This is a genomic window from Phnomibacter sp. (genome assembly GCF_036803085.1).
Lineage (GTDB): Bacteria > Bacteroidota > Bacteroidia > Chitinophagales > Chitinophagaceae > Phnomibacter.
The window spans coordinates 187,251-244,921 of sequence record NZ_DAIRUZ010000001.1 but is presented as its reverse complement, the minus strand read 5'-3'; the positions used below and the strand labels follow the sequence as shown (position 1 = coordinate 244,921).

Sequence of the window (57,671 nt, the reverse complement as noted above, 5' to 3'; positions counted from 1 at the left end):
TGGATGGTGCCAACATGAATGCGCAGGTTGGCCTCACCTCACCTGCAGCCATTGGTGCCGATGTATGCCACCTCAACCTGCACAAAACATTTGCTATTCCGCATGGCGGTGGCGGTCCTGGCATGGGCCCCATTTGCTTCCGCAGCCATTTGAAAGATAGCTTTATGAGCATGCCCATGCAAGAAATTGCTCAAAGCAATGGCAGCATGCGTGGCGTAAGTGCAGCCCCGTTTGGTTCTGCTTCTATCCTGCTCATCAGCTATGCGTACATCCGTATGCTGGGTGCGGTTGGTTTGCGCAAAGCCACTGAGTACGCCATTTTGAATGCCAACTACATGCGGGCCCGCTTGCAAGAGCATTACCCCATTTTGTACACGGGTATCAATGGCACTTGTGCCCATGAATTTATTGTAGACCTGCGGCCGTTTAAAAATACAGCCGGTGTAGAAGCAGAAGATGTGGCCAAGCGTTTGATGGATTATGGTTTCCATGCGCCAACCATGAGCTTCCCGGTACCAGGCACCATTATGATTGAACCTACCGAAAGCGAAGACAAAGCAGAACTCGATCGTTTTTGCGATGCATTGATTAGCATTCGGGCAGAGATAGCGGCTATTGAAAACGGCCAAATGGACAAAGCCAACAACCCGCTGAAGCATGCACCACATACGCTGGAAGTAGCCATGAATGATGGCTGGGACAGACCCTACAGCCGTCAGGTAGCCGTATTTCCGCTGCCTTATGTGATGCAAAACAAGTTTTGGCCAACCGTAAGCCGCATCAACAATACGCATGGCGATAGAAACCTGATATGTACCTGTGAGCCAACATCAGCCTATGCAGATGCTTCAGCGTAAGCCATTATTGATACAATAAAAAAGGCCTCCCCCCGGAGGCTTTTTTTATTGTATACGATTTCCACAGCAATCCACAAAGCCGTTAAATAACAGGTTGCGACCTGATGTTTGTCATTAATTAAACATATGTATGCAGATTAGATTTGTACCATAACATCTAACCAATGAAAAAACATTTGATTGCCGCTTCGGTTTCAAGTATTGTGCTTGTTCTCTTTGCATACTTGTGCCTCATTATTATGCCCAACTTGCCAGAGAGCATAGTTGAAGATTATTTTAAGCCATCATTCACCAATGATGAAAACCGAAACCTGTTGTACTTTATACAACCCATTGTATTAGCATTTGCGCTGTCTTGGTTCTGGACTCGTTTTAAAGAATCATTTGCCGGCAACTGGATGCTGAAAGGTTTGGAACTGGGCTTGGTGTATGCATTGATTGCTTCTTTGCCCGCCATGATTTTATTGTACAGTGCCATTGATGTATCTGCCACTACAGTGGGTACCTGGTTGCTCTACAGTTTTGCACAGGCTACCATTGCAGGTGAAATTTCTGCCCGCATCGATCCATAAGCATTTTTCTCAGCTATACATTACCCCTTCGTTTGAAACAGAGCGGAGGGGTTTCTTTTATTGGTCAATCCCAAAAGCAATTTGCACATTTGCGTATGGCAAATCTTCATCCTTACTGCATCATCAATGGTAGCCTGCAACCCCGCAGCACAGCAGCCATCGGGCTCGATGATATGGCACTAAACAGAGGCTACGGTGTGTTCGATTTTTTTAAAGTGATGCAAGGCATACCCATGCACCTCGATGCACATTTGAAACGATTGTTTCACTCTGCCCAACACATGCATTTGCCAATAGATGAAGATGTGGAGCGTTGGAAAAGTCTTATTCAGCAATTGCTGAACGCCAACCATGTGCAGGATGCCGGTGTTAAAATATTGGTGACTGCCGGCTATGCACCCAATGGCTACAGCATTGCCAGTCCTAACATCATCATCACTACACAACCATTGCCTGCAAAAAAAGAAGACGATTATGCCAAAGGCATCGCAGTTATCACCCATGAATACCAGCGGGAAATGCCAGATGTAAAAAGCATCAACTACACCCGTGGCATTTGGCTGCTGCCGCAGATAGCCGCAGCCGGTGCCAGCGATGTATTGTATTATGCCAATGGCTTACTCACCGAAAGTCCCCGTAGCAATGTGTTCGTTGTAAATGTAGAAGGCGTGTTGCTTACCCCTGAGCACAACATGCTGAAAGGCATTACCCGTCAGCAAGTATTGAGCATTGCCAGCCAACATGTTTCTGTTGAATGTACCTATGTAACGATTGCTGATTTACGCAACGCTGCAGAAGTATTCATCACCAGTACTACTAAGGGCATATTACCCGTTACTACAATTGATGGAATGCCAGTGGGCAATGGCCAACCAGGCAAAGTAACACTAGAATTAATGCAGGCTTTGCATCAGTATGAAATGGAACTGCTGGCAAATACATGAGCTATTAACGCATAGCACCAGCTTTAATAAACAATGGCCAGCGAACGATGCGCTTTTCTGCAGCTGGCCAAATTTTCCATAATTTTTCTGAGGCGTCGTCAAGTGGATTGACTTTTGTTTCAGCCATGCATTTTTGCACAGCAGACCAGGTGTTCAGGTAGTGAATAAACTGCGTTGCTGTCCATTCCATTTTCATCTGTAGTGAAGGAAACGACACTTCCCGAAAAGGAAACGGTAAAGAGGCATAACCATCATCCAACATTTTTCTTTCAGGCTCCCAGTAGGCGTGTATCGTATTATAATAAAACTCATGCAACCAAGCATCTACTGCTTTGTTGATGTTGCACAAACCATACCCAATCACTACCAGGTGTCCTTCCGGTTTGGCTACACGGCGTACTTCATTGTAAAAAGCTTCCAAATCCAACCAGTGAATGGCTTGCGCCACGGTAACCACATCAAAATAATGATCGGGATAATCGGTATGCTCGGCAGGCTGCACACTGTAGTGAATGGAATTGTTGGCCGGTGCTTGCCGGAGTTGCGCAGCACTGGTATCAGAAGCACACACCAAGGTGAAGTGCTCAGCCAGTTGCATAGCCAGCTGACCGTTACCAGTGGCACAATCCCAAGCCACCCCTTTGTACCGCTGCAGTTTTGCAATGGCTTTACCCAATGCAACCGGATAAGTTGGCCGGTAAACTGCATAGGCTGCAGCATGTGCTGAAAACAAATCTTTCATGTTTTATTTAAACGTCGTTCCCTTGGCCGTCCACCAGGGATGAATTTCATAATCGAGCCTGCCTGCTTTGATGGCCGGATCTGTTTGCAATAATTTTTCTACTTCTTCTTTGCTGGCGGCATCAAAAATAAAAATACCCCGCCAGTTGCCGTCGTCGCCAAAAGGCCCGGCTACAATGAGTTTGCCCATATCTGCCATTACCTGCATATTGGCCATGTGCCCTGCCTGCAACTTATTAATGACAGCCGTGTCTGTAATCTTATCCCGGTCTTTGCCTTTTGTAAGCATTACAAACCAGTATTGCTTCATTTCGTATTTCGGCGTTTCTGCTTTGTTGGTTTGTTGCGCATTGGTTGGCGTTATCAGCAGCATGCACAGGCATGAAAAAAGAATGGCTTTCATGAGGGTTGATTTTACAGGAAATGTACGGTACAAAACAGCCCGACACAAACGTGCCGGGCTGTATCAATAACTATTGTAAGATTTAGCCGCTAGTTCCAGCGCCACTCACTTTTAGTTTTGGCCCGAGATAGATTTTTTCTTTTTCAAAAGCCTGCATTACTTTTTGATGATACTGTTGCATCACAGCTTTGGTGGCTCCGTCCTGCTTTTGCAAATCTTGTTTCAGCAAATCAATACGCTGTATTTGCATGTTGCTGGGTGCAGCCTCATTGCCTGCCACAGCCGTGTACACTTCGCTGATTTCTTCTTTCAAACGCTTTTCATCGGCAAACATGCTTTTGTTTTTGGTAGCCATTAGTTTGCCCCGCAGTTCTTCCAGTTTATCGTAGTACTCCTGAGCAGCCTGTCGGTTTTTTTTGTTTTGCAGTTTTTCAATATTTCCCTTCAGCTTTTCTTGTGTTTTGCTAATAGTGTCTACTAAAGCTGCCAGCTCCTCCTGCATGTTGAACAACTTCATAGCAGCATCATATTGCTGCTTGCGTTCTTCAAGTGTCATGTCGCCTTTTTCATCGTGTACCACCGTTATCTGTTCCGTTACCACTTTGTCGCCTACCACGAGTTTTACGGTGTACTCGCCGGGCAATACCATGGGGGCAGTAAAGGCGCCAAAGTCGAGCTTCACACCGCCTTCTGCCATTTTGGGTGGCGTACCCCGCAGGTTCCAGGTCACCATGTTGATGCCCTTACGCTTGGTAGCAGGAATGCTCTGCACCAGCTTGCCATCTTTGTCTACAATTTCCACTTTTACATCGCCACTGCTTACCCTGTCTTTCAGGTAATACTTAATGGGCTGAATGCTGGGCGGGTTGCCACCATTCCAGCCGCCGGTGCCTGGGAAACCACCACCACCAAACTGACCATCTCTCAACGTGAGTTTTTCAGGCTTCAGCAGCACAATGTCTTTTGCAGCTACATCTTCAGTCATGTTACGTATCGGGCTGATATCATCTACGACAATGACACCACGGCCATGCGTACCCAACACCAAATCATGCTTGGTTGGATGAATGGCTATGTCTCTTACCAAAGCATACCATGGAATGTTGTTCTTCATGCGGAACCATTCTTTACCGCCATTGGTAGAGCAATACAAACCCATTTCGGTACCGGCAAACAACAGGTCTTTGTTCTTCAGGTCTTCTTTTATTTTATGGGCAAAACCTTCCATGGCTTCACTGCCTTTTAGCAGGGTCCATGTTTTACCCATGTCGTTGCTACGGGCCACATAGGTTTTGTGATCGCCGTACATGTGGTTGTCAAACGTAGCGTACACAACATTTTTATCAAACCCGCTGGGCTCAATGCTGCTCACCCATGTTTGTGCAGGTATGCCCGCAGCGGCATAGTTGGCAGCCACGTTGGTCCAGGTTTTACCGCCATCCAATGTGTATTGCAAATTGCCATCGTCGGTGCCGGCCCATATCATGTTGCCATCCACCGGACTTTCGGCTATCGTAAATACAGTACAGTGATTTTCGGCAGACGTGTTATCTGCACTCAGGCCACCACTCTCTTCTTGCTTTTGTTTGTTTTTGTCGTTGGTAGTAAGGTCTGGCGAAATGCGGGTCCAGTTGCGGCCCTGATCGGTGCTGCGGTACACGTACTGCGCCCCGCAATACAATGCCCCTGTATAAGTACCTACATACAACGGCGTATTCCAGTTCCAGCGCAGGTCTTCATCGCCGGGGCCCTTTTGGGGTTGAATGGCTACTGCTTTTCCATTGGTAAGGTTTACACGGGCCATGTTGCCACCCTGATATTCGGCAAAGCAAATGTTGGGGTCTTTGGCATCGGGCACGGTCCAGAAACCATCGCCACCATATACATCTTGCCACACCGCATTGCTTACACCACCGGGTGCAGCACTGGGTGCTACCCAACTGCCATTGTCTTGCAAGCCGCCATAAATACGATATGGGTTAGCATTGTCTACAGCTACATGATAAAACTGACCCACGGGTAAATTGCCTTTGAACGACCAGGTGGCGCCTTTATCCAAACTCAGATAAACGCCCCCATCGGTACCTAACCAAAGTTCGTTGGTAGCGTTAGGATTAATCCACAACGCATGATGGTCGCTGTGTACCCAGCCACCTTCGCTGCTGGCTTCGGCAAAGCTGTAGCCACCGTCTACGCTGTACGCAAATGAAAATGCAGGACGATACACCCGCTTGGGATCTTTCGGATCCACTTCTATGCAAGCAAAATAAAAAGGCCGGCTCACCACATTGAGCGAAGCACTTTGCGCCTTCCAGTTTTCGCCACCGTCATCGCTGATGTACAAACCGGTTTTGTTGTTTTCCAACTCGGCAATGGCCACCAGATTTTTGGGTGAAGATGGCGCCATGGCCAGGGCCACACGGCCAATCAAACCTTGTGGCAATCCGCTCTGAATGCGGCGCCAGTTTTTACCACCGTCGAGGCTTTTCCAAATGCCGCCACCGGGGCCGCCACTGTTGAAAGAGTATGGCTTCCGGCGAAACTCCCACGTAGTAGCATACACCACATTCGGATTTTCCGGATCGATGGCTACATCGGCAGCACCGGCTTTTTCGCTGATGTACAACACCTGCTTAAAAGTTTTGCCACCGTCTTCGCTTTTGTACAAACCGCGGTGTTTGCTATCGCTCCACAATGGGCCGGGAGCAGCCACATACACTTCGTTGCTGTTCTTGGGATTGATGACGATTTCTGCAATGTGTTCTGTACTATCGAGGCCACCCACTTTGGTCCAGTTGTCCCCGGCATCGGTGGTTTTGTACAGGCCATTGCCAATAGATACCGAGTTACGCATGTTGCTTTCGCCAGTACCTACAAAAATTACTTTCGGATTTTTTTGATCGACTGCAACGGCGCCAATGCTTTGGCAATATTTATCGAAAATGGGTTTGAAAGAAGCGCCACTGTTGGTGGTTTTCCAAACACCACCACCGGCTGTGCCGATGTAAATGGTTTTGGGTTCGTTATTAACGCCCTGAATGGCAGTAATGCGTCCACTCATGGTGCCGGGGCCCAGCCAGCGGGCTTCCATCATACCAAAAGTGGCGCTGTTGATTTTGGTTTGTGCCATGCTCAATGTGGCAGGCACACACAACAGGGCCGTGAGTAATTTCTTCATGCAAAAAAGTTTTTGGGTGAAGAGAAAAACAAGAGCCACACAAACATGCAGTCATCAGCGGCAATGAATGAGTGGCTCTATTTATCTCAATGAATGAGGAGATGAATTATTTAGTAGGATCAGCAAAGATTTTTTCGTCCACCGATTCATTTACTTTCACACTGGTCATTACTACAGTACCAAAAGGCTGGGTAATAGAAAATGCTAGCTTGATGCCATTTACATCGCGGTAGTCGCTCATATCGGTTTTGGTTTCAATTTCCTGACCGTTCATGTTAATCTTCGTACTCGTACGAATCACATAAAAAGTTTCAGCGTCGATAAATACTGTTTGATCGCCGCTGTTCTTACGGGTTACTTTCAGCTTGTGGCACTCAGTTCCTTCAATATCTTCTGTACCCAGGTACTCAACAGTGTGGCCCTTGGCTTTGTAGTCAATAAAATTGCCCTGTAAATCGAGGTCGTCCAGGCTGGCTTTTACAGCATCGGCAGGCAATGGTTCGGGTTTGGTTTGGCCCTGAAAAGGCATGAACTGCCAGCCATTGGTAGGAGTAACAATGGCGTAGCCTGTCATACCGGCTACAGAAATATCCTGGCGTGAACCTATATTGTGCACATTGGTCACTTTTACACCAACTTCGCGACCCATTACATTCACAGTACCTTCCATTTGTACCGATTTTACCTTGAGCCATTTTTCCTTGCCGCCGATGGCCGCAATGTGTTTGTCGATGATTTCGTCAGCGGTTTGGGCCATGGCCGTTACTGCTGAAAAAATGAGCATGAGGGGTAGCAATACCTTCTTCATAAGTGTTGTGTTTTAGATTGTAAAATTAGCAGGCCAGGTGCATCGTGCTTTGCCGTTCGACCATTGCCAAAACAGTTTCATCAGCCTTTTGCACCAAGAGGTTTCAATATACAATGCAAAAACAAAAAAGGATAGCCTTGTTTACGCAATGGAGAATAAGCAGTCGGCCAATGCACCAATTCAGTAGGTTTGCGTCCCAAATGACACTTCAGCATGGCCGCCAAAGAATGGTTTGATGACTGGTTCGATACGCCTTATTATCATCAGTTATATTTTCAACGAGATGCACAGGAAGCCGCCGCTTTCATCAACCGGCTGTTGCAATATTTGCAACCTGCAGCCGGTAGCAAAATGCTGGATGTGGCCTGCGGCAAAGGCCGGCACAGCCTGCAACTGTCACAACAAGGTTTTGATGTAACCGGCATTGATATTTCGGCACAATCCATTGCTGCAGCCAACCAACAGGCACATGATCAGTTGCAGTTTTTTGTACACGATATGCGCCAGCCTTTCTGGATCAATTACTTCGATTACGCTTTCAACTTTTTTACCAGCTTCGGCTACTTTAACACCCGGCGTGAACACGATGCTGCATTGCGGACTATTGCACAATCCATCAAAATGAACGGCACATTGGTGATTGATTTTCTCAACGTGCATTATGCCGAAGATCATTTCCAATACCAGTCGGATACTACTCTGAACGGCTACAATTTTCATGTCACCAAATGGATGGATGAAACCCATTTTTACAAAAAGATTGAAGTAGAACACGACGACTTTACTGAGCCGCATGTGTACACCGAAAAAGTGGCCAAGTTTTCGCTGGGTGATTTTACTGACATGCTGGCTTTTCAGGGCATGCAAATCACCGAAGTGTTTGGCGATTACAACCTTGGCGCTTACGATGTTCGCCACTCGCCCCGTATGATTATTCTGGCCAAAAAAATACGCTTCTAACTTATGTATACGCACAGTACCCAAATCCGCATTCACTATGCCCTTACCGACCAAATGGGCGTGGTATACTATGGCAACTATGCTCAGTTTTTTGAAATAGCCCGTACGGAAGCCATCCGGCAGTTGGGTTTTACCTACAAAGAATTAGAAGCGATGGGCGTAATGATGCCCGTGAGTGACATGCACATTCACTACCGCAAACCCATCCGGTACGATGAATTGATTACCGTATCTGTTACGGTAAAAGAATGGCCCATTGGCAAGAAGATTACTTTTCACGGAGAGATTCACAACGAAGCTGGCGAACGTTGCACCATGAGCGACATTACCCTCTATTTTGTAGATGCCAAAACCATGCGCCCCATCCAAATGCCGGATGCGTTAGTGACGGTATTACAACCATTTTTTGAAACCGCTCATTAACCCGGATATTCTGCATTCATATCAGCAGCCTGCACCATATCAAAAATGAGTGCAGCGGCCAACCTAGCCGTGCGGTTGTCAATATCGTAGGCAGGGTTTACTTCTGCAATATCTACCGAGGCTACCTTGCCGCTCAAAATGATATGCCGCAGCAACCGCTTGAACATGCTGTTGGGCGCAATACCATTGAAAGATTGGGCACTTACACCCGGTGCATGGCAAGCCGCAAATACATCCAGATCGATGCTGAGTTGCAGCACATCGCTGTTGGCTATCACGCCGTTGATGGCCGTGATGATGTCTTCCAACTGATCGTTGGTGAATTGCTCTGCTAAAAAATACCGGCAGCCGGCATCATCGGCCGTGGTAAATAACCGCTTTGTATTACTGTACTGCTGAATGCCCAATACGAGATAATGAAATGGATGTTTTGTTTCGCGACACCATTGCAGCATTTGCCAAAAACCGGTGCCGGAACTAATGCCTTTTTCGCCAGGCTGGCGCAAATCGAAATGCGCATCAAAATTGATAACGCCCATTTCCTGCTTGGGTTTATCGGGTTGAATACCGAGGAAATTGGCCCAGGCTGTTTCGTGGCCGCCACCCAATACTATGGGTAAATAATTAGCTGCTTTTACTTGTGCTACCAGCTTGCCGAGTGCTTGTTGTGCGGTTTCCAAATCGCCGTCATCACACACAATATCGCCGACATCGGCCAGCACAATATGCGAGGCTATCAATGGAAAATTTTTGCAGGCTTCACGAATGAAACGCGGCGCCTGCATGGCACCCACCCGGCCTTCATTACGCCGCACTCCTTCATCACTGCAAAAGCCAATAAAAGCAACACCCTGATGCTTGCTGCCAATCACCGGTAGTGCATCGGTCTCCAGATTGATGCAATGCATAATTTGATGCCAGCGAAGCACATCGGGTTCGTCGCCATCAACGCGGCCACGCCATATTGCCGCATCGGAATGTAGATAGATAGCCATAACGGTTGGGATTCTTTTAAAGGTACGCCCAACCGTTGAAACATCCTGCAGTCAAATGCATCAATCAACGAATAAAATTTGCTACTTCTTGCGGCGCTTTTTCAGCAGGTCTTTTGGTATGGGTGCTTTGGCGGAAACGGCTTTCTTTTTGGCCGCAGCTTTCTTCGCTGGCATAGGCGGCATCATCACGGCATCAGGATTGCTGATAACGGCGCTGCCTTTTACCCATTCAAAATCCAGCTGGCGTTTTTCCAGATTGGCGGCTATCACTTTGATGTGTACCCCATCGCCCATGCGGAACTTGCGGCCCGTTCGCAGACCTACCAAACTGTAATCAGATTCAATCAACCGGAAATCATCGTGGTCGCTCAGGTCTTTGATGCTCACCAAACCCTCGCATTTATGTGCCACGGTTTCGGCCCAAAAACCAAACGTAGAAACACCACTGATGACTGCATCAAATTCTTCACCAATGTATTGACCGAGGTATTCAACTTGTTTGTACTTGTTGGCATTGCGTTCGCAATCCATAGCAGCACGTTCCCTTTCGCTGCAGTGTTTGCATTTTTCTTCCAGCTTTTTATCGGGCTGCAACTGATGATCGAGCACCTGCTGCAAAATGCGGTGCACCAATACATCGGGGTAGCGGCGAATGGGTGAAGTAAAATGGCAGTAGTATTCAAAACCCAGCCCGTAGTGACCAATGTTTTCTTTGGTGTAAATGGCTTTGGCCATGGTGCGAATGCCCAATTGCTCCAGCACATGTTGCTGTGGTGTGCCTTGCGCAGCCTTCAGCATTTCGTTGAAAGAGTAGGCAATGGCGTCAGCATCTTTTGTATCGAAAGTGTAGCCAAACTTGCGGGCAAAGGCGATGAAAGGCATGAGCTTTTCTTCATCGGGTTGGTCGTGTACACGATATGGAAAAGGCAATGCTTTATCACCCACTTTTATTTTGCCCACTACTTCGGCCACGGTACGGTTGGCCAGCAGCATAAACTCTTCAATCAGTTGGTGCGACTCCTTGCTTTCTTTTACCACTATGCCAATGGGAGCACCTGTTTCATCAAGTTTAAACCGCACTTCCTGCGAACTGAAATTGATGGCCCCTTTATCAAACCGGTCTTGCCGCAGCTTGCGGGCCATCGTATTTAAAATCAAAATTTCCTCGCTGTGCAATCCTTCTTTTGTTTCGATAATATCCTGCACTTCTTCGTAGGTAAAACGATGGTTGGAGTGAATCAGTGTTCTGCCCAACCAGTGGTCCTTTACCACGCCTTTTTCCGTGATGGTAAACACCGCCGAAAAAGTAAACTTGTCTTCATGCGGCCGCAGTGAACACAGCTCATTGCTGATACGTTCGGGCAGCATGGGATTCACCCTGTCGGGTAAATACACACTCGTAGCCCGTTGGTAGGCTTCTTCGTCGAGCTTGCTGCCTTCCGTTACAAAATGACTGACATCGGCAATGTGCACACCCACTTCATACAAGCCATTGCTGATGGGGCGAATGCTCAATGCATCATCAAAATCTCTTGCATCCACCGGGTCGATGGTTACGGTAAATACATCACGGAAATCTTTGCGTTTTGCCAAATCAGCAGCAGTAATATGGTCGTTCATGCGGGCTGCTTCTTCCATCGCATCTTCGCTAAACTGCAATGGAAAACCATTCTCCATCAGGATGTCTTTCATGGCCACATCGTTGAGGTCGTGCATGGCTACTTCCTCAATAATCCGGGCGATGGGTCTGCGGTCATCATGATCCCAACGTACAAACGCTGCAATCACTTTCATATCATCTTTTACTTCAAAATCGGGTTCCTCTTCTACTACAAAATTGGGCATGGGCCGGTCGCTGTCGGGCATAAAAAACCATCGGCCCGCATGGCCTTTCAACGTGCCCATGTATTGCGACAACTTGCGTTGTACTACGGCCACCACTTTGCCCTCCCGCTTGCCGCCACAAAAGCCGCCGCGGGTAATGCGTACCCTTACTTTATCGCCATGAAAGGCCCGGTTGAAATCGTTGGGGCGAACCAAAATATCGCCATCACCTTTACCTGTAATCACAAATCCTAAACCCGAACGAGTGATGTCGAGTGTGCCAGCCACTTCTTCATTGAATGACTTCTTTTTATGTTGATCTTTCTTATGCATGTGTTTGTGTTTTGCCGAAATGCAGCACAAAGTCTACCACGGCTTTTTTAAATAAATCAGCTTCGCCAAACAACACCTGATGCTGCACGGGCTGCACGTACAAGGGCAGTCGTTTCAATTCGTCGCCAAACTTGAGGAGGCGAACCGCATCCTTTTCTGTTGTCAGCAATAGCTTTTCGTTATGCTCCAGCTGAGTGAAGCGTTTTTCCATCTCCCGCAAATCATCAATGCTGAAAATATGATGATCGCTGTAACTGAGCTGATGATACTCGGCTACATGTTTTTCCAAATGTTTTTTGAGTGGCACCGGATTGGCAATACCACACACCAACAACACCGCGGCTTCTACAGGCAGCGCTTTAGTTTCGGCCGTGAGAATATGGTACGGTGTAGCATATTGCAAGCAGGTAAAAAACACTTGCTGATGCGTCAAGGGTTTAATACGCTGAATGATTTTTTGCTTTTCCGTAGGGCCCATATCCGGCGGGCATTTGGTAACGACGATTATCTGTGCCCGTTGTGCACTGCGGCGTTCATCCCGCAAATCGCCGCTCGGCAAAAACCAATCGTACCAATATGGATTGCTATAATCAGTCAGCAAAATATTGAGGCCTGCACTAATGGCTCTGTGCTGAAATGCATCATCTAAAATAATCACATTGGTATCGGGACGGTCTTGCAGCAATTGCGGTACAGCTACAATACGTTCCTCACCCACAGCCACGGCTACATGCGGAAACTTCTGATGAAACTGCATAGGTTCATCGCCTATTTCCAATGCAGTGGTACCCTCGCCTGCCAGCAGGTAGCCTTTCGTTTTTCTTTTGTATCCACGGCTCAAAGTGGCCAGCTGAAAATCTTCCTGCAGCCAGCCAATCAGCATTTCGGTCATGGGGCTTTTGCCCGTACCACCTACACTCACATTGCCCACACAAATGAGTGGCAGATTGAACGATGTTGTTTTGAAAAAATTCCAGTCGTAGAGCTTGTTGCGCAGCATCACCACCAGCGCCATTACAAATGAAAAAGGGAACAACAATAACCGGAGACCACGTAACAGGTAAAAATTAAAATGCATAGATCCGTTGCGGCGTGATACAATATTTTAAAGGTACATCATTAGCATGGATATCGTCAATGCTCTCAACTGGCGGAAACCAACTGAGCCCGATTGTTAACACATCCTTCTTACAGCGTGTTAAAAAACGGTCATAAAATCCTTTGCCATAGCCCACCCGAAAACCACAGGTATCAAAAGCCAGCATGGGCACCAGCACTACATCAATTTTTTCCGGCGAAACAATATTGCCTTCCACCGGTTCTTCCAAACCAAACACGGTTTCTTCCCACTGCACAGCATCATCATCGGCAATAGCATCCATGCTACCATCGGCCATTTGGATGCGGGGATAACAGAATTGTATGCCCGCCACTTCATCGCTCAGTACCGATTCAAAATAATGCACGGGTACCTCATGACGATTGTCCATGCTGCGGTAGCTCATGTACATAGCAGGCGCTGGCAACGACAAGGATAAAAACTGGTGCAACATGGGCGTCAGCATTTCGTGCATGGCTTCGGTGGTCAACGCCTGGCGTTGCGCCGTATAGCTTTTGCGAATGCTGGCTTTAGTCATGTGCGGTTAGTCTACTCTTTCAAAAAATGAAAAAACGGTGGTACCGTAGTTGCGCTGTTTTACAAAACCCGCATACTGCTCGTAATTGTTGCGGGGCGTATGCTCCAGCACAAATACGCCATCCGGTGCAATCAGTTTTCTATCGATGATGATGCGTGGTATATCATCGATGGTAGTGAGTGCATACGGCGGGCCTGCAAAAATGAAATCGTATTGTTCGGTACAGGTTTCCAAAAATTTGAACACATCCAGGCGAAACATTTTTACCGGAGGTGCACCCAGTTTTTTCAGGTTGTCGCTGATGAACTGATACATCTGCACATCTTTTTCTACAATGGTGCTATCGGTAGCGCCACGGCTGATGAGTTCGTACGAAATGGCACCGGTGCCGCCAAACAAATCGAGTGTTTTTGCTCCTTCAAAATCAACCTGATTTTGCAAAATATTGAACAGGCCTTCTTTGGCAATATCTGTAGTAGGCCTGGTGTAAGGCATTTTGGTTGGCGGATGAATTTTTCGTCCTCCCCATTCTCCTCCAATAATTCTCATGACACAAATGCTAAGAGGTGAGCAAAATAATGTGTGGTGGCTTCTGCCGGCATCGACACTTCGGTTGTTTGCAACTGAAACTGCTGGAGATATTTCTGCAGAGCAATGTACAGGTCGGCATCGGTGGCTATCAAACCCGAGCATTGCCATTGTACATCGGCCGCATCGGGCCCGTATTGCTGACAAACCTGCAACAATCGATACGCCAAATCATCAGCATTCAATACCGGCAGGCAAGCCGCAAAAATCAACCGGCCATCTTGTTGCAATTGCAGCATACATTGTTGTGGCGCCAGCAGCAGTTGACCAATGGTGCCCTTAGCTACAGGTCGTTGCAAGAGCATCGACTGCACATGTTGCACCTGCATTACCTGAAAATGTTTGCGCATTCTTTGCAGCAACAATTCAGGCATTTGCCAAATCACCGCCATGTCGCGGTGTTGCAAAATATCGGAGCTGGTATGCTGCCACAAGACAGCCCCCAACAGCAAATCGAGTTCTTGTTTGCAGCGGTCGTTATCAAGCACTTCCAGCGGGCAGGGCAAAAAACGTGGCGCCGCAGCCACCAGCTTCACGGCTACATCGTGCAATTGCAGCAGTTTGCTTTGGCCCAACAGCACATCCCATTCGTCCTCGTCATCAATGCTTCCGCTAAACGATTCGAGGGCTTCTACCGAGGCCGTATTGTTGTTGAAGAGTAATACATGCAAGTGCAGCGGCGACCACTCCAGCAGCAGCTGACGGTTGTGCGCCTCGTAAGGCAGCAGTGCATGTGTTCCGATATCCATTGATTTAGCAACCATTGCAGCAAACCTAAAGTTTTTTGCCGCACGGCATTCACTTGTGCTATCAACCTGTGTGCAATTCTGTGCAGCGCAAAGCCGGCTTCCCGCATCTTTGCAGTTCATGAATGCCATTTCTACACATCGTCGTTGGTTGTTGGGCAGCTATTTGTTGTTGCTCATTAGCCTGTTCATACCCGCCGAAAGCATCCGCCTGAATGGCGAAACCCATACTGTGGCTATGTATTTCCAGCAGTCGGCCTGGGCCATGGTTGGTGTAGCTGTAGTGCTCATTTCCCTGCAGTGGATTTGGCAACTTAAAAAACAGCAATGGCTCGTTTGGCCGGGCATTATTAGCGGTCTATTGCTGCTGGCTTTTGCCTTGCTGCGCATGGTTCGGTTGTGGCAAATGCCCGAGTTGGCAGACAAACAATTCAGCGGTCAGCCGCAGTTGGGCTTGTACCTGATGGCAGTAGCGGCGCTGGCGTTGCTGCTGTTGGAAGGACTCGAATGGCAGCGAAAGGCCAAATAATCCACCGATTTTATCGTTAGTTATACACATCGGGACCAATCGGCTGTTGTTAGGGCTGCAATAAATCCCCACCCCGTGGGTTTCTTGTATTAGCCGCTACATTTGGGCGGCATTTATCTTTGGTACAATGGCAGTAAAAGCAAAGCAAAAGAAGGAAACCAGCACCCCCGGACTGAAGCAAGAAAAAGAGCAAACCGTGAGTGTGCAGGAAGTGGTGAAAGATGAACGCACCCACAAAATCAGCGGGTTCAGCCTGCTGGTGCTAAGTATTCTATTGCTCATTGCGCTTGGCTCCTATTGCTTTACCTGGCAGGAAGATCAGGACAAGGTATTCAAAGCAGGCGCCGACTTTTTGTTTGCAGACAATTTACAGGTTGACAATATGCTGGGCCGCCTCGGTGCGTGGACGGGCCACACCCTCATTTACAAAGGTTTTGGACTGGCTGCCTTTCTGCTGTGCACGTTGCCGTTTGTAGCGGGTGTCAACCTCATTTTTGGTAAAAAACTTTTTTCTGTTTGGCGCAATGTGAAGTACACATTCACCGGGCTGGTGTTTTTTAGCGTAGCACTGGCTTTTGCGCTGCCCGACAGCGGCTTTAGCTATGGCGGTGCCGTGGGTGAATTTTGCAGCAATTACCTGAGCAACCTGATGGGTAAAGCCGGCACCGGTTTGCTGTTGTTTGTAGCTGGTTTCAGTTGGTTTATTTGGCGGGTCAATCCTGTTTTCAAACTGCCTAAGCGTTTGGAAAAATCCGGTTCCACCGATGCCGAAGCCAACCTCACCAAACCCGAAGCGGTAGCTGCAGTGGTGCCGGAAGCAGTGGAAGAAACAACCATTCCAGAATCGCCTGCTGCACAAAGTGATGCCCGTTTTCAGCCAACGCCCATTCCTTCGGGCAAAAGCATCAACGACTTGTATGCTGAAGGTAAAACGCCTGCCATGCAGGTATTTGTACCCGAAGAAATTAATCCGCTGACCAACCAGCCGGTGGCGGCCAATGGCAACAGCATGGATGGTGATGGTATTGCCGTGGTTTTGCCCCAACCATCAACGCCGGTGAATGAAGACCCGGTGAATGCGCTGGATGTAATGGAGACCGATGAATCGGTAGAAACCATAGCGGTAGCACTTCCGCCCAAGCCCAATCCACCAGCACCTGTAGCGGATTCAGAACCGGAACCAGAACCCGTTCAACCTAAAAAAATTACGCCCATCGCCGTTCGTGAAATACTGCCCAATCAACTGCCCAAAAGCGATTTGGAACTGGAGCTGAACAACGATCTGGACGAAGAAGAAGACATTGACGAAATGGTGGCCAATGCAACCGGCAGCATTCCTGAAATTACGCAGGATTTAGAGCCCTACGATCCTGCTCTGGATTTGAAAGGCTACAAGTTTCCCGGTCTTGATTTGCTCGATACACATGGCAGCGAAAAAGTAATTGCCGACCCCGAAGAACTGGAGCAAAATAAGAATCAGATCATCGGCACCCTCAAGAATTACGACATCACCATTCAGCGGATTTCTGCAACGGTAGGTCCTACTGTAACACTCTATGAAATTGTGCCGGCGCCGGGTGTCCGCATCAGCCGCATCAAAAATCTGGAAGATGATATTGCGTTGAGTCTCGCAGCATTGGGCATCCGCATCATTGCACCCATTCCGGGTAAGGGTACCATTGGTATTGAAGTACCCAATGTGCGGAAGAATGTGGTAAGCATGAAAAGCCTGCTGAGCAGCGACAAGTATCTCAACAACAAATACAGCCTGCCCATTGCCATTGGCAAAACCATTGCCAACGAGCATTTCGTAGCCGACCTTGCCAGCATGCCGCACTTGCTGATGGCTGGTGCTACCGGCCAGGGTAAATCGGTCGGCATCAATACAGTACTCGTTAGTTTGTTGTACAAAAAACATCCTTCGCAACTCAAGTTTGTACTGGTCGATCCGAAGAAGGTAGAACTGAGTTTGTACCGCGTCATCGAAAAACACTTTTTGGCCAAACTGCCCGGTGAAGATGAAAGCATCATCACCGATACCAAAAAAGTAATCAATACACTCAACGCTTTGTGTATTGAAATGGACAACCGCTACGACCTGCTGAAAGAGGCCCATGTACGCAATATCAAAGAGTACAACGAGAAGTTCATCAAACGCAAACTCAATCCGCAAAAAGGACATCAGTACCTGCCGTTTATTGTGTTGGTGGTAGATGAATTTGCCGACCTCATTATGACTGCCGGCAAAGAAGTGGAAATGCCGATTGCCCGATTGGCGCAGCTGGCCCGTGCTGTGGGTATTCACCTCATCATTGCTACGCAGCGTCCTTCGGTCAATATCATTACCGGTACCATCAAGGCCAACTTCCCGAGCCGTATTGCTTTTAAAGTGAGTTCGAAAATTGACAGCCGTACCATCCTCGATGCAGGCGGTGCTGAGCAGCTCATTGGCAAGGGCGACATGCTCATTAGCCACAATGGCGAACTCATTCGTTTGCAATGTGCGTTTGTTGATACACCCGAGGTAGAGAAAGTGTGTGAATTTATTGGCACCCAACGAGGCTACCCCGATGCCTTCCTGCTGCCCGAATATGTAGATGAAAAAGAACAGGAAGGCCGCGACTTCGACCTGAGCGACCGGGATGTATTGTTTGCCGATGCAGCCCGCTTGATTGTACAAAACCAAATGGGTAGCACCAGCCTAATCCAACGCCGCATGAAGCTGGGCTACAACCGTGCCGGTCGGCTGATGGATCAATTGGAAGCTGCAGGCATTGTAGGTGCCAACCAAGGCAGCAAAGCCCGTGAAGTATTGGTAAAAACCGAACACGAACTGGAACAAATTCTCGAGAATTTTTAAAGCTTCCTCTCCCCTACTGCGCAAAGTTTTATATTCATGCCGCTTTGAAAGCTTCATGAAACCATTGCTTATGCGTATCGTACTTTGTATTGCTGCATTTTTTATGACCGCACAATTGTCGGCACAAACGCTGGCTGCGTATCAAATTTTTACTGCTAAGGGCAAAAAAGCCAAATGGGGCGATGTGGTAAAAGCCATGCAGCAACAAGAAGTGATTTTGTTTGGCGAATACCACGACAATCCCATATCGCATTGGTTGCAACTGGAGCTGACACGCAGCCTTGGCGATCAGCAACAAATTACACTGGGTGCCGAAATGTTTGAAGCCGACAATCAGCAAGCCCTCAATGCTTTTTTAGCGGGAAAGTTGTCGTCCAAAGGGCTTGACAGTAATGCACGGCTTTGGAAAAATTATCCCACCGATTATGCGCCACTGGTAAAATATGCCAAGGAAAAAAACTACGTTTTTATTGCCACCAATATTCCGCGGCGCTACGCCAGCATGGTAGCCAAGGGAGGATTTGAAGTGTTGGACACCATTTCGGCAGAAGCCAAAACCTGGATGATGCCATTGCCGGTGGCATATGATTCTTTATTGCCCTGCTACAAAAACATGTTGCAAATGATGGGTGGCCATGGCAGCAGCAACCTGCCCAAAGCACAAGCCGTAAAAGATGCAACGATGGCGTATTTCATTTTGCAACACCTGCAGCCCGGCGTGCCTTTCATTCACTACAATGGCGCCTACCATAGCGACAATTATGAAAGCATCAACTGGTATCTGAAACAAAGCCGGCCTGGTCTGCGCATTGGCACCATTAGTACCGTTACACAAAAAGACCTTGCCCGGCTCGAAAAAGAACACCTGGGCAAGGCCGATTTTATTATTGTGGTAGACGAGGATATGACCAGAACATACTGAGGTAAGAAGGACGAGGTAATAAGTGAGAAGTACGAGGTATGTTTTATGTCAACTTTCCAACCTTACTTTACCGAATTTATCGCTTTTTGAATAGCACTTCGCAATGCTTCTTTTGAAAGCGATTCTTCGTAAAACTCATAGTAGCCTGTTGATGGCCTGATGATAACGGTGGCCGGTATAGCACCACTCCAGCGGGCATCAAGAAGTGGGCAGTAATAGTCGGCGTTTGTTTCATTCAGCCATAGCATATTGGCTTTCCATTTTTTCTGTTGTACGTATTGTTGCAATGCACCGCTTTCGTACAGTTTTTTTGTATCCTGACTGACCAGCCACAGCTGCACACTATCCTTTTTGTATTGGTTAGTAATATCTATAAAATGTGGTATTTCTTCAATACAGGGCGGGCACCAGGTGCTCCAGAAATTCACTACCAGTATGCCCTTAGCCTGCTTGTAGTGTTGTACAAGCTCAGGCATTTTCATAGCACGAATCGTTTGCGCAGCAGTAATATTCACTGCTGCACAAATACAAAGTAGAAGTATGACTATTCGCTTGGTCAACATACTACGCTCCTCTTTCATATTTCATTTTCCATTCCAGCTCCAGCAGATGCCGTTGCTCCAGCGTAAGTTTCGCTTGGTTGTAATGTCCGGCGTCTCGCTTTTGGCGGAAGGCTTCGTAAATAGTAACGGCACAGGCGACTGAAATGTTGAGCGACTGAATGATACCCACCTGCGGAATGCGTAAATGGCCATCGGATGCTGCAATCATTTCAGGTGTACAACCATGTTGTTCATTGCCAAACACCACTGCCATCGATGGGGTAAAATCTATGCTGTACAAATCTGTTGCATCATCGGCCAAATGGGCGGTGATGATTTTGCTATAGCGGCTTCGCACCATTTGCATGCAAGCATCAAAATCTTCAAACTGATGCACAGTCACCCATTTGCTGGCACTGCGGCTGCTTTTGAATCCCCAGTTTTTATGCCGTGCAATCTTCGTATTGAGCACAAAGATTTCTTGTATGCCTACGCAATCGCAAGTACGCATCACTGCGCTTACGTTATGCGGATCAAATACGTTTTCTAAAATAACCGTCAGATCGGGCTGACGCTTGTCTAATACTGCATTGAGTTTTTCGGAGCGTTCTGGCGACATGGTTTGCGAACTTTCGTACTGATATCAGACCACAAACTTACTCTACAATTTTTTCTGTATAAATCAATTGCCCACTGGCTGTGATTCCTTGTATGATGAGCTTGATTTTTTTACTGATATCGTTGTGAAAATACTGGAAGCGATAGGTGCCGTCTTTACCCGGCTGCAGCTTGCTACTCCAATAGAGGGTATAGCGGCTATCAGTTGACATACTATTCAATCCGGGCATTGCAATATAATCAGGCATATAAAACTCTCTAACCGCAGCATAACCCTGAATAGTGGTACGGGTGTAATTTTTCTGGTAAATCGCATCTGTGGCATTTACTGCATTGTTCTTGGTATAAAATGCCAATACACCTGCTGATGCGCCCAGCATGGCACCTTCGTTTTTCAGCACCTTGATAAGGGCAACTTCATTGGGGTTGAGCGTATTGATGACATCTTTACTTACGTTCACTTCGTTTAAAAAATAGGCGATGCCATTGCTCTCCAGCAACATGTTTACTTCTTCACCATTAGAGCCGGCAATGATGTTGGCCGAATTACTGTTATTGGAACTAAACATGTTTAATCCCTGAAAACGATTGAAGAAAACAGTAGGATTAAAGAAATCGCCTTCTACAGTAATACCGGGCAGACTGGCCTGCAGCACCTGCCATACTGTTCTGTAGTTCTTCATGTCTTCAGGATTCACACTTTGTCCCATGGCAAAAGGACCTGTCGTATACTCATTGTTCAATGAATCGGTTGGCGACAATTTTCTTGCTTTCACTACCACATTGCCCAGAAAATTAAATCCATTAAAAGAAGGCGTATCCAGCAGGTTTACTTTGGCCTGCAAATAATTGGCCCATGCACTGCTACGATTACGCAGGTCGGCTGTATCAAATGATACGAGTGGTAAACGGGAGCTTCGCTTTAGCGTATCAATAAAGCGGGGCTTCAGTTTAACATCTACTATAAATCCTTCTTTTTTCCTGTTGGTACCCATGTACGCTACTTGCGTTTTGCCATTCAGGTCCAGGTTATTCAGCAAAAATTGTCCTTTGTCTGTAACGCCTGCTTCTGCCAAAATAGATGCCGAATCTTTGTTTTTAATGATGAAAGAAACATAGCCATCCGTCACTGCTTCTTTGCGGTCACTTTTGGTCATTTCACCCATCAGTGCAATGCCGGTTTCTACAGGGTAACGGATAGCAGGAAATTGACCAGTCAGCAATTCTTTCCACACAAATCTGCGCCAGCCATTCGTCATCATGAGTAAATCAATTTTGGCGGCGGCGGTGGCAGCAGTATCAGTGATGTATTGCCCCGGATTGTGCACATAACCTTTGATATCGCTGGTGAGTATCAAAGAAGACACAATCGTTTCATCGCGACTGTCTTTGTGTAAATCGCCATCTGTAACCAGCACTGATATCGATCTGGCCTCTTGTAGTGGCATTTTAAAACTGACCATACTTTTTGCTCTTGCTTTGAGATGAACACTATCTGTATTTACCAAAGCCTGTTGATATGCTACTCCGCCGATAAAGGCTAATCTTTCGGCCAACGGGCGATTGATGGCATCAAATAAGGTGACTTGCACAATACCCGGTGGCAGATATTTTTTACTGATGGGTACAGCCATTTCGCCTTCCGCCACATTGAGCCAGGCCCTGAAACAAACCTGCCCGTGTATTTGTGCAACCACTTGTATTTTCTTCAAACTATCTGTTACCATTGCAGGGGCTTCCAATAGCACAAACAACTTTCCAGGCTGATCATTTTCCAACCGCATACTGATGCCGAATGGCTGAACAGCAGGCAGCGGAAACTGCAACAGTTGCCCGGAAGTACTCATTACTTCCGCCACATACTTTTCACCTAACTGTGGTGCCTCGTATTCAAACATTCCCATACCGTCGTGCCAGGCATCGAGGCTATAGCTGCGAGATCCATTGGCATTTTTCACTATAGCTTTCACCGCTACAGGCAATCCTTTTTCGTTGGTGGCTTTAAATGCCATTCTACCCGCAGCACCTGCTACCCATTGGCCTCCTTCCGGAAAAAAATGCAATTGAATTTTAGCGACTGCCTTCGATTGCTGTTGTTTTTCCAAAAAATCATCCGCATAAATGTAAATAGGTTTGGAAGCGACAAACTCCGGAAAATTGAGCATCCATAAGGTATAGGCATTGATATTATACTTTCCTGATGCAATGTTCTTGGGAAGTTCAATATCGGCGCCAGTGCTACTCAAGCTATCCAGCTTGTACATATTCTTGGCTATTACTTCTCCCTTTTCATTAACCAGATCTACATATATTATGCGACTCAAAAAACTGGGCTCGCCGTCAACACTACACCACGCTTTCATGAAAATAACTTCGCCAGGCAGGTAATGCGCTTTATCCGTTTGCAGAAACACTTTTTCCTGCGGATAATCTTTCTTCCAATTGTCGAGCACTTGTTTGTAATCAATTGTTTGTGACAATGCTGCAAAGCAGCTGCAAATAAGGCTGAGAGAAATCAGCAAACGTTGTAGTGTGGCAGACCTTTTCATACTCATTGAGATAAAACAGACATAAAAAAACTCCGGTACAAGCTACCGGAGTTTTTTGAAATTTCTACAAGATTAACGGTTATAAATCAGGCTCACCAATCGTCTGCGGGGGTCCGTAGAAGTAGTGATTGCGTTGTACCCACGGGTACTAATCGTAAATACACGTTGGTTAACTACCGAACTGGTGCTGGTGTAGCTGGTGAGTGCAGTGGTTGTAGCAGCGGCACCTGCAGGGCGAATAGACCAAACGCTACCGGAGTTGAGGGCCACATTAAAATAATCACTGAGCTCCTTGTACTTTACCGGTCCAGCCACTTTTGTAGACGTAGTAGATGTAGCACCTGTACCAAAGTAGAGATCCACCTCAGGCAAGTCTGGCATCAGGTTGATGAAGCGATAGCGGCAGAAACCTGAGTCAGGTGAATTCAGATTGTCTTCAGCCAATACTGAAATTGTATTAGCAGCAGTATCTGCCAGGTACAAAGAGTACACTTTATCTGCAGCAATACTAATGGTGGCGCTGGCCAGTTCTACAGAATCGCCGTTAGTACCCGTGAAAGGACGGGCAATGGTTACCTTATGTGTACCTGGCTCTACAGAAAGGTAATCGGCATAACTACCACCACCGGTATTGAGACCGCCGCCTGGGAATGGCGTGGCATAGGTCAACAAATTACTCACACGTATTCCATCAATTTTGATATGGAAAGAGGGGTTGCTTTGATAGCTGGAAAAAAAGTTGATTTTTAGCTTAGACTTTCCTTCTACAAAGATGTTGTCTTTTGCCGCAAAGCTATTTTTCTCACAGGAAACCAACCCTGCAAAGCCAACTGCTGCCAGAAGGAGCATGAAAAGATTATTGCGCATAGTTTCTTTTTTTCAGTTGATTAATTAGGGTTTGCTGAACCATACTTCATATGTATGATAATCTGCTTTATCTCCACCGTATTTCTTTAGTTCCTCAAGGTTCCATACATATTCTGAGTTGAAACGAGGACGAACCCGCTGTACAGGCTTGTTCAGGTTATTGGCAAAGTAACTTACAGGCAGGGTGAAGTTTTTGTACACCTGTTCACCAGTTTCAGGATCTAAATCAGTGTAGTGGAAACGACGGAGGTCAACCCATGTTTCAACCCAACCCCAGCCCCACAAGGCAATGTACTTCTGCTGCATGATGTCAGAAATATTGAGTGAGCCTGCTGCGCTTTTTACATTGGGTGACGCCAGATAAGCTGAACGTTGCGCAGCTGTAATAGCACTACCGTTAAAGATGTTGGAGTTGCCACGGACAGATGAGTAGCTACGGTTGATGAAATCGAAGTGACCATTGATACCAGCCAGATAAGCGGTATAGGCCAGGTTCTTATCCCCTTTTCTAAAAGCAGCTTCAGCTTTGATGAACTGAATTTCAGGATAGCAAATTACCGGCATTACCGCTTTATCGCGGAAGAGATATTTACCATACTGTGTAGAGAAGACAGCAACACTTGGGTTTACATACAAGCTGTCAGCCCAAGGAACTGCAACACGCTTACGAGCATTTACCCAGTTGGCAGAACCTACTGCATAAGTACCGGTAAGAGCACTGAAAGGATCCCCCAAACCTGGATCTACACCTCTGAAACCACCATTACCATTTGTGGTATCCTGCGATGCACTGAGCATATGACGCAAACGAGGGTCACGATTGGGGCCTGCAGAACTTCCTGTCATTGTTGTTCCATCCAACAACTTCACAATAAAGTTGCTCTGACGGAATGAACCAAGGTTATCGCGGTAGGTACCGAAGAAGTTGGTGTCGTCGTTTTTGGTACCGTCGAATGGCACTACAAAATCATCTTCCACGGAGGTCATTGCCAAATCGCAATACTTAATTACAGAATCTGCCTTATAATCTGCTTTGAGGCTATAGCGGTGGAAGTTTTTTGCCATGATAGCATAGGTAAATTTCTTCCACTTGTCGAGGTTGCCACTGTACACAATATCACCACGGCCAAGCGTAATATTACCCGTGGCTGCTTTGGTAAGATTATCGATAGCAAGACGGCAAAGAGAATCAACACCACGATACACTACATCCTGATCGTCAAATTCAAAATAATAACGTCCTTCTTCAAATGCCTGACGATAGATAATCATGCCATGATAATCGGCCGCCATTTGGAACATCAATGCTTTCAATGCGTAAGCCGCACCTACATAATCGAGTTCGTTTTTGTTGAGGCCGTTTTTAATCATGTACTCCAGGTTGCCACCCAAACCAAAATAGGTTTGGCGCCAGATATCACCGGAGGCATCGCTGGAAGCAACGTAGCCATGGCGGTCCCATGTATCGTTGTTGCCGTTGGCGACAGCCAACCAGTTTTGAATGTATTTGCCTACGTAGCGGGCATCGTATTGTACGCCCCTGGGAATACCAGCCAGCATGGCAGGCATTACAGAGCTATTAGAGGGTGCCTGAGTGGTATCGGGGTCGGTGTTTACATCAAGAAACTTTTTGCAACCTACAGTCCCTACCAGCATCAAAGTCACCAGTGCAATATTTAGTGTCTTTTTCTTCATAAAGTAGTCTTTTGAAATGATTTAGAAAGAAGCCCTGATACCGAAGTTGATACCTCTGGGAGTGGGAATAGCACCGTAGTCGATACCGGCACCACCTACACCACGAGAGGTAGCAGCATTCAGGCCGTTCACATTTGGATCCATACCACTGTAGTTAGTAATCAGGAACAAATCAGTAGCGGTTACAAAAACTGAACCGGTACGGAATACTTTTTGACGCTTCAAAAACTTGTCGGACAAGTTGTAAGAAAGTGTCAAATCACGAAGTCTTACCCAGTTTACTTCTTCTATAAAATCAGCTTCAGCAAATGCTACATCGTAGTAATCGTTGCGGTAGTAAGGTGTTATAGAAATGGTGTTTTTGGTAGGTGTTTCTGAGTTCTGTAATCCATCGGCCAACACACCATTGATAATACGGGGCTGCAGGCGATCAAGTGTTTTCATACTGGTACCTGTTAACACCATCATAGCTTCGTTTCCGTTGAATACATCGCCACCTTTGCGTATATCGATGTTGAAGCTCAGATCCCAGTTTTTAAACAGAGTAAAGGTGTTGATAAATCCAATTTTGAAATCAGGCGTACGGTCGCCAATAGTTTCGTAAGTAGACAATACCAAAGGCAAACCTGTAGTTGGGTTAATCAGCAACTGACCCTGGTTGTTGCGCTGGAAGTTGTAACCCACCAGGTTGGTGATAGATGTACCCACAGAAACCTGAGAACGTACGTTGCCAAACAACCAGGTATCGGAATCATAATACAGAGGCAGGTCAGCAGGCATTTTCTTAACGATACCGCGGTTGCGATCGAAGTTGACAATGGTATTCCACACAAAGTTCTTCTTTCTAACGGGCGTGGCTTTCAGCTGAATTTCAATACCCTTATTTTCTACTTCACCACCGTTGATATACTTGAGTACACCACCTGTACCATAGCTCAGGCGGTTGGCTACAATCTGGTCTTTACTGTTGATGAGGTAATAGGCAACATCGAGGGTAATGCGCTTTTTGAAAAACTGGAATTCACCACCTACTTCAAGGTTTCTGGAAAACTCAGGCTTCAGGTTGCGGTTGCTGGCAAATACATCATAAGCGAATCCACCACCTGTTGTAGTTGCTACTGTAAACTGAGGGTCGATACGGTAAGGAACAATGGGGCCTTTACCGGTAGTGGCATAAGACACCCGGAGTTTACCATAAGATAACCAGTCTTTAGCAGGTTCGAAGAAATCCAAATCGCTGAACACAAAGCTTGCAGAAGCACTACCATAATTGTAGAATGGTTGATTGTTGTACAAGCGAGAAGACAGGGTTGAGATACCTTCACGAACACCTGAGAAGTTCAGGAACAGGAGGTCTTTGTAACCAAAAGTATAGTTGGCAAAAAAGCGAACCTTACGAATTTCTTCCTGTGTCAACTTAGCATCACGTGTAAGCGGTGCCGTATTGTTGATAGACACAAAATTGGGCTCATAAAATTGTTCACCACGTTGTGCATTAATGGTACGGCGGCTGCTTTCAGCATAACCGGAAAGGCTGAATGTATTGCTGATAATCTTGCCAATGTTCTTCTTCATGGTCAAACGGAAAGTACCGTTGATGTTGCGGAAATTTTGCACGTAAGAAGAAAGGAAACCCTTGGTAGCAAAACCATATCGAGACTGTGGGTGAGTAACATAATTACCCTCGGTGGCAAAATGATCGAGACCTACAATGGTATTCATAGTGAGCCATTTGGTCAGCTGAGCATTCATGTTCACGTTACCTGTCAAACGGTCGGTACGGTCCTGACTTCTGTTTTTGTTTACATCCCAATAAGGGTTATCAAACTCAGTAGCCAGGTTGGTAATGGCCCGCACTGTTTTACGAGAACCATCAGGGTTTATGTACTGACTTGCATCATCATCTTGAGGCCAGGTAATGAGTGTATTGTAGTATGAACCAGCACCTTTAGGAACTTTGTCGTTTGTGCTCAGGATATAAGCCCAAGAAGACGACAGGTTCACTTTCTTTCCGAGCTTGGTAGAACCAGACAAACGGAAGGTAAGACGCTCATAGCCGGTGTTTGGCACTACACCATCACTACTTACATACCCTGTAGAAAAGCGGAAACTTGACTGGTCGGTACCTGCTTCAACACCCAGATTGTACTGCTGAGAGAAACCACGCTGGAAGAAGTCTTTGATGTTGTTGTAAAACTTTGTATTGGCAGGGTACTCTGGTCCGAAGTAACGGAAACCATAAGTAGCTGAATAAGCCGTAGGATCGAAGATACCATTGGTACCACGGGCATACTGCTGCTGAATTTGAGGGAAGCGGTACACTTCATCAAAACGATAAGAGTTGTCGAAGTTTACCCGAACCCGGCCTGTACCACCCTTTTTGGTAGTAATTACAATAGCGCCAGATGCACCATCAGAACCATACAAAGCAGTGGCTTCGGGTCCCTTCAGGATGGTTACGTTCTCAATGTCTTCGGGGTTCAAATCCGCAATACGGTTAGTGTAGTCACTGTTTCTGTTGGCAAAACCAACGGCGTTGGCGTTACTGGCAGCAATCAGCGATTCCTGGTTCAGTGTAGAATTGTCCAAAGGCACACCATCTACCACAAACAGCGGTTGGTTGTTACCACCAATAGAGGTAGCACCACGCAGAATGATTTGAGCACTAGCACCGGGCAAACCACTGGTAGAAGTTACTGTAAGGCCGGGTACCCGACCGTTGAGTGCATTGAGAAAGTTGTCGCGGCGGGTAGCGGCAATCTCCTCACCTTTCACTACTGGTGCCTGATAAGAAAGTTCCTTTTTACTACGTACCTGACCATAACCGGTAACTACTACGTTTTCCAAATCTTTTTCATTAGGTACCATTCGTACACTAATCACCCGATCATCACTTAACGGCACTTCTTTGGTTGCATACCCAATGTAGCTGAAACGCAACACCTGGCCCTTTGAAGCTTCGAGGGCAAAATAGCCGGCTTTGTTGGTTTGGGTTCTTTTACTGTTAGCCAGATTGGTTACTGTAACACCTACCAAGGCGCTACCATCATCATCGGCTAAAACTGTACCGGAGTACTGTGGTGATTGTGCTACCGCAAACAGGCCGGTCAATAACAGACCGGAAAGCAGCACCAATAGCTGAATCCTTCTCATAAGCAGTTTTTAGTTAGTTCTACCAGCATTGCTGGCGTTCGGGTTAACATTTAGCTCTCGCTATTATTCTAAATTGGCAACATTTTGGGGTTTCTTGAAAAAACCGCAAAAAGCCGCATAAAAATAGACGTAAGTTATATTGCATCCAAACCATTGACCATTTTATTTTAATCAACTGTTAACAACTATTCCATGTGTGGCGAAATCAGCTGTTACACTTCGCTTACAATAAACTCAGGCCTTTATTGTGGTAAGGAGCAAGCAATTCATCATCCGGTGCCAGTTCAGTTATGAGGGTATCAATTTCTCCGATACCACATACCTGCATGGGCTGAATCGTATTCAATTTTTCGGCAATCACCATCGAAACAAGCTTATCGGTCGCTTTAATCATGGCTCTTTTTACTTCCACTACTTCCCAGGAACTTTCGGTAATGCCAACACCTGCCTCAATAGCGTTGGTACCCAAAAAGCAAAGGTCGGCCCTTATGGTCGACAACATTTTCACAACCTCAGCTCCTGTTGCCATTTGAGCGTTCTTATTCAATTGATTACCAATAAATATCACATCCACACGGGGGTGATTCATCAGCTCCAGCGCAATCGGAATACTGGGGGTAATGAAGGTAGCTTTGAGCATGGGCGACAGCTCATTAACCATTTCACGAATAGTGGTGCCTCCCGTAAGTAGCACAACCATATCGTTGGCAATGAGGTGGCAAGCTTTCCGGGCAATATCCTGCTTGGCCTTTGAGGCGTAAACATTGTTGTTAGAAAGTGTAAAATGAAAACTTTTCGACACCGCACCACCATGCACTTTTATCAACAAGCCATCTTCAGCCAACTCTTGGAGGTCGCGGCGAATGGTATCTTCTGATACATCGAGGCGTGTTTGCAAATCGGTACTATACACCCGGTTGTGTACGTTCAGTTGCTGAATGATAAAAGCGTGTCGTTCTTGTTTGAGCATAAAAACCTGCATAAACCTGCATAAATATAGGATTTTGACAATGGGTTGTTGTCATCGTCCAAAAAATATTGGTTTAGGCGGCCTTCTTAAGAGGTGCTGGTTCTTTTTGCTGAAACAACTTTTTGAGCCAGGGATTGGTAAACCAAAAGAACGCCAGCAAGACACTAAGAAGTGCAGCGGCTAAAATGGCAATTTTCCCAATTTGCTGATCGGCATTATTAGTAAATGCCAATGCTGTAATAAAAATGGACATGGTAAATCCGATCCCCGCCAAAATGCCGGCCCCTACAATATGAAACCATCCAATGTTCTTGGGCAGTCGGGCCACCCGCTTTTGCACCATTAGCCAGCATGCCAGCAATATGCCTACTGGTTTGCCCAATACCAAGCCAACCATTATGCCCAAACTCATGGTGCTATGCATGGCATCGGCTATCATACCGGTGTTTACTACTATAGCTGTATTGGCCAACGCAAACACCGGGAGAATGAAAAAATTGACCGGGTTGTGCATTTTCATTTCAAGGGCGGGCAGCTGCTTACCGGGAATCATAAAGGCAAAAAGTACTCCTGCTATGGTGGAATGAATGCCTGAGTTAAAAATGAAATACCACAGGAACAGGCCTAGCAGTATATGAAGAACGCCGAAAGGCATTTTTCTTCGATTCATAAAATACAATAGCAACATCACAAAAGCTGCCAGCAATAAATAGATGCCATTGATAGATCCGCCATAAAAAAAAGCAATTACCAAAATGGCACCCAAATCATCTATAATGGCAAGGGCAGTCAAAAATATTTTTAGTGCTACCGGAAAGCGGGATCCTAACATACTGGCCACTCCCAATGAAAAAGCAATATCGGTAGCGGTGGGTACGCCCCAACCGTTTTGGTACATCGTACCCTTATTAAACAACAAATAAAATACAGCTGGAATGAGCATGCCGCCGATGGCCGCACCTATGGGTAACACCGCTTTTTTTACAGATGACATTTCGCCAAACAGCAGTTCTCTTTTTATTTCCATACCCACCAGAAAAAAGAAAACAGCCATCAGCCCATCATTAATAATATGCAAAGCAGAATGAGGCAAATGCCAATGATGCAGAAAACCGAACTCCGTATGCAGTGCATCCAAAAAAGACTGGCCCCACGGAGAGTTAGCCAAGGCTAGAGCAAGTACGGTATTCACCAACAAAATGATGCCTATAGCCCTGCTATCATGTATAAACTCTTGCAAATAATTTATGAATCGTCTTTTCAAAAACAGCACAGGCATACGCTGAAATTTTTGAGATGATGGATGAAAAATAACACAGCTAAATGCTATCGGCCCAGCAGCTCTACAAAGCTTTTGGGGCGTTTAGCATCCAGCCAGTTAAAACCTTTCAATTGGCTTTCGCCGGGTGGAATTTTTCGTACAGGATATGTGGTTCCTTTCAAGTCGTTGATGAACTTTACTTTCACTGCTTTTTTGTTTTCAAAAAACATATCGATAGCATCGGCAGTGCTCTTGTTCATGCCTACAAATTTGTCGTAATCATCCAAAGCATAGTACACACTTTCTGCACGGCCTTTTGTTCTTACATAACTAATATTTCCATCTACAAAAAGTGCATTAATGGTATTGCCTTTCACCTGATTGTATGCTTCGCCCTGCACCCTGTTTATCACAAATCCGTTGTAGTATGCATACAGCCTGTCGGCTTTTTTATTCTTTGTAAACAGGTACATTGTATCTGCGGTAATCTGGCTTTGGTTGGCCCATACAATTGGTTCGGTAAATAACCGGAAAGCCGAGTCGGTGCCGGCATAATACATGCTATCGGCCACGGCTTGCACCGAGTCGGAAAAGATGCGTACATGATGCCAGGCTTCAAAAAAACGATTCATACTGCTGTCCTTTCCTGTCAGGTCGGGGGCTATATAATCTTTGCCTGCCGTATCAAGTATTATGGGAATTTCCCTGTTGGGCTGTGCTGTTATTTTTCCACTGAATAAAGTATCTGCAGTGATGAAAACGGAATCCTGATCCTGCTTCAAAATGAGCAAGGGCATTTGCGTAGCCAAGAACGACGACGTTTTTTTATTGGCAAATAATTGATTGGATAAAACAGCCACTCCGTTGGCAGTATCTCTGTACACCACATTGCCATTAAACTGCCCCAAACCTTCTTTGTCATCAAAAGCCATATCGTCGCTTACAATGGTGTACGTACTGTCTTCAATTACCGGTCTTTTACCAAATACAGCCTTGCTGTTTTTAAGATCGTAGTAGCCGCTGCTGGTATAAATTTTTCGTTTGCCGTTGATGATGGTGGTTGGAGCAATAAAGGTGGCTACTTCGGTACGGGAGTTGTACTGCAAAGAATCTGTAGCCATGTTGTACTCCGGGTCTTTAAGCACTACATTTTTCGAAAACACTACGTCTTTAGTAGCCTCATAGTAACGGGCGTTTTTACTGGTGAGTACCGTTTTTTTATTCAGCACTTTACCACCCGAAATGTAATCTGCTATGCCCAGGTTCATGTCATAGTTAAGTTCATTTGTAGTAAGTACCGAACCTTTGTTGTCTACCAACCGTACATTGGTTTTTAGGTAAGCCTGTTTTTCATTGCCTTTATAGCGGAGATACTTGCTGTAGGTATGCAGCGAGTCGCCATCGTTGATATGGATGTTGCCAAAGGCTTCCATTACGTTAGTAATTTCATTGAGCACAACACTGTCAGCAAAAAACAACGTGCCTTGCTGACGTAGTTGCACATTGCCCGCTAATGACAGGAAGCTGCTGGCTGAGTCCCGTTTTTCGAAATTGTATCGCTTTGCCTGCAATATTTCCAACCGACGGGTACTATCCACCGCTACGGGTGTTTGCGCCATGCTAAGGGCAGCCAGGAGTATAAAAAAACAAATACCGAGTAATCGCATAAGTGGCGGTAAAGAAACAGAATGTTGGGTAAGCGGGTGGCAGTAGCAATGTTAAACCGCAGCAGCTATTGGCGTTGGTAGGTTTGCACCTGATCGGGGTTCATGGCTTTGGGCCTTACTTTATCGGTTTTACCGGGTTCAGCATCGTATCGAAAACTGTCTTTCTTTTTGCTCCACTCTACAATGCCGTACAAAGTTTTTCCTTTTAAATAACCACGGTTAAATGGTCCTAAATCGAGTATGCCCGTTGTCTTACTCGTTTTTTCATAGTGGTAGGTAATGCGAAAAGTATCGCTTCTGCCGCCTGAAGATAAAATCCATTCGCATTGGTTGCCTTTGGTAAAACACATGGTTTGGCCGTTGGGATTTTGCCACGTGCCTTTAAGAGGTTCAAACAAGCCGAAGCCCAGTAGCAGCAGGGCCATCAGCGGCAGCGCAGTATAAGCAACAATCTTTTTCATTCCTCATTTTTTACAGCCACAATAATAGCACAAACCCCGCCATTGCGTTGGCGGGGTTTGTGTAAAAAAAATTACAGGCAATGATTACTTGGCTGCGGCTTGTGGCTTGTTGATATTGGCCGTCCACTCCATGCTCAATGCACTTTTTTCAATTTTGATGTAGCTACCGGGGCTCACTTCCAGTTGGAGGGTGCCGTCTTCATTCACCTTATTTACCGTACCGTGAATGCCGGCGATTGTTACAATTTTATCGCCCTTTTGCAGGTTCTCTACAAACTTCTTTTGCTCTTTGGCTTTTTTTGCCTGCGGACGAATCATGAACAACCAAAATACAAGGATCATCAATCCTAAAAAGATAAACTCGAAACCACTGCTTTTGCCGCCGGGTGCTGCCAACAGCGTTAATAACTGACTCATTATACTTTGCTTTTATTGGTTTAAAAAAGTTGATTAAATCCCTGTTTTCACTGGCTGAATGTTGGTGGCTTTGGGGCCTTCTTTACTGCCAATTACTTCCACATTAAATTCTAATACGTGGTTTTGATTGCCAATGGTATTGGTAACTACGGTGATGGTTTTATGGTTGGTACCACTTCTGCCCTGGCTATCAAATACTGCTTTTATAGCAGCTTCTGCACCGGGCATTACAGGTTCGTCGGGCTTAGATGGAACTGTGCAACCACAGCTGGCTGCCACGCTTTGTACCACCAACGGTTTGGTGCCGGTGTTTTTCATTTTAAATAACACTTCCAGTTTCTCACCTTCACGTACTGTGCCGAGATTTTGAATGCTGTCGCTCCACTGCACGGTGGTATAATTGGCAGAGTCGTTTAAAACTGTAGCCCTGTCTAAACCAGCTTGGGCAGCAGCCTTACTTTCCTCTTCGCTAATGCAGGCTGTAAACCCAAGCAGTGCTGCAAAAAGATAAACGAATTTCATGTGTACAATTTTGCTTTGTTGAAGTGCTTGCAAATTGCTGCATTCACTGTCAATTTCCTACTATTTTTTATAGGCTACCTTCTCCATTTTTCCCGCTTCTTCCAACTCCTTACGGATGTTGTCTAAAATACCATTGATGAACTGGCCACTTTGCGGAGTGCTGTAAGCTTTGGCCAAATCAATGTATTCGTTGATGGTAACTTTTGGTGGAATGGTCTCGAAAAACAGGAACTCTGCCACACCCAGCTCCAGCAAAATCATATCAATTTGTGCCAGGCGATCGGCATCCCAGTTGCGCAGTTTTGGGGTAATCCATTCGTCTAATACAGCCTTCTTTTTTTCAGCTGCATCCAACAGTTGGCATGCAAAAACAAACTTTTCATTACCCAGCATTTCTTTCAGCTGAAACACACCGGGCTTTTGCAAAAAGTGCATGAACAATAATTGCAGCATTTCGGCATCATCATCCCAGTTGGTGTAAAGTTCTTCTACAAAACCCACCCAATCTTCGTTGGCCAGCATCAGGTCGTTGTAAATGAACTCGAGGATTTCTTTTTCGGCTTTTTTATCGCGGCCCTCTGCAGTGTTGTACACGGCATAAGGAGTGCTTTGTGTAAGAGATGTGTACACCTTCTTCACCCACTCATTACTTTCCTCAATCAGCTCCGGTTGAAACTGCTCTACACCCTCTTTGTACAAACTGCTTTCCAGGATGCGCCACAGCAAATCGTTGCCGGCAATTTTTACCGGCACTGCCAAATCTTCGGCCGTAGGTAAATGTTTGGCAGCTTTGTTACGGGCATCGGTTTCGGCATAGCGGGCTACTTCGGTTAAAAACCAAACCTGATAAATAAACAATGAAATGGTGTAATCGAACTGGCGGCGAAGCAACTTTTCTGCTGTGCTTTCGCTGGCGGCCGGTGTAAGTGGCTTTTTGCTGTTTTGAAAAACTTTTGATGGAAAGGGCAGCTCATTGCCGGTACGCAAAGCATACAAGCATTGCATCACTTTCACCCTGATATTTCGCCTGCTAATCATAGATAAAGAACTTTTTTGAAGGCGGGCAAAGGTAATGGTTCGCATTGTAACCCCCATTGCTAAACCCAACATGGCTGCAATTGCTGCATTTATTTAACCACAGCTCCGAGCCGCGATTAAAAAAAGGGCGGCTCCTGTTGAAGAAACCGCCCTTGGCATTAGTGATTGTTTTCAAGCTTATTGCTTCACAAACCGCAGTGCTTGCTGTGTGCCGCCAGTGCTCACCCGAAGGATGTAGCTGCCGGCCGGTAATGTGCTTACATCAATGCCGGTTTGAACAAAATTGCTCAGGTTGGCACTACGTTTCAGCAGGCGCATATCATTGCTGAAGATCTCCCACTGTACTTGTTGTGCCACCAGCTGCCCCATGTTAAGGGTTATGCTACTTGTAGCCACCGTTGGGAAAATAAATGGCTGAACGCTTGCCGTAGCCACACTTCTTACAGATACAACTTTGCTGATACTGGCATCGCCGTTGGCATCAATCTGGCGAATGCGGTAGTAGTTGATACCCGCTTCGGGCTTCAGGTGTTTGAAACTGTAATCCTTTCTGCTATTGCTATGGCCTGCACCACCAACTGTTCCTAAAGTGGTGAATGTATTGCCATTGCGGCTGATTTGTACCTCAAAGCGGGCATTACCCTGCTCGGTAGCAGTAGCCCAACTAATAAGGTTATGATCGGCTTGTGCTTTGGCAGTCACATCCAGCCAGCTTACGGGCAAGGTTGCGTCGGGCACGCCTACACCAAAGCCGGAGAAGCCACTGGCAAAGTAGCCCATAATGGTTCGGCCAACACTACCATACAACCCCTTGGCAGTAGTAGCGTTAATAGCTACCTGATTTACAGGTACAGCACCCGGTGTGTAGCTGCTAATGGGGTTAGTGGTTTTTACCAACTGGGCTTCGCTCCAGTTGCGGCCGGTAGCGGTTTGCCAACCGGTTACTTCTGCTTCTGTGTAATACAGGGTTATTTCAAAAGCACCGTTTGGATTATTGTTGGCCGGCACTACAGAAAGGGTTTTGTCAGCAATTTGGTTGCTGGCAGTGCCATTCCAGAAGGCTTTAGCAGTGGCTCCACTTCTGTCAATGGTGATTTGCGTACAACCATAGTCGTGGGCACTCAGGTTTTTAATACGGGCTACCACTTCGTTGCCGGCTGTATTATAAATGTAGATGTCGGAGAAAGGCCCGAGGTAATATGTGTTTGTGGTATTGAGCGTAGATGCGATGTTGACAGAACCGCTGGCTGTAGCCCTGAAACGAACCACAGGACGGATGTAACGCGTAGGATCGCTTCCTGCACCGGTAAATAATGAACCTACTGAATTGAGTCCATCACATGTACTGCTGTTTTCCCGGTTCCAAACCGCCATTATGAGTGGGTTAGCATCATTGCTGGTACCAGTTATTTCAACTTTAGCTGCATCTGGGGTGCCGCCTGCAGCCGGTGTAGAAAACTCATTGTCGAAGCACATTTCCACCAAAATATTGCTTACGCCATCCCATACAAATGGCGTTTGTAGTATGAAGTCGTTGATACCAACTTGACTGGTAAAATTAGCAGCAGTATAGACTGTTGTAAGACCGGTTTGAAAGGCTAGATTTTCATTGAAACTGCCAAGAGCCACTTGCTTCATTCCCAAACGGAAATTTTCATAAGTACCTAAAGTGTTTTTGGTAGCAATATCAAAACCAAGTTGCGTAATGGTACCTGCACCAATCCCAAGTGCATTCAACTCTGCAGCAGTAAAAATCATTTGTGTTTTAGAGTCAGTAAACTCAGCACGGAAGGGTTGTGAGAATGTGGCTTCATAAACACCTGCCGTTACAGTGATGGCGCTTCCACTGGAAGGCAGCACATCATTATCTGGTAGAGAAATACTTACTGTTTGCGGACCAGCACCAGGAATGGCTGTGGTACTGCCACTCAATGAGTAAGTAAGTCGCACCACTTCTTCTCCTTCAATTTCAGTATCATCAAATACACGAATGGTAATGGGCTTGGAAGTAGTAGAACCACTGGCAAAAGTAGTCGTCATGCTGGGGCTGGTAAAGTTGCCATTGGTGGTAATTAAATAATCGGTACCAGGTGTAGCTGTAGAACCAGCCGCAACCTGTACAGTTACCTGTGCATCGCCAACAGGCGCAGTGGCTATAGTAAGGTTAATGGTATAATCACGGTATTTACGACAATCAATAGTACCCGTTACCGCTTCTGCAGCCAGCAGTTTTGGCGCTTCAAAATTAATATCAGCCGTAGTGCGGGCTGGTACCAATGAGGTAAACAATCCGCGGCCATGCGTAGCTGCAGACAATACCCTTGTACCGGGGGTGTATTGCAGCATGTCTACACGAACATTGGCCAATCCTGTATTGGTAGGATCCCATGCGGTACTGCTGCCATTCAGGTTATCGGTACTCCACACACCCATGTCTGTAGCCAGTAAAGCCTGGTCGCTGTTACGCGGATCGAAAATGGCCCAGCGCACAGGCATATCAGGCAGATTACCTTCTACTGATGTCCAGCTGGTGCCACCATTGGTGGTTTCCCATACACTATTTACTCCGTAATTACTAAATGTAACAAGTATGTGTTGCTCATTGGCAGGGTCTACTGCTACGCAAGAAACCGAACCACTGATGCCAGAATTGAAAATAATAGTACCTGTTTTGCTGGTGCCTGAATGCGCATCATTTACCAACACCACACGGCCATTATTGGTGCCAAAATACACGGCATTGGTAAGGCTTGGCGATACAGCAACATGTGTTACTGAAGCGCCACCAAAATTACTTACAGATACATTGGTATTGGCACCGTTGGTTGCAGGGCTAAGCCAACGGAAATAGCTGCCGCTGGTATTTCCACCATACAGTATGTTGGCATAGTCATCATAATCTGTAGGGTTTATAAAGCCTCCTGTATTGCCTTTACTTCTGCTGGAAAATGAATTGCCTCCATCTGTAGATACGTAGTAATTATTGTACACGTACGATGTAATCATAATGTTGGGCTCATTCTGGTCAATATGGCAAAAAGCCCCGTCGCCACCTGTAACCTGAACGGTACTGTTCATGCCTGCGGCAGTAAAGCGATGGCTGCCATTATCCTGCGAACCGGCCAAAAAGAAATTAGGATTGGTAGGGTGATTGGCAACTGCATAAAACTGTGTTACGTTGTACCCGCTGTTTTTACGTGCAAAGCTGGGGAAAGTACCAGGTCCGGGGTTATCTGCATCATTGGTAAAATCAATTCCACCATCTGTTCCCATAATTAAACGGGAGCTACTACCGGGCGAATAAGAAAAGGCATGATGATCTGCATGTACGTTTTGTGCGTTTGTATACCCGGTGGCAGCAAACAAACTCCAGGTGGTTTTTTGTCCCCACGACGAACCTCCATTATCTGACCGCAATGCATCAACGCCACCAATATAAAGCCGGTTGGCATTGTTAGGATCGACCGCAGCTATCAAATCATACCAGGCCTGACCACGGGTAAAGTTCGAATTATCGCCCTGGTCAATAATGGTAGGCACAGCTCTGTTCAGCCAGTTATATGTAATGCCATCGAACTGCTTGATATGGCTGGCATTTCGAGTTCCGTTTCCTTCAAATATTGCGTACACGATATCTGGGTTGCTTGGTGCTACAGCCAGTTCAATTCTGTCATACGCATCGGAATTGGTGGCCAGTGGTACCACATTGGTTGATGGATCGGGGGTAATATCTTCCCATGTACCTGCATTACCTGTATTAATGCCATGAACACTGGCTACACTCCTGTACACTCTTCCCTGAGCAAAAAAGCCGAGAGATGCATACATATCGCCGTTGCCTGCCAGTTCCAAATCGGCACCTCGACTACTGGAACCAAAAACCGGGCTGCCTAACACCTGCGTCCAGCTGAGGCCGCCATCAATTGATTTTTGAATACCCAAAGCCTGCGTTGCCGTTCTATTCCGCAACGATGCATATACATTGCCGGCATTGTCAATCTGCAAATCTTGCACATAGGCAAAGTTGGAAGTACTGGTAAGGCGTGTCCAGGTGGTACCGCCGTTGGTACTTTTCCAGATACCCAACCCTTCAATGGCATCGGCATTAAACCAACCTTCGCCGGTGCCAAAGTACATTACCTGCGGGTTAGTAGCGCTTTGCGCAAATGAGGTAACGGCTATGTTGTCGAAAAAGTCGTTCACTTTAACCCATGTGGGGTTTACTGCCGTAATGTCGTTTGTGTACCACAATCCACCGCCTACTGAGCCTGCCCACACTTTTTTGTAGCCATTGGCGGCATCGCCCAAATCGAACCAGGCTACACGGCTGCGGCCACCCACATTGTTGGGGCCACGCTCCGTCCAGCTGATACCGGTTACGGGGGCCAAAGGATTAATTTTTTTAGCCGCAACAATCTGGTCCCTCAGTTTGCGGGCTTCTATTAGTTTTTCTACCGGCACCCTGCCCGAAGATGGGTCTTTGGTGAGTTGGTAATCCCACGAAATAGCCCTGTCGATGCCGTCTTGCTTTGCTTCCCGCTTTAAAAGGCTAAGGGGTTTCTCGCCTTGCTGTCGTGTAGTTGCGGTCAGCCGCTGCTCTTCAAATGCTACAATGCCGCTGGCAGCCAGGCCAGCCATCAACAACAAGTAGGGGGTAAATTTTATCATAGGTAAGTATTGGGTTGCTAACATACAAAACTTGGCCCCGCCATATTCAACTGGTGAATGTCTTTTTGGCAATTAGTGCTGAAAAATTGTACAGAATTTGCGCCAACAGGTTGTGGATATACGGGCTAACCTGCAAAAATGGCTTTAACAACTGCAAAAAATGGCCATGGCACAGTTATGGCTTTCCCTCTGGCACATAACACATTCATTTAAAACACTAAAACAATACGTTTTATGGCCAAAGAAAAAAAACTGTCGGTGACTCCCCTGCATGACAGAGTAATTGTAAAGCCAGCCGCTGCTGAAGAAAAAACTGCCGGTGGCATCATCATTCCCGATACAGCCAAAGAAAAGCCACAGCGTGGTACTGTAGTTGCTGCTGGCCCTGGCAAAAAAGATGAGCCCGTAACAGTAAAAGCTGGTAATACCGTATTGTATGGCAAATACGCCGGTACAGAAATCAGCATCGAAGGTGCCGACTATCTCATCATGCGTGAAAGCGACATTCTGGCTATTGTATAAAGCCAGACCCTTGGGTAAAGGAAAGCCCACAATGGTTGTTCAAGCTTTTGCCCAATAGTATTACCAACAGTTGAAGTGTGCGACGCAACCAAAGCTTTATAGCATTGCTGTCGCCGATAACCAAAAACAAAAAACTCCAAACATTAAAATATGGCTAAGCAAATTTTCTTCGATATCGAAGCCCGCAACAAAATGAAAAAGGGCGTAGATACCCTGGCAAATGCCGTGAAAGTAACCCTCGGTCCTAAAGGCCGCAACGTTGTTATCGAAAAGAAATTTGGTGCTCCTGCAGTAACCAAGGATGGTGTAAGCGTAGCAAAAGAAATTGAACTGGAAGACGCCATTGAAAACATGGGAGCCCAAATGGTGAAGGAAGTAGCCAGCAAAACTGCTGACATTGCCGGCGACGGTACCACTACTGCCACCGTACTGGCTCAATCTATCATTAGCGAAGGCCTGAAAATGGTAGCCGCTGGTGCCAACCCCATGGACCTGAAGCGTGGCATTGACAAGGCAGTAAGCCTCGTAGTAGCCAACCTGAAAGGGCAAAGCCAGGCTGTAGGCAACGACAGCAAGAAAATTCAACAGGTAGCAACTATCTCTGCCAACAACGACGAAACCATTGGTAAACTCATTGCCGAAGCTTTTGCCAAAGTGGGTAAAGAAGGTGTAATTACCGTAGAAGAAGCCAAAGGCACCGACACTACCGTAGACGTAGTAGAAGGTATGCAGTTTGACCGCGGTTATATCAGCCCATACTTTGTAACCAACAGCGAGAAGATGGAAGCTGAACTGCAGAACCCCTACATCCTGATTTTCGATAAGAAAATCAGCGCCATGAAAGACATCCTCCACATCCTCGAGAAAGTAGCTCAGGGCGGTCGTCCGCTGCTGATTATTGCCGAAGACCTGGAAGGTGAAGCACTGGCTACCCTGGTAGTAAACAAACTGCGTGGTACCCTGAAAGTGGCTGCTGTAAAAGCCCCCGGCTTTGGTGACCGTCGCAAAGAAATGCTCCAGGACATCGCTATCCTTACCAAGGGTATCGTGATTAGCGAAGAGCAGGGTTACAAGTTGGAGAATGCTGACCTCACTTACCTCGGTCAGGCTGCCAGCGTAACCATCGACAAAGACAATACGACTATCGTAGGTGGCAAGGGCGACAAGAAAGACATTGCAGCCCGTGTCAACCAAATTAAAGCGCAGATTGAAACCACTACTTCCGACTACGATCGTGAAAAGCTCCAGGAGCGTTTGGCGAAACTGGCCGGTGGTGTAGCCGTACTGTACGTAGGTGCTACTACCGAAGTAGAAATGAAAGAGAAGAAAGACCGCGTAGATGATGCCCTGCATGCTACCCGTGCCGCTGTAGAAGAAGGCATTGTACCTGGTGGTGGTGTGGCGTACATCCGTGCCATCGAAGCTTTGGAAGCCAAGGTAAAAGGACAGATTGCTGATGAGCAAACAGGTATGGCTATTGTACGCCGTGCATTGGAAGAGCCCATCCGCACCCTTACTGCCAACGCAGGCATCGACGGTTCTATCGTGGTGCAGAAGATCCGCGAAGGCAAAGCCGACTTTGGTTTCAATGCCCGCACTGAAGTGTATGAAAACCTCTTCAAGGCTGGTGTAATTGACCCAACCAAAGTAAGCCGCGTAGCCTTGGAAAATGCCGCTTCAATTGCCGGTATGCTCCTCACTACCGAGTGTGTGGTAGCCGACAAGCCAGAGCCTAAATCTGCAGCACCAGCAGGTGGCCACCCAGGCATGGGCGGAATGGATTATTAAGAAAGTCGGGAGACGGAAAGTCGGGAAAGACCGAAAGTCAGAAGACCGGAGTCCGAAGACAAAAGTCTCCTTTTATACAAACCCCGTTTGCTATGGCAGACGGGGTTTCTTTTTTGCCATACTCATTTACCCAACAAATAGTTTGTAAAATTTGGAGATTCTACCTTTCTTTGCATTTAACCAAATGGTTAAACCAAGTGGGTAACACTGAAATCAGCATAGAAAACGCAGAACAAAAAATATTGACAGCGGCCCGCAATGTCTTTATCCGCAAGGGGTTTGCCGGTGCCCGCATGCAGGAAATAGCCGATGAAGCCGGCATCAACAAAGCCCTACTGCACTATTATTTCCGGAGTAAGGAAAAGTTGTTCGAAGTGATTTTCAAGGAATCTTTTGGCAAACTGCTGCCCGAACTGGCAGACATTTTTCAGCAACCTGGTTCTGTGTTCGAAAAAATTGAACGCTTTACCGAGGCCTACATTTCGATTGTAATGGAGCACCCCTTCATTCCCGTATTTGTGCTCAGCGAAATACACCGCAACCCCGATGAGTTTTTCGATACATACATACGGCCGGAACTGGCAGGCAATATTCAAATTATCGCACAGCAGTTTGCAGTGGCCGCACAGCAAGGCATCATTCGGCCCATTGACCCACGCCAACTGATAATGAATGTGATGAGTCTTTGTGTGTTTCCCTTTGTAGCCCGGCCCATGCTGCAACGCATGTTGCATGTAAATGATGCTGCATTTATGCAATTGCTCCAAGAACGCAAAACGGCTGTCAGCCAGTTCATCATTCAAGCCATAAAACCATAATTGATGAAAGCACTCCTACTCTCTTTCTTGTTGCTTTGTTGTGGGCCATGGTGGAGCCAGGCACAGCAGCGGCTTTCGCTACCACAAGTACAACAGCAGGCAGCGGCACAACTGCCCCTGTTGAAACGAAAAGCATTGGCGGCAGAAACGGCCAAAACGCAAACGGCTAATCTCAATAATAACTTTTTGCCACAACTCAGTGTGAATGCGCAAGCCAGCTGGCAATCGGATGTAACGGCTTTGAATGTGGGCAATATTCCGGGCTTCCCGAAAATAGAGCCACTGAGTAAAGATCAATACAGGGCTACTTTGGATGTGAATCAACTGATATACGACGGCGGCATCAACCGCAGGCAAAAAGAGATGACGCACTTGCAGCAACTGTTGCGGGAAGAAGAAGTAAACATAGCACTGCAGCAACTGAAAGAACGCATCAATAATCTTTACCTGAATGTAATGCTGATTGATGAGCAACAACAGCAACTCAACATTCTGTTTAAAGACATAGAAGCCGGCATAGCCAAAGTAAAAGCGCAGGTTCAATTTGGCACCGCCTTTCGCTCTAATCTGGCACTAATGGAAGCGGAACAATTGAAAGCCCAACAGCGAAGCATAGAATTGCAAAACGACCGCGAAGGTTTATTGAGTGTGTTGGCATTGTACACCGGTCAACAAATACCAGCCGATGCTGTGCTGGAAGCCCCTGAAGTACCTGCCATGGTGAGTGCCAATGACATTAGCCGTCCGGAGTTGCAACTCTACCAACTGCAAGACAGTTTGTACCAACTGCAAGCTGCGACCGTTACAAACAAACTGCAACCACGCATCAGTGCTTTTGCCAATGCCGGTTATGGCCGCCCGGGTTTGAACATGCTGAAAAATGAATTTGCACCGTTTGCAACAACAGGCGTTCGCTTTAGCTGGAACCTCAGCAATTTTTACAACAAGAACAACGACAAAATTCAAGCGGCCATCAACCGCAAAGACATACAGGCACAACAGGAAAACTTTGTGCAGCAAACCACGGCACAACTGCGCCAGCAGCAGTCGGCCATCAGCAAATTGCAGGCACTCATTGGCACCGATAAACAAATCATTGCATTGAAAACACAGGTAAAAGAAGCCGCAAAAGCACAACTGGAAAATGGCGTCATCGCTGCCAGCGATTACCTCCGCGAAGTGAATGCAGAAGACCAGGCACGGCAAGCACTGGCACTGCATCAATTGCAATTGCTTCAAGCATTACTCAACTACTCTACCACAGCAGGAAAATAAATCATCATGAAAAAAATCAGCATACTCATAGCCTTAGCAGGGCTTTTGCAAGCTTGCAGCAACAAGGGCCCCGCATACGATGCCACCGGCACTTTTGAAGCCGATGAAGTAATTGTATCAGCCGAAGTACCTGGCAAAATATTGTGGATGCCCATTGAAGAAGGCCAGACTATTGCACAAGACAGCGTAGTGGTTAAAATTGATGCAGGTAATCTGGCATTGCAAAAAGCACAAATTGAAGCGAGTGCTGATGCATTGCAACAAAAGACGAACGATGTACAACCACAACTCAAACTACTGCAGGAGCAACTGCAGGTACAGCAGGCACAAATGGCCACGTTGGAAAAAGAAAAACGTCGCTTTGAGGCATTGGTAAAAGCAGATGCTGCCACACCCAAACAACTCGATGATATAGTGGCGCAAATCAATGTACTGCAACAACAAATGCTGGTAACCCGCCAGCAAATGAATGTGCAGCAAAGCACCGTGGGTACTGCCAACAGAAGCATTTTGAGTGAGCAAGCACCGCTTACGAAAAGAGCTGACATCATTGCGGATCAAATCAATCGCAGCAATGTCATCAACCCGATTAACGGAACGGTATTGCTGAAATATGCCAACGCCGGCGAAGTGGTAGGTGCCGGCAAAGCCTTGTACAAAATTGCTGACCTAAGCAAGTTGCAACTAAGAGCCTACATCACCGGTGACCAACTGAGTCAGATTAAGTTGGGCCAGCAGGTAAAAGTGTTGGTAGACGATGGCAAGAAGAACTATAAAACCTACAGCGGCGCTATCATATGGATTGCCGACAAAGCTGAGTTCACCCCCAAAACCATACAAACCAAAGATGAACGGGCAAACCTCGTGTATGCCATCAAAGTACTGGTACCCAACGATGGCTATTTGAAAATTGGACAGTATGGAGAAGTGGACTGGTAAGAATGATGAATTAGGATTTAGGAATGATGAGTGTACTTTATCAGTAGCGCATTTCGACAACTAAAAACTACAAACCACAAACAAATAAACCTCAGCCTTGAGCTTTAAACTTTTAGCCTTCAGCATTAAGCCAAAAACATGTACAGCATCACCGCACATAACATCAGCAAAGACTACCAAAACGGCAAGGCCGTGGTGTCAGCATTGCGGGATGTATCGCTGCAGGTAAAAGCCGGCGAACTGTTTGGCCTCATTGGTCCGGATGGCGCTGGCAAAACTTCACTCATCCGCATCCTCACTACGTTGCTGTTACCCTCCAAAGGCACTGCATCTGTAGCAGGTTTGGATGTCGTAAAAGACTTCAAAAAAATCAGACAAAAAATTGGCTACATGCCAGGGCGGTTTTCTTTGTACCAGGATTTATCGGTACAGGAAAACCTCGATTTTTTTGCCAGCATTTTCAATACCAGCATCGAAGCGAACTATCACCTCATCAAAGACATTTACGAACAGATTGCACCTTTCAAAGACCGCAAGGCTGGTAAGCTCAGCGGTGGCATGAAACAAAAGCTGGCATTGAGTTGTGCCCTCATTCACAAACCCGAAGTGCTGTTTTTGGATGAGCCCACCACTGGTGTAGATGTAGTAAGCCGCAAAGAATTTTGGCAAATGCTGCAACATCTGAAACAAGAAGGGCTGAGCATATTGGTGGCTACGCCTTACATGGATGAAGCCGCTTTGTGCGACCGTGTAGCCCTCATGCAAGACGGTCGTTTTTTACAGATTAATCCGCCAGCTGATATCATTCATTCTTACACACAACCATTGTGGTCGGTGAAGGCCAGTAGCATGTACGCACTATTGCAACACCTGAGAGATTACAAAGGCATTGATACCGTTTTTCCTTTTGGCGAAACCTATCACATCACTGCTTCTCATTCCTGGCAATCGCCGGAAGCACTGCAACAATATTTACAGCAATTAGGCCACGAGCAAATCAACATACAACAAATCACCGCCAATATCGAAGACGTGTTTATGCACCTCATGAACCAACCCCATGATTGACTCTAATTCACATATCATCACGGCCAATAAGCTCACCAAAACCTTTGGCGATTTCACCGCTGTGGATGCCATTAGTCTGGATGTACATAAGGGCGAAATCTTTGGTTTTCTTGGCGCCAATGGCGCAGGTAAAAGTACCGCCATGCGCATGTTCTGCGGCCTGCTCTCTCCTACTTCCGGCGAAGCCAGTGTAGCGGGTTTTGATGTGCGAACCCAATCGGAAATGATCAAGCGCAACATTGGCTACATGAGCCAGAAGTTTAGCTTGTACGAAGACCTCACGGTACGAGAAAACATGCGCCTCTATGGTGGAATTTATGGAATGAGCTCAGCTGCCATCAAACAGAAAACCGCCGCCATTGTAGAGGAACTTCATTTACAACACGAACTTAACAGCCTTGTAAAAACATTGCCCCTCGGTTGGAAGCAAAAACTGGCATTCAGCGTAGCTATTTTTCACAATCCACCACTTGTGTTTTTAGATGAACCCACCGGCGGTGTTGACCCAATTACACGTCGGGAATTTTGGGAAATGATTTACCGGGCTGCCAATGCCGGCACCACTGTGTTTGTAACCACACACTATATGGATGAAGCAGAATATTGCAACCGCGTATGCATAATGGTAGATGGAAAAATTGAAGCCATGGATACGCCTGCACAACTCCGCCAACAGTTTCATGCCAAAGGAATGGAAGATGTGTTTTTGCAACTAGCCAGAAAAGCAACACGCAGTGGCGATTGAAGAATAAGTAATAAGAAGCATAAAATAAGGAATAAGAAAGTTTACAAACCAAAAACATCAAATAACAAACACTTCAAACTTGTGATCCCGATAGCTATCGGGACGTGAACTTGTAAACGCTGTATTTAAAACTAAAAAAAAACATGTTCGCTCAATTCCTCTCATTTGTAAAAAAAGAGTTTCTCCACATCTGGAGAGACAAGCGAACATTGTTCATTTTGTTTGGCATGCCCGTGGTTCAAATCACGTTGTTTGGCTTTGCGCTATCCAACGAAGTAAAGAATGCCAAAATCGCCATACTCGATCCATCAAAAGATGCCAGCAGCCTGCGCATTACCCAACGCTTTGCCGCCAGCCAGTATTTCGATATTGAACAGGAACTGCAATCGCCGCAGCAAATCGAATCAGCTTTTAAAGAAGGTAAAATCAAAATGGCGTTGATTTTTCCGACACAGTTTGAATACAACCTGCAGCATGGCGGACAAGCAACCATTCAAATCATTGCCGATGCTTCAGACCCCAACGTGGCTACAACGGTTACCAACTATGCCAATGCCATTATTGGCGATGAGCAACAAGCATTGCTTGGTAGTAAACTACCATACAACATCAACACCAGTATGAGGATGCTGTACAACCCGCAGTTAAAAGGGGCGTACAATTTTGTACCCGGTGTAATGGCTATGATATTGTTATTGGTCAGTACCATGATGACTTCTATTTCCGTAGTGCGGGAAAAAGAAAACGGCACCATGGAAATTTTGCTGGCGTCGCCCTTGCGGCCCATTCTCATCATCATTGCCAAAGCCATACCGTATTTATTGCTCAGTATGGTCAACATTGGTACCATCTTATTGCTGAGTGTCTATGCCCTCGATTTACCCATTGCCGGCAGCTTGGGTTTATTATTGGCCACCAGCATGCTGTTTACCATCACAGCATTGTCGTTGGGCTTACTTATTAGCACACTCACCGCTTCGCAACAAATAGCCATGCTTATTTCCCTGGTCGGTATGTTCTTACCCACACTCATGTTGAGCGGCTTTATGTTCCCTATTGAAAACATGCCCATTCCGTTACAAGTCATGAGTAACATCATTCCAGCCAAGTGGTATTTCATTATTGTCAAAAGCATCATGATTAAAGGACTGGGCATTACCGCCATCTGGAAAGAGACCCTCATACTCACCGGCATGACCATCGGCCTGATTGCATTAACTGCAAGGAAGTTTAAGATTCGCTTGGAATAAGGAATAAAAAATAAGAAAGCAGGAATACAAAGAACCACAAACCAAAAACAACAAACGCTAAACAAATCCGTAAACACGTGAACTCGTAAACTAATCAACTCTCCCCCCATGCTGCGCTTCCTCATCGAAAAAGAATTCCGCCAAATCTTCCGCGATCCAGCCATCCTGCGGATGATCTTCATCATGCCCATCATTCAGCTGGTAGTGATGCCATTGGCGGCCGATTACGAAGTGAAGAATGTAAACATTGCAGTAGTAGACCACGACCACAGCACCTACAGCCGCCAACTCACACAACAGATTACCGCTTCCGGTTATTTCAAACTCGTGGCCATGCCAGCCTCCTACACACAGGCGCTGTCCTATATTGAAACCGATGAAGCGGATATTATTCTCGACATACCGCAACATTTCGAACGCACACTGATACGGGAAAACGAAGCGCCCCTGCACATGAGTGTGAATGCAGTCAATGGCACCAAGGCCAACATTGGCGCAGGTTATCTCAATACCATCATCCGGCAGTTTAATACCGACATAAGGCAGCATTGGTTGCAATTGCCGCGTCACAGCCAGCAGCCGCAAATACTCACTACAAACACCAACTGGTTCAATGTGCGTATGAGTTATCAAAAATTCATGGTGCCCGGCATCCTTGCCATTTTGCTCACCATGGTGGGAGCATTTCTAACGGCCCTAAATATCGTTCGGGAAAAAGAAATTGGCACCATTGAACAAATCAACGTTACTCCAGTCCGCAAACAATATTTTATTCTCGGCAAACTCATTCCCTTTTGGGTATTGGGTATGGTGTCACTCAGTCTTGGGCTTATTATTGCACGTGTAGCGTATGGTATCGCACCCGTCGGCAGCCTGCCACTGCTCTATGCATTTGCGGCCGTGTACATGATGGCTGTGCTCGGCCTTGGCCTGCTCATCAGCACCTATGCCCACACACAGCAGCAAGCCATGCTCATCGCCTTTTTCCTCATGATGATTTTCATTTTGCTCGGCGGCCTCTACACACCCATCGATAGTATGCCCCACTGGGCGCAAGTCATTACCCAATTCAATCCGGTGTCTTATTTCATCGATGTCATGCGGATGGTTGTACTCAAAGGCAGTGGCTTTACCGATATCAGCCGCCACCTCGGCATCATGGCTATTTTTGCAGTGGTGCTCAATGTATGGGCCATACTCAATTATCGAAAAAGAGCCTGAGTAACAAACCCGATTCATAAATAAAAATATCCTACCGAATCATTTCCTACATTTGAATCTCTCTTACACACTACGTAAACTGTAGATTCATTGTTAATGACACCCGAACGTATTTATCAAATCGATTTACTCCGTTTTTTTGCAGCACTCAGTGTTTTGCTGTTTCATTACTTATTTCGTGGTTACATCAACGGAGATTTATCCATACTCAGATTTGATGAAATAGGACACTTTTTTAAGTACGGCTATCTTGGCGTAGACATATTCTTTATCATCAGCGGATTTGTCATTGCCATGTCATTAAAGAGTAAATCTGTATCAGCATTTATCACCTCCAGAATCACAAGACTTTATCCTGCATATTGGTTCTGCGTTATACTTACTTTTCTTTTTATAAAATTATTCGGCAACCCGGTATTTGATGCCAGCTTCTTTCAACTCGGAGTAAATCTTACAATGCTTCAAAGTTTCTTCAGGGTAGACATGATTGACGGCGTTTACTGGAGTTTGTATATCGAGTTGAAATTTTACATACTCATCGTCCTTCTACTGTTTCTGCAAAAGAAATTAAAGATCAATATCGACACTTTTAGCTACGCCTGGCTTATCTTAAGCATTTGCTATGCTTTAATGCCTGCTAGCAATTTGAAAACTATACTCAACTATCTATTTATTCTAAACTGGAGCTCCTATTTCATAGCCGGTATCTTATTTTACAACATTTACAAACACGGATATTCACCCTTCAGAATGCTCGGCATTATTGTATCCCTCCTACTCTCTGTTTATTTTTCTAACCAAAGAGTAACAGAGGCAACAGCCTTTTACAATACTAATTTTTCAATCATGATTGTAGCATCCGTTATAATTTGCTTTTACCTCATTATGCTATTGATTTCAACTAAACAACTCATGAGGTTTAATAAGCAATCATTTTTGAAATTGGGTGTACTTACTTATCCATTGTATCTCATTCACGAAAACATCGGCTTCATCATTTTCAACAACACTGGTGCATATATCAACAAGTATCTTTTAGTTGGTATTACAACATTTGCTATGCTTATTGTTGCCAACCTTATCCATAAAAAAATTGAGAAACCGGTTGCTAATTTTATTAAGCCTGTAGTCTCTGCTGTACTCAACAGGCTAAAAACGCAGTTAACAACGAAATAAGGGGCTGTCAGCAGAAATGCAGATGGCATCAGCTGTCCGGCGTGTTCCGGCTCCGCTTCGCTCCGGTACTTCGCTGCGCTGCGTACCCACGCCTGCAGCGTAGCCTCCACCCACCGCAGCCCATCAGCATTAGGCACCTCTCAACTTTGATTGCTGCTTCACCAATCTTTCTATCAACCATACACTTAGCAGCAACAATGCCACATGTGGCAGCCATTCGGTCAGCCATGTTTGCTGATAGGTTTGCATGCTACTGCCATTGGCCATTTGTATCTGCCATAGTTGAAAAGTTGGCTGATCAGCTGTATACAAACTGGTCGTCATGTTGGCAGCAAAATGGATACCGGTGCTCATGGCAACGCCTTGCTGCTTACAAGCCGCCCATGCAAACAGCAATCCCCAAATGGTAGTTCCCAACATAGCCGCCTGCCAGCTCCATCCATTCAGCAAATGATACACCCCAAACAACAATGCCGTTATGCAAATCGCAGTTCTGATGCCAATGGCTTTTTGCAATCGTTGCAACGCGTAACCTCTAAAACCTATTTCCTCCATCAAAGCCAGTGGTATCAACGGCAAAATGGCCAGCAGTAATCCCCATACCGTTGCATGAGTATTCCATTGCAGGTGTAGGCCACCCAATACAAACACCATGGCCGCCATGCTACCCATTACCAATACGCCTAACATTACACCTTGTGAAAAATGCAGCAGTGTTGTTTTTCGCCACTGCAACCCCACATCAGCAAAACGCAGTTTTTCTATTCGTACAAATAACAGCGTTGTCAGCAAACCGGCCGCAGTACCCAGCAAACCATAAGCCCACCTTTCTGCCGATGCCGGAAACAGCTGCTTACCCATCGAAAACAACATGAGCAGCAGCGTAAAGCAGCTGCAAAAAACTACAGCCAAAACAATGGCTTTGTATGTGGCAAAACGAGTGGGCGAATTAGCAGTCATAAGCAGATACAATCATCACAATGTAGGCGATTCTAAGCTGATGCCTGCTCCAAAACTGCAATGTCAATCTTTTGCATTTTCAGCAATGCCTGCAGCACTGCTGCGCCACGCTGCGGATTGTTCATGAGCGTTGGCAATACCTTGGGCACCACCTGCCACGAAACGCCAAACTGATCCGTCAGCCAGCCGCATGGTTGGTAATGGCCATTGTTGCCCAGCATCTCCCAATACAAATCAATTTCATCCTGCGTATCGCAGGTCACGACAAGCGAAATGGCAGGTGTAAACTGATATTGCGGACCTCCATTCAATGCCATGTATTGCTGGCCCCGAATGCGGAATATCAGTACCATGGGGTTTTCTGAAATGATGTCGCCATCAAAAACTTCGCAGTAAAACTGTACGGCAGTTCGGGCATTGCCATCAAACCACAAGCAGGGGTACAATGGAGTTGAATGTTGCATAACAAGCTGATTGATGCGTAAACAAATCGTTGCTGTGGTAAGTTACTGCGCTTTTTGCAGAAACTTTTATGCAGGCAGAGCAGGCACCAAACGATGGTATGCACTACCCGTGCAAAACTGTGCAGGTCCTGTTTCGCTACGCTGCATGAACTTAGAATCACCCAATTTTTAATCAGTAAAATGCTGGATATGGAACTGATGACTGCTGCCGATATTTTGCAGGAAGCCACTTTGAAAATGGCCATGCTCTACGAAACGCATCCCAACGATGCCATGTTTTCCGTACGAGATTATTTTTCTGGTGCCGAAGCCGATGCACTAGTGCAAACCGGCATGTGGATGCGCCAGGAAGGCTGGCTCATTCCCAGCAAGCAAAACCTGTACTACCGCTATCTCTACAACAATAATTTGCGGGGAATAGCCTGATCGTTTTAAAAACCACATCAGGCATTTTTCCAAATCAAATTACTCCGCACCAGTCCTAACAATTTGCTTTGTTCGCTGTTGTTTTTTCTGCTTTCTTCGAAACAACAACCAGCACCCGCATGTCGCTCATTCAATTTACCGATAAAGGATTGTACTGCCCCGCCGGCGATTTTTACATCGACCCGTGGCGGCCGGTGCAAAGGGCCGTCATTACACATGCCCACAGCGACCATGCCCGTTGGGGTTCGGCCCGTTACCTCAGCCATCACCTCAGCAAAGGCATGCTGCGGCAGCGCCTCGGGCAAGACATTGCCCTGCAAACCATTGGGTGGGAAGAGCCACTGCGCATTCACGATGTAGAGCTGACCTTGTTTCCCGCAGGGCATATTGTGGGCAGCAGCATGGTACGTGTAGCAGCGCATGGCGAAACATGGCTCATCACCGGCGATTACAAACTGGAAGATGATGGCCTTAGCACTGCCTGGCAACCCGTGGCCTGCACCCACATGGTTACAGAATGCACGTTTGGTTTACCCATTTACCAATGGCAACCACAACAGCAAGTGTACAACGAGATGTGTACATGGGTAGCGCAAAATCAGCAGCAGCAATGCACGTCCGTTTTTTATGCGTATTCGCTGGGTAAAGCACAACGGATACAACGGGCACTGGCTGCAACCGGTTTACGCATTTGGTTGCATGGCGCCATTGCCAATGCTAATGAAGCATTGCAAGCAGATGGCATTGTATTGCCCGAATGCCATCGCATTACTGCAGATACAAGCAAAGCAGATTGTGAAGGGCAGATTGTGATTGCCCCACCCAGTGCTGCGGGCTCTTCTTGGCTAAAAAAAGCAGGCCGCTACCGCGATGCCAACTGCAGCGGCTGGATGCAAGTGAGGGGCAACAAACGCCGCAACAATTCAGATGCCGGTTTTGTACTCTGCGATCATGCCGATTGGCCATCGCTGCTGCAAGCGGTGCAATTGTGCGGTGCTGAAAAAGTGTACAGCACCCACGGATTTACCGACAGCTTTAGCCGCTACCTGCGGGAAGAAAAAAACACCTGGAGCGAAGCGGTGCAAACGCAATACGGCGGCGAAGAAGATGCCATCGAAACAACAGGAGGTGCCGCATGAAAGCCTTTGCACAACTGGTACAGCAAGTGGGCAGCAGCACCAAAACCAACGAGAAGTTACAGGCATTGTTGCAGTACTTCCAAACCGCTGACGACGCTGACAAAGTGTGGACCATTGCCATCTTCAGCGGTCGCAGACCCAGGCGTTTTGTCAACACCCGCATGCTTACCGATTGCTGCATTGAACTCACACAAACGCCTGCCTGGCTGTTTGAAGAATGCTACCATACTGTGGGCGATCTGGCAGAAACCATTGCCTTGCTGGCGACACAAAAAAACACAGCAGCAATACCTGAAGCGTTACCCAGTTTATCCCAGCTCATTGCTTCTTTCATCTCCCTGCAAAAAGCAGATGAAGAAACCCGTAAAGCGTTTATCCTTCACCATTGGCAGCAAATGGATTTTGACGCCTGCTTTGTGTTCAACAAACTCATCACCGGTGGCTTTCGCATTGGCGTAAGCCAGCAAACCATGGTGAATGCTTTGCAAAAAGCCACGGGCATTGATGCATCCGTTTTGGCGCATCGCATTAGCGGCAACTGGGATCCATCGAATACCTCTTTTGCAGAGCTGGTACTCAGCGGCGATACCACTGCCGACAGCAGCAAACCTTATCCGTTTTACCTGGCGTATCCATTGGCAACCGAGCCCGAAACCCTTGGCCCCATTGCCGATTGGCAGGCCGAATGGAAATGGGACGGCATACGAGGACAAGTGATTGTGCGGGATGCCTTGTACATCTGGAGCCGAGGCGAAGAATTGCTCACCGATCATTTGCCGGAGTTTCATGGCTGGGAAAAAAGTTTGCCTGCCGGCACTGTGCTGGATGGAGAAATTGTGGCTTTGCTGCCCGATGCCAACAGCATTCCCGAACACATTGGTCCCTTTGCACAACTGCAAACACGTATCAACCGTAAAATAGTGTCGAAAAAATTATTGCAGCAATCACCTGTGGGTTTTATTGCCTACGATTTGCTGGAATGGAAAAGCGAAGATATTCGCCAAACGCCGCTCAGTGAAAGACGTGCCTTGCTGGAACAATTATTGCAAGAACATCCGCTGCCGGGCTTGTTTATTTCACCCGTCGTAACGGCGGACGACTGGACATCACTCACCGAACAACGCCGCTACAGCCGCGACCAAAAAGCAGAAGGCCTGATGCTGAAGCGCTGCAACAGTGTGTACCAAACGGGCCGCAAAATAGGCGACTGGTGGAAATGGAAAATAGAGCCGCTCACCATTGATGCCGTGATGATTTATGCGCAAAAGGGCCACGGTCGAAGGAGCAACCTCTACACCGATTACACTTTTGCCGTAAGAGATGGCGACAAACTGGTATCATTCACCAAAGCTTATAGCGGCCTCACCGATAAAGAATTTGCCGAGGTGGATGCCTTTGTAAAAAAGCATGCCATTGAAAAATTTGGCCCGGTACGAACAGTAAAACCAGAACTCGTTTTTGAAATTGCTTTTGAAGGCATTGCCGCCAGCAACCGGCACAAAAGCGGTGTGGCACTGCGCTTTCCCCGCATCAACCGCTGGCGCAAAGACAAACCCGCAACTGAAATAAACACCCTTGATGATTTGAAACAATTGTTGCAGCAGTATGGCAACAGCAGCAGCAAATAATGCCGCTACATTTGACCAAGCTTATTCGTGAAAAACCAACAGCCACATATCACGCCTTCTCCCGGCACCACCATCATTACGCAATGGTTGGCGGGGCAAGGATTGTCGCCCTTTGCCTTTCAAGAAGAAACATGGGCACACATGCTGCGGGGCGACAGCGGTATCGTGAATGCACCAACGGGTTGTGGTAAAACCTTTTCTGTTTTTCTCGGCAGCATTATTCAGTTTATTGATGCGCATCCCAACGATTGGCAAAAACAAAAAAATAACGGACTTCAATTGCTGTGGATTACACCACTGCGGGCATTGGCCAAAGATTTGGGGCGTGCCATGCAGGAAGCTATCAACGACATTGGGTTACCCTGGCAGGTAGGCATCCGCAATGGTGATACTGATACCAGCGAAAGAGCACGGCAAAAAAAGCAAATGCCTGAAGTGCTCATCATAACGCCCGAAAGCCTGCAGTTGCTACTGGCCATGAAAGGGCATCTTTCTTTTTTTACCCAACTAAAAGTGATTGCTGTAGATGAATGGCATGAACTGCTCGGCAGCAAACGTGGCGTACAAGTTGAATTAGCCATTGCCTACCTCCAAGGCCAATACGCCGCCGGCCACCTGCAGCAATACGAAGACGATACAGATTCTTCCTACCAACTACCAACCAGCAATCATCAACCATTACTCTGGGGTATTTCCGCCACCATTGGCAACCTCGATGAAGCCCGTGAAGTATTGCTCCGCCCCTTGCAGCAACCCGGTGTAATTGTAAAAGCACAAATGCGCAAAGACATTGCCGTGCATAGCATCATACCTGATGAGATAGAAAAATATCCATGGGCTGGACACCTCGGCATTAAGCTGGCCGAAAAAGTGGTGCCCATTATTGAGCGAAGCAACACCACTCTCATCTTCATCAATACAAGAGGGATGGCAGAGCGTTGGTACCAAACCCTGCTGGATGTGGCCCCGCAGTTGGCCGGTGCCATTGCCCTGCACCACGGCAGCATAGAGCAAGAACTGCGCCTGTGGGTAGAAGAAGCTTTGCATACCCATACACTTAAAGCTGTAGTCGCCACGGCCAGCCTCGATTTGGGTGTTGATTTTCGTCCGGTTGATACGGTGATACAAGTGGGTTCACCCAAGGGTGTCTCTCGTTTTTTGCAACGGGCTGGCAGGGCAGGTCACCAACCCGGTGAAGTGAGCAACGTGTATTTTTTGCCCACTCATGCGTTGGAACTGGTAGAAGCCGCTGCGTTGAAGACCGCCATTGAGGATGGCGAAATGGAAAGCAAGGATCCGCTGGCCTTGTGCTTTGATGTGCTGTGTCAGTTTTTGTGTACGCTGGCCGTGGGCGATGGCTTTCGGCCGGAGCAAATACTACCCATGGTGCAAAACACCTGGTGCTTTCAATCCATGACGGAAGATGAATGGTGGCAGGTATTGCTACACATTACCGAAGGTGGCAAGGCCCTGCAGCAATACGATGAATACCGCAAAGTGGAAGTGATAGAAGGCGTGTATAAGATCACCAGCAGAAGACTGACACTGCGCCACCGCATGAACATTGGCACCATTGTAAGCGATGCCATGATGAAAGTAAAATTTGTAACCGGCGTCTATGTGGGGCATATTGAAGAGTGGTTTATCAGCCGGCTGGAGCCCGGCGATGTGTTTACACTGGCCGGCCGCAACCTCGAACTAGTACAGCTGAAAGACATGACCGTGATGGTGCGCAAAAGCAGCAAGAAAAAAGCCATTGTACCCAGCTGGATGGGCGGTCGTATGAGTCTTACTGCGAATTTGGGTATGGTGTTGAGAAGGACGATTGGGGAAGCTGCGTCAATGATTGAAATGCAATCGTTTCTACCCCTCTCCCTTGGAGAGGGGCAAGGGGCGAGGTCAAACGAAACAACAACAGAACCCGCTGACAAGAGTAGCAACTCCGCTCAAGAACAAACACAAAAATCTACTTCCACCATAGAGCAGCAAGAGCTGAGGTCAATTGAAGAGGATAACCGCCCCCGCTACATGACCACCAGCCCCGAGCAGTGGCCTACCCTGCTCAAGCATGCAAAAGAAATGCGCAAAGAGCCCACCGTTGCTGAAAAACTACTGTGGCAAAACCTGCGCAATAGAAAACTGGATGGATACAAATTCAGAAGACAGCACCCTGTGTTATGCTGCATTCCCGATTTTGTTTGCCTCGAGAAAAAACTCATCATTGAATTAGATGGTTCGGTGCACAGAGACCCGGACAACGCCAAAGCCGATTTTTTCAGGGCCTGCCAACTATCGGAACATGGCTACAGCATCATGCGATTCTGGAACAGTGAGATAGAAAAAAATCAAATCGCCGTTTTGGAAAAAATCAGGAATAGGTTAGCAGTAGTTGATAGTGTAGCGACCATTCAGGAAAGACTGCAAAAAGCAAGGCCGGAATGGTGGAGGGTGTATTTAGGGAATAGACTTGAGGGACAGCATTTGAAGAACGGCCTCACCCCCAG

At 46.6% G+C, this 57,671-nt stretch carries 48 protein-coding genes (1 of these 48 only partly in view); 22 read left to right on the top strand and 26 right to left on the bottom strand.

The window, feature by feature from the left end; genetic code table 11:
- From gcvP to V7Q13_RS01000, 3 genes are all read left to right on the top strand, one after another.
- A protein-coding gene (gene gcvP, locus V7Q13_RS01010; protein WP_333798814.1) for an aminomethyl-transferring glycine dehydrogenase crosses the window boundary here: on the top strand, positions 1 to 857 show its final stretch. It extends 2,032 nt beyond the left edge of the window; 857 of the gene's 2,889 nt are visible here — the last part of the coding sequence; the start codon falls outside the window, past its left edge; its stop codon occupies positions 855 to 857.
- A 164-nt stretch (positions 858 to 1,021) separates the two neighbouring features.
- Complete coding sequence (locus V7Q13_RS01005) at positions 1,022 to 1,429, top strand: hypothetical protein (protein WP_333798813.1); 408 nt, start codon at positions 1,022 to 1,024, stop codon at positions 1,427 to 1,429.
- A 95-nt stretch (positions 1,430 to 1,524) separates the two neighbouring features.
- Entirely contained in the window at positions 1,525 to 2,373 is an 849-nt protein-coding gene (locus V7Q13_RS01000) for an aminotransferase class IV (protein WP_333798812.1), read from the top strand.
- A gap of 4 nt (positions 2,374 to 2,377) precedes the next feature.
- On the opposite strand, the gene V7Q13_RS00995 is transcribed toward V7Q13_RS01000, so the two are convergent.
- The 4 genes from V7Q13_RS00995 to V7Q13_RS00980 form a co-directional block, all read right to left on the bottom strand.
- Positions 2,378 to 3,115, bottom strand: a complete 738-nt coding sequence (locus tag V7Q13_RS00995) for a class I SAM-dependent methyltransferase (protein WP_333798811.1) — start codon at positions 3,113 to 3,115, stop codon at positions 2,378 to 2,380.
- Between the two features lie 3 nt (positions 3,116 to 3,118).
- The gene (locus V7Q13_RS00990) at positions 3,119 to 3,517 is read right to left on the bottom strand and encodes a YciI family protein (protein ID WP_333798810.1); all 399 of its coding nucleotides are present in this window, start codon (positions 3,515 to 3,517) and stop codon (positions 3,119 to 3,121) included.
- Between the two features lie 82 nt (positions 3,518 to 3,599).
- Positions 3,600 to 6,695: a VPS10 domain-containing protein gene (locus V7Q13_RS00985; protein WP_333798809.1), complete on the bottom strand. Its 3,096-nt coding sequence runs from the start codon at positions 6,693 to 6,695 to the stop codon at positions 3,600 to 3,602.
- 106 nt (positions 6,696 to 6,801) lie between these two features.
- Complete coding sequence (locus V7Q13_RS00980; RefSeq protein ID WP_333798808.1) at positions 6,802 to 7,503, bottom strand: hypothetical protein; 702 nt, start codon at positions 7,501 to 7,503, stop codon at positions 6,802 to 6,804.
- Positions 7,504 to 7,716: 213 nt separating this feature from the next.
- Between V7Q13_RS00980 and V7Q13_RS00975 the strand changes: the two genes are divergently transcribed.
- A complete protein-coding gene (locus V7Q13_RS00975) occupies positions 7,717 to 8,463 on the top strand; it encodes a class I SAM-dependent methyltransferase (RefSeq protein WP_333798807.1) in 747 nt (248 codons plus the stop codon).
- A 3-nt stretch (positions 8,464 to 8,466) separates the two neighbouring features.
- Entirely contained in the window at positions 8,467 to 8,886 is a 420-nt protein-coding gene (locus V7Q13_RS00970; protein ID WP_333798806.1) for an acyl-CoA thioesterase, read from the top strand.
- Here the strand turns inward: V7Q13_RS00970 and hutG are convergent.
- The 6 genes from hutG to V7Q13_RS00940 form a co-directional block, all read right to left on the bottom strand.
- Entirely contained in the window at positions 8,883 to 9,881 is a 999-nt protein-coding gene (gene hutG, locus V7Q13_RS00965) for a formimidoylglutamase (RefSeq protein WP_333798805.1), read from the bottom strand. The two genes, V7Q13_RS00970 and hutG, sit on opposite strands and share 4 nt — an antisense overlap.
- Positions 9,882 to 9,962: 81 nt before the next feature.
- Positions 9,963 to 12,038 (bottom strand): ribonuclease R, encoded by a 2,076-nt coding sequence (gene rnr, locus V7Q13_RS00960; RefSeq protein WP_333798804.1) that lies wholly within the window; start codon positions 12,036 to 12,038, stop codon positions 9,963 to 9,965.
- Positions 12,031 to 13,116 (bottom strand): tetraacyldisaccharide 4'-kinase, encoded by a 1,086-nt coding sequence (gene lpxK, locus V7Q13_RS00955; RefSeq protein WP_333798803.1) that lies wholly within the window; start codon positions 13,114 to 13,116, stop codon positions 12,031 to 12,033. Before lpxK ends, rnr begins: the two co-directional genes overlap by 8 nt.
- Positions 13,106 to 13,675 carry a 5-formyltetrahydrofolate cyclo-ligase gene (locus V7Q13_RS00950; RefSeq protein ID WP_333798802.1) on the bottom strand — a complete coding sequence of 190 codons (570 nt, stop codon included), beginning with the start codon at positions 13,673 to 13,675 and terminating at the stop codon, positions 13,106 to 13,108. Before V7Q13_RS00950 ends, lpxK begins: the two co-directional genes overlap by 11 nt.
- 6 nt (positions 13,676 to 13,681) lie before the next feature.
- Complete coding sequence (locus V7Q13_RS00945; protein WP_157477871.1) at positions 13,682 to 14,224, bottom strand: RsmD family RNA methyltransferase; 543 nt, start codon at positions 14,222 to 14,224, stop codon at positions 13,682 to 13,684.
- Entirely contained in the window at positions 14,221 to 15,012 is a 792-nt protein-coding gene (locus V7Q13_RS00940; protein ID WP_333798801.1) for a DUF3822 family protein, read from the bottom strand. Before V7Q13_RS00940 ends, V7Q13_RS00945 begins: the two co-directional genes overlap by 4 nt.
- Before the next feature lie 118 nt (positions 15,013 to 15,130).
- On the opposite strand from V7Q13_RS00940, the gene V7Q13_RS00935 reads away from it, so the two are divergent.
- From V7Q13_RS00935 to V7Q13_RS00925, 3 genes are all read left to right on the top strand, one after another.
- Positions 15,131 to 15,538, top strand: a complete 408-nt coding sequence (locus V7Q13_RS00935) for a hypothetical protein (RefSeq protein ID WP_333798800.1) — start codon at positions 15,131 to 15,133, stop codon at positions 15,536 to 15,538.
- Positions 15,539 to 15,665: 127 nt separating this feature from the next.
- The gene (locus tag V7Q13_RS00930; protein WP_333798799.1) at positions 15,666 to 18,398 is read left to right on the top strand and encodes an FtsK/SpoIIIE family DNA translocase; all 2,733 of its coding nucleotides are present in this window, start codon (positions 15,666 to 15,668) and stop codon (positions 18,396 to 18,398) included.
- A 70-nt stretch (positions 18,399 to 18,468) separates the two neighbouring features.
- Positions 18,469 to 19,320, top strand: coding sequence for a ChaN family lipoprotein (locus V7Q13_RS00925; protein WP_333798798.1), 852 nt, complete (start codon positions 18,469 to 18,471; stop codon positions 19,318 to 19,320).
- 62 nt (positions 19,321 to 19,382) lie between these two features.
- Here the strand turns inward: V7Q13_RS00925 and V7Q13_RS00920 are convergent, their stop codons facing one another.
- From V7Q13_RS00920 to V7Q13_RS00855, 14 genes are all read right to left on the bottom strand, one after another.
- Positions 19,383 to 19,802, bottom strand: coding sequence for a TlpA family protein disulfide reductase (locus tag V7Q13_RS00920; RefSeq protein WP_333798797.1), 420 nt, complete (start codon positions 19,800 to 19,802; stop codon positions 19,383 to 19,385).
- Positions 19,803 to 19,884: 82 nt separating this feature from the next.
- On the bottom strand, positions 19,885 to 20,481 hold the full coding sequence (locus V7Q13_RS00915) for a TrmH family RNA methyltransferase (protein WP_333798796.1): 597 nt from the start codon (positions 20,479 to 20,481) through the stop codon (positions 19,885 to 19,887).
- Between the two features lie 37 nt (positions 20,482 to 20,518).
- Entirely contained in the window at positions 20,519 to 23,029 is a 2,511-nt protein-coding gene (locus tag V7Q13_RS00910; RefSeq protein WP_333798795.1) for a hypothetical protein, read from the bottom strand.
- Between the two features lie 72 nt (positions 23,030 to 23,101).
- The gene (locus tag V7Q13_RS00905) at positions 23,102 to 23,896 is read right to left on the bottom strand and encodes a DUF4397 domain-containing protein (protein ID WP_333798794.1); all 795 of its coding nucleotides are present in this window, start codon (positions 23,894 to 23,896) and stop codon (positions 23,102 to 23,104) included.
- Positions 23,897 to 23,920: 24 nt separating this feature from the next.
- Entirely contained in the window at positions 23,921 to 25,591 is a 1,671-nt protein-coding gene (locus V7Q13_RS00900) for a SusD/RagB family nutrient-binding outer membrane lipoprotein (protein WP_333798793.1), read from the bottom strand.
- Between the two features lie 21 nt (positions 25,592 to 25,612).
- A complete protein-coding gene (locus tag V7Q13_RS00895) occupies positions 25,613 to 28,744 on the bottom strand; it encodes a SusC/RagA family TonB-linked outer membrane protein (RefSeq protein WP_333798792.1) in 3,132 nt (1,043 codons plus the stop codon).
- A gap of 223 nt (positions 28,745 to 28,967) precedes the next feature.
- A complete protein-coding gene (locus V7Q13_RS00890) occupies positions 28,968 to 29,714 on the bottom strand; it encodes a DeoR/GlpR family DNA-binding transcription regulator (protein WP_333798791.1) in 747 nt (248 codons plus the stop codon).
- A 73-nt stretch (positions 29,715 to 29,787) separates the two neighbouring features.
- Positions 29,788 to 30,993 carry a Na+/H+ antiporter NhaA gene (gene nhaA, locus V7Q13_RS00885; RefSeq protein ID WP_333798790.1) on the bottom strand — a complete coding sequence of 402 codons (1,206 nt, stop codon included), beginning with the start codon at positions 30,991 to 30,993 and terminating at the stop codon, positions 29,788 to 29,790.
- A 47-nt stretch (positions 30,994 to 31,040) separates the two neighbouring features.
- Positions 31,041 to 32,594 (bottom strand): OstA-like protein, encoded by a 1,554-nt coding sequence (locus V7Q13_RS00880; protein WP_333798789.1) that lies wholly within the window; start codon positions 32,592 to 32,594, stop codon positions 31,041 to 31,043.
- A 113-nt stretch (positions 32,595 to 32,707) separates the two neighbouring features.
- Positions 32,708 to 33,103 carry a hypothetical protein gene (locus tag V7Q13_RS00875; protein WP_333798788.1) on the bottom strand — a complete coding sequence of 132 codons (396 nt, stop codon included), beginning with the start codon at positions 33,101 to 33,103 and terminating at the stop codon, positions 32,708 to 32,710.
- Positions 33,104 to 33,187: 84 nt separating this feature from the next.
- A complete protein-coding gene (yajC, locus tag V7Q13_RS00870; protein ID WP_333798787.1) occupies positions 33,188 to 33,520 on the bottom strand; it encodes a preprotein translocase subunit YajC in 333 nt (110 codons plus the stop codon).
- Positions 33,521 to 33,553: 33 nt separating this feature from the next.
- Positions 33,554 to 34,042 (bottom strand): DUF1573 domain-containing protein, encoded by a 489-nt coding sequence (locus V7Q13_RS00865; protein WP_333798786.1) that lies wholly within the window; start codon positions 34,040 to 34,042, stop codon positions 33,554 to 33,556.
- 60 nt (positions 34,043 to 34,102) lie between these two features.
- The gene (gene nusB, locus V7Q13_RS00860) at positions 34,103 to 35,125 is read right to left on the bottom strand and encodes a transcription antitermination factor NusB (RefSeq protein WP_333798785.1); all 1,023 of its coding nucleotides are present in this window, start codon (positions 35,123 to 35,125) and stop codon (positions 34,103 to 34,105) included.
- A gap of 132 nt (positions 35,126 to 35,257) precedes the next feature.
- The gene (locus V7Q13_RS00855) at positions 35,258 to 39,748 is read right to left on the bottom strand and encodes a T9SS type A sorting domain-containing protein (RefSeq protein WP_333798784.1); all 4,491 of its coding nucleotides are present in this window, start codon (positions 39,746 to 39,748) and stop codon (positions 35,258 to 35,260) included.
- A 234-nt stretch (positions 39,749 to 39,982) separates the two neighbouring features.
- Between V7Q13_RS00855 and V7Q13_RS00850 the strand changes: the two genes are divergently transcribed.
- The 10 genes from V7Q13_RS00850 to V7Q13_RS00805 all read left to right on the top strand — a co-directional run bounded on the left by V7Q13_RS00850 (position 39,983) and on the right by V7Q13_RS00805 (position 50,550).
- Positions 39,983 to 40,270 (top strand): co-chaperone GroES, encoded by a 288-nt coding sequence (locus V7Q13_RS00850; protein WP_442958249.1) that lies wholly within the window; start codon positions 39,983 to 39,985, stop codon positions 40,268 to 40,270.
- Between the two features lie 150 nt (positions 40,271 to 40,420).
- Positions 40,421 to 42,058 carry a chaperonin GroEL gene (gene groL / locus V7Q13_RS00845; RefSeq protein ID WP_333798783.1) on the top strand — a complete coding sequence of 546 codons (1,638 nt, stop codon included), beginning with the start codon at positions 40,421 to 40,423 and terminating at the stop codon, positions 42,056 to 42,058.
- A 197-nt stretch (positions 42,059 to 42,255) separates the two neighbouring features.
- Positions 42,256 to 42,876, top strand: a complete 621-nt coding sequence (locus tag V7Q13_RS00840) for a TetR/AcrR family transcriptional regulator (protein WP_333798782.1) — start codon at positions 42,256 to 42,258, stop codon at positions 42,874 to 42,876.
- A 3-nt stretch (positions 42,877 to 42,879) separates the two neighbouring features.
- On the top strand, positions 42,880 to 44,151 hold the full coding sequence (locus V7Q13_RS00835) for a TolC family protein (RefSeq protein WP_333798781.1): 1,272 nt from the start codon (positions 42,880 to 42,882) through the stop codon (positions 44,149 to 44,151).
- A 6-nt stretch (positions 44,152 to 44,157) separates the two neighbouring features.
- The gene (locus tag V7Q13_RS00830) at positions 44,158 to 45,090 is read left to right on the top strand and encodes an HlyD family secretion protein (RefSeq protein WP_333798780.1); all 933 of its coding nucleotides are present in this window, start codon (positions 44,158 to 44,160) and stop codon (positions 45,088 to 45,090) included.
- Positions 45,091 to 45,228: 138 nt separating this feature from the next.
- Complete coding sequence (locus tag V7Q13_RS00825) at positions 45,229 to 46,158, top strand: ABC transporter ATP-binding protein (protein WP_333798779.1); 930 nt, start codon at positions 45,229 to 45,231, stop codon at positions 46,156 to 46,158.
- Positions 46,151 to 46,903 carry an ABC transporter ATP-binding protein gene (locus tag V7Q13_RS00820; protein ID WP_333798778.1) on the top strand — a complete coding sequence of 251 codons (753 nt, stop codon included), beginning with the start codon at positions 46,151 to 46,153 and terminating at the stop codon, positions 46,901 to 46,903. The genes V7Q13_RS00825 and V7Q13_RS00820 overlap by 8 nt, the downstream gene beginning before the upstream one ends.
- Positions 46,904 to 47,046: 143 nt before the next feature.
- Positions 47,047 to 48,153, top strand: coding sequence for an ABC transporter permease (locus V7Q13_RS00815; protein WP_333798777.1), 1,107 nt, complete (start codon positions 47,047 to 47,049; stop codon positions 48,151 to 48,153).
- Positions 48,154 to 48,261: 108 nt separating this feature from the next.
- The gene (locus tag V7Q13_RS00810) at positions 48,262 to 49,374 is read left to right on the top strand and encodes an ABC transporter permease (RefSeq protein WP_333798776.1); all 1,113 of its coding nucleotides are present in this window, start codon (positions 48,262 to 48,264) and stop codon (positions 49,372 to 49,374) included.
- Positions 49,375 to 49,470: 96 nt separating this feature from the next.
- On the top strand, positions 49,471 to 50,550 hold the full coding sequence (locus V7Q13_RS00805) for an acyltransferase family protein (RefSeq protein WP_333798775.1): 1,080 nt from the start codon (positions 49,471 to 49,473) through the stop codon (positions 50,548 to 50,550).
- A gap of 129 nt (positions 50,551 to 50,679) precedes the next feature.
- On the opposite strand, the gene V7Q13_RS00800 is transcribed toward V7Q13_RS00805, so the two are convergent.
- Both V7Q13_RS00800 and V7Q13_RS00795 read right to left on the bottom strand, forming a co-directional pair.
- Positions 50,680 to 51,462: a CPBP family intramembrane glutamic endopeptidase gene (locus V7Q13_RS00800; protein ID WP_333798774.1), complete on the bottom strand. Its 783-nt coding sequence runs from the start codon at positions 51,460 to 51,462 to the stop codon at positions 50,680 to 50,682.
- Positions 51,463 to 51,542: 80 nt separating this feature from the next.
- Positions 51,543 to 51,974: a VOC family protein gene (locus V7Q13_RS00795; RefSeq protein WP_333798773.1), complete on the bottom strand. Its 432-nt coding sequence runs from the start codon at positions 51,972 to 51,974 to the stop codon at positions 51,543 to 51,545.
- A 189-nt stretch (positions 51,975 to 52,163) separates the two neighbouring features.
- Between V7Q13_RS00795 and V7Q13_RS00790 the strand changes: the two genes are divergently transcribed.
- The 4 genes from V7Q13_RS00790 to V7Q13_RS00775 form a co-directional block, all read left to right on the top strand.
- The gene (locus V7Q13_RS00790) at positions 52,164 to 52,400 is read left to right on the top strand and encodes a hypothetical protein (RefSeq protein ID WP_157477772.1); all 237 of its coding nucleotides are present in this window, start codon (positions 52,164 to 52,166) and stop codon (positions 52,398 to 52,400) included.
- A gap of 119 nt (positions 52,401 to 52,519) precedes the next feature.
- On the top strand, positions 52,520 to 53,539 hold the full coding sequence (locus V7Q13_RS00785; RefSeq protein WP_333798772.1) for a ligase-associated DNA damage response exonuclease: 1,020 nt from the start codon (positions 52,520 to 52,522) through the stop codon (positions 53,537 to 53,539).
- Positions 53,536 to 55,167, top strand: a complete 1,632-nt coding sequence (locus V7Q13_RS00780) for an ATP-dependent DNA ligase (protein ID WP_333798771.1) — start codon at positions 53,536 to 53,538, stop codon at positions 55,165 to 55,167. Before V7Q13_RS00785 ends, V7Q13_RS00780 begins: the two co-directional genes overlap by 4 nt.
- Positions 55,168 to 55,194: 27 nt before the next feature.
- Positions 55,195 to 57,671: DUF559 domain-containing protein (locus V7Q13_RS00775; RefSeq protein WP_333798770.1), on the top strand; the 2,477-nt coding region annotated here is incomplete at its 3' end.

What these genes read in the sequence shown, in the direction of transcription:
- V7Q13_RS01005 (WP_333798813.1), top strand. Translation starts at nt 1,022, where the DNA reads ATGAAAAAACATTTGATTGCCGCTTCGGTTTCAAGTATTGTGCTTGTT.
- V7Q13_RS01000 (WP_333798812.1), top strand. Translation starts at nt 1,525, where the DNA reads ATGGCAAATCTTCATCCTTACTGCATCATCAATGGTAGCCTGCAACCC.
- V7Q13_RS00995 (WP_333798811.1), bottom strand. Translation starts at nt 3,115, where the DNA reads ATGAAAGATTTGTTTTCAGCACATGCTGCAGCCTATGCAGTTTACCGG.
- V7Q13_RS00990 (WP_333798810.1), bottom strand. Translation starts at nt 3,517, where the DNA reads ATGAAAGCCATTCTTTTTTCATGCCTGTGCATGCTGCTGATAACGCCA.
- V7Q13_RS00985 (WP_333798809.1), bottom strand. Translation starts at nt 6,695, where the DNA reads ATGAAGAAATTACTCACGGCCCTGTTGTGTGTGCCTGCCACATTGAGC.
- V7Q13_RS00980 (WP_333798808.1), bottom strand. Translation starts at nt 7,503, where the DNA reads ATGAAGAAGGTATTGCTACCCCTCATGCTCATTTTTTCAGCAGTAACG.
- V7Q13_RS00975 (WP_333798807.1), top strand. Translation starts at nt 7,717, where the DNA reads ATGGCCGCCAAAGAATGGTTTGATGACTGGTTCGATACGCCTTATTAT.
- V7Q13_RS00970 (WP_333798806.1), top strand. Translation starts at nt 8,467, where the DNA reads ATGTATACGCACAGTACCCAAATCCGCATTCACTATGCCCTTACCGAC.
- hutG (WP_333798805.1), bottom strand. Translation starts at nt 9,881, where the DNA reads ATGGCTATCTATCTACATTCCGATGCGGCAATATGGCGTGGCCGCGTT.
- rnr (WP_333798804.1), bottom strand. Translation starts at nt 12,038, where the DNA reads ATGCATAAGAAAGATCAACATAAAAAGAAGTCATTCAATGAAGAAGTG.
- lpxK (WP_333798803.1), bottom strand. Translation starts at nt 13,116, where the DNA reads ATGCATTTTAATTTTTACCTGTTACGTGGTCTCCGGTTATTGTTGTTC.
- V7Q13_RS00950 (WP_333798802.1), bottom strand. Translation starts at nt 13,675, where the DNA reads ATGACTAAAGCCAGCATTCGCAAAAGCTATACGGCGCAACGCCAGGCG.
- V7Q13_RS00945 (WP_157477871.1), bottom strand. Translation starts at nt 14,224, where the DNA reads ATGAGAATTATTGGAGGAGAATGGGGAGGACGAAAAATTCATCCGCCA.
- V7Q13_RS00940 (WP_333798801.1), bottom strand. Translation starts at nt 15,012, where the DNA reads ATGGATATCGGAACACATGCACTGCTGCCTTACGAGGCGCACAACCGT.
- V7Q13_RS00935 (WP_333798800.1), top strand. Translation starts at nt 15,131, where the DNA reads ATGAATGCCATTTCTACACATCGTCGTTGGTTGTTGGGCAGCTATTTG.
- V7Q13_RS00930 (WP_333798799.1), top strand. Translation starts at nt 15,666, where the DNA reads ATGGCAGTAAAAGCAAAGCAAAAGAAGGAAACCAGCACCCCCGGACTG.
- V7Q13_RS00925 (WP_333798798.1), top strand. Translation starts at nt 18,469, where the DNA reads ATGCGTATCGTACTTTGTATTGCTGCATTTTTTATGACCGCACAATTG.
- V7Q13_RS00920 (WP_333798797.1), bottom strand. Translation starts at nt 19,802, where the DNA reads ATGAAAATGCCTGAGCTTGTACAACACTACAAGCAGGCTAAGGGCATA.
- V7Q13_RS00915 (WP_333798796.1), bottom strand. Translation starts at nt 20,481, where the DNA reads ATGTCGCCAGAACGCTCCGAAAAACTCAATGCAGTATTAGACAAGCGT.
- V7Q13_RS00910 (WP_333798795.1), bottom strand. Translation starts at nt 23,029, where the DNA reads ATGAAAAGGTCTGCCACACTACAACGTTTGCTGATTTCTCTCAGCCTT.
- V7Q13_RS00905 (WP_333798794.1), bottom strand. Translation starts at nt 23,896, where the DNA reads ATGCGCAATAATCTTTTCATGCTCCTTCTGGCAGCAGTTGGCTTTGCA.
- V7Q13_RS00900 (WP_333798793.1), bottom strand. Translation starts at nt 25,591, where the DNA reads ATGAAGAAAAAGACACTAAATATTGCACTGGTGACTTTGATGCTGGTA.
- V7Q13_RS00895 (WP_333798792.1), bottom strand. Translation starts at nt 28,744, where the DNA reads ATGAGAAGGATTCAGCTATTGGTGCTGCTTTCCGGTCTGTTATTGACC.
- V7Q13_RS00890 (WP_333798791.1), bottom strand. Translation starts at nt 29,714, where the DNA reads ATGCTCAAACAAGAACGACACGCTTTTATCATTCAGCAACTGAACGTA.
- nhaA (WP_333798790.1), bottom strand. Translation starts at nt 30,993, where the DNA reads ATGCCTGTGCTGTTTTTGAAAAGACGATTCATAAATTATTTGCAAGAG.
- V7Q13_RS00880 (WP_333798789.1), bottom strand. Translation starts at nt 32,594, where the DNA reads ATGGCGCAAACACCCGTAGCGGTGGATAGTACCCGTCGGTTGGAAATA.
- V7Q13_RS00875 (WP_333798788.1), bottom strand. Translation starts at nt 33,103, where the DNA reads ATGAAAAAGATTGTTGCTTATACTGCGCTGCCGCTGATGGCCCTGCTG.
- yajC (WP_333798787.1), bottom strand. Translation starts at nt 33,520, where the DNA reads ATGAGTCAGTTATTAACGCTGTTGGCAGCACCCGGCGGCAAAAGCAGT.
- V7Q13_RS00865 (WP_333798786.1), bottom strand. Translation starts at nt 34,042, where the DNA reads ATGAAATTCGTTTATCTTTTTGCAGCACTGCTTGGGTTTACAGCCTGC.
- nusB (WP_333798785.1), bottom strand. Translation starts at nt 35,125, where the DNA reads ATGCGAACCATTACCTTTGCCCGCCTTCAAAAAAGTTCTTTATCTATG.
- V7Q13_RS00855 (WP_333798784.1), bottom strand. Translation starts at nt 39,748, where the DNA reads ATGATAAAATTTACCCCCTACTTGTTGTTGATGGCTGGCCTGGCTGCC.
- V7Q13_RS00850 (WP_442958249.1), top strand. Translation starts at nt 39,983, where the DNA reads ATGGCCAAAGAAAAAAAACTGTCGGTGACTCCCCTGCATGACAGAGTA.
- groL (WP_333798783.1), top strand. Translation starts at nt 40,421, where the DNA reads ATGGCTAAGCAAATTTTCTTCGATATCGAAGCCCGCAACAAAATGAAA.
- V7Q13_RS00835 (WP_333798781.1), top strand. Translation starts at nt 42,880, where the DNA reads ATGAAAGCACTCCTACTCTCTTTCTTGTTGCTTTGTTGTGGGCCATGG.
- V7Q13_RS00830 (WP_333798780.1), top strand. Translation starts at nt 44,158, where the DNA reads ATGAAAAAAATCAGCATACTCATAGCCTTAGCAGGGCTTTTGCAAGCT.
- V7Q13_RS00825 (WP_333798779.1), top strand. Translation starts at nt 45,229, where the DNA reads ATGTACAGCATCACCGCACATAACATCAGCAAAGACTACCAAAACGGC.
- V7Q13_RS00820 (WP_333798778.1), top strand. Translation starts at nt 46,151, where the DNA reads ATGATTGACTCTAATTCACATATCATCACGGCCAATAAGCTCACCAAA.
- V7Q13_RS00815 (WP_333798777.1), top strand. Translation starts at nt 47,047, where the DNA reads ATGTTCGCTCAATTCCTCTCATTTGTAAAAAAAGAGTTTCTCCACATC.
- V7Q13_RS00810 (WP_333798776.1), top strand. Translation starts at nt 48,262, where the DNA reads ATGCTGCGCTTCCTCATCGAAAAAGAATTCCGCCAAATCTTCCGCGAT.
- V7Q13_RS00805 (WP_333798775.1), top strand. Translation starts at nt 49,471, where the DNA reads ATGACACCCGAACGTATTTATCAAATCGATTTACTCCGTTTTTTTGCA.
- V7Q13_RS00795 (WP_333798773.1), bottom strand. Translation starts at nt 51,974, where the DNA reads ATGCAACATTCAACTCCATTGTACCCCTGCTTGTGGTTTGATGGCAAT.
- V7Q13_RS00790 (WP_157477772.1), top strand. Translation starts at nt 52,164, where the DNA reads ATGGAACTGATGACTGCTGCCGATATTTTGCAGGAAGCCACTTTGAAA.
- V7Q13_RS00785 (WP_333798772.1), top strand. Translation starts at nt 52,520, where the DNA reads ATGTCGCTCATTCAATTTACCGATAAAGGATTGTACTGCCCCGCCGGC.
- V7Q13_RS00780 (WP_333798771.1), top strand. Translation starts at nt 53,536, where the DNA reads ATGAAAGCCTTTGCACAACTGGTACAGCAAGTGGGCAGCAGCACCAAA.